This window comes from Veillonella parvula (assembly GCF_001553335.1).
Taxonomy (GTDB): Bacteria; Bacillota; Negativicutes; order Veillonellales; family Veillonellaceae; genus Veillonella; species Veillonella parvula_S.
The window spans coordinates 57,672-109,450 of the sequence record NZ_KQ960775.1 but is presented as its reverse complement, the minus strand read 5'-3'; the positions used below and the strand labels follow the sequence as shown (position 1 = coordinate 109,450).

General features: G+C 38.5%; 51 protein-coding genes and 1 tRNA gene (1 of these 52 only partly in view). 50 read left to right on the top strand and 2 right to left on the bottom strand.

All coding sequences use genetic code 11. The features are described 5' to 3' along the window. Window positions 1–233: 233 nt before the first annotated feature. The 22 genes from HMPREF1865_RS01025 to HMPREF1865_RS00920 all read left to right on the top strand — a co-directional run bounded on the left by HMPREF1865_RS01025 (window position 234) and on the right by HMPREF1865_RS00920 (window position 22,333). On the top strand, window positions 234–1,244 hold the full coding sequence (locus tag HMPREF1865_RS01025; RefSeq protein WP_060918901.1) for a GspE/PulE family protein: 1,011 nt from the start codon (window positions 234–236) through the stop codon (window positions 1,242–1,244). After that, window positions 1,228–2,247, top strand: coding sequence for a type IV pilus twitching motility protein PilT (locus tag HMPREF1865_RS01020; RefSeq protein ID WP_060918900.1), 1,020 nt, complete (start codon window positions 1,228–1,230; stop codon window positions 2,245–2,247). Before HMPREF1865_RS01025 ends, HMPREF1865_RS01020 begins: the two co-directional genes overlap by 17 nt. 8 nt (window positions 2,248–2,255) lie before the next feature. Further along, complete coding sequence (locus tag HMPREF1865_RS01015) at window positions 2,256–3,431, top strand: type II secretion system F family protein (RefSeq protein ID WP_060918899.1); 1,176 nt, start codon at window positions 2,256–2,258, stop codon at window positions 3,429–3,431. A gap of 36 nt (window positions 3,432–3,467) precedes the next feature. Next, entirely contained in the window at window positions 3,468–3,914 is a 447-nt protein-coding gene (locus tag HMPREF1865_RS01010; RefSeq protein ID WP_060918898.1) for a competence type IV pilus major pilin ComGC, read from the top strand. Window positions 3,915–3,967: 53 nt separating this feature from the next. Next, a complete protein-coding gene (locus HMPREF1865_RS01005) occupies window positions 3,968–4,510 on the top strand; it encodes a prepilin peptidase (protein WP_060918897.1) in 543 nt (180 codons plus the stop codon). Then, entirely contained in the window at window positions 4,489–4,950 is a 462-nt protein-coding gene (locus HMPREF1865_RS01000; protein WP_024061885.1) for a hypothetical protein, read from the top strand. The genes HMPREF1865_RS01005 and HMPREF1865_RS01000 overlap by 22 nt, the downstream gene beginning before the upstream one ends. Window positions 4,951–4,957: 7 nt before the next feature. Further along, window positions 4,958–5,314: a hypothetical protein gene (locus tag HMPREF1865_RS00995; protein WP_060918896.1), complete on the top strand. Its 357-nt coding sequence runs from the start codon at window positions 4,958–4,960 to the stop codon at window positions 5,312–5,314. Then, window positions 5,311–5,967: a hypothetical protein gene (locus tag HMPREF1865_RS00990; RefSeq protein ID WP_060918895.1), complete on the top strand. Its 657-nt coding sequence runs from the start codon at window positions 5,311–5,313 to the stop codon at window positions 5,965–5,967. Before HMPREF1865_RS00995 ends, HMPREF1865_RS00990 begins: the two co-directional genes overlap by 4 nt. Beyond that, window positions 5,948–6,355 (top strand): hypothetical protein, encoded by a 408-nt coding sequence (locus HMPREF1865_RS00985; protein WP_021148255.1) that lies wholly within the window; start codon window positions 5,948–5,950, stop codon window positions 6,353–6,355. The genes HMPREF1865_RS00990 and HMPREF1865_RS00985 overlap by 20 nt, the downstream gene beginning before the upstream one ends. Before the next feature lie 9 nt (window positions 6,356–6,364). Continuing rightward, window positions 6,365–7,219 carry a hypothetical protein gene (locus tag HMPREF1865_RS00980; RefSeq protein ID WP_008714110.1) on the top strand — a complete coding sequence of 285 codons (855 nt, stop codon included), beginning with the start codon at window positions 6,365–6,367 and terminating at the stop codon, window positions 7,217–7,219. Between the two features lie 169 nt (window positions 7,220–7,388). Next, entirely contained in the window at window positions 7,389–7,799 is a 411-nt protein-coding gene (locus HMPREF1865_RS00975; protein WP_229039577.1) for a fimbrial assembly protein, read from the top strand. Next, window positions 7,789–8,196: a hypothetical protein gene (locus HMPREF1865_RS00970; protein WP_230949588.1), complete on the top strand. Its 408-nt coding sequence runs from the start codon at window positions 7,789–7,791 to the stop codon at window positions 8,194–8,196. Before HMPREF1865_RS00975 ends, HMPREF1865_RS00970 begins: the two co-directional genes overlap by 11 nt. A gap of 119 nt (window positions 8,197–8,315) precedes the next feature. After that, window positions 8,316–9,158 (top strand): shikimate kinase, encoded by an 843-nt coding sequence (locus HMPREF1865_RS00965; RefSeq protein ID WP_060918894.1) that lies wholly within the window; start codon window positions 8,316–8,318, stop codon window positions 9,156–9,158. Beyond that, the gene (locus HMPREF1865_RS00960) at window positions 9,130–10,044 is read left to right on the top strand and encodes an ATP-dependent 6-phosphofructokinase (protein WP_060918893.1); all 915 of its coding nucleotides are present in this window, start codon (window positions 9,130–9,132) and stop codon (window positions 10,042–10,044) included. The genes HMPREF1865_RS00965 and HMPREF1865_RS00960 overlap by 29 nt, the downstream gene beginning before the upstream one ends. 159 nt (window positions 10,045–10,203) lie before the next feature. Then, window positions 10,204–11,286: an efflux RND transporter periplasmic adaptor subunit gene (locus HMPREF1865_RS00955; RefSeq protein WP_004696124.1), complete on the top strand. Its 1,083-nt coding sequence runs from the start codon at window positions 10,204–10,206 to the stop codon at window positions 11,284–11,286. A 12-nt stretch (window positions 11,287–11,298) separates the two neighbouring features. Further along, window positions 11,299–12,021: an ABC transporter ATP-binding protein gene (locus tag HMPREF1865_RS00950; protein WP_060918892.1), complete on the top strand. Its 723-nt coding sequence runs from the start codon at window positions 11,299–11,301 to the stop codon at window positions 12,019–12,021. Then, complete coding sequence (locus HMPREF1865_RS00945; protein ID WP_060918891.1) at window positions 12,014–13,225, top strand: ABC transporter permease; 1,212 nt, start codon at window positions 12,014–12,016, stop codon at window positions 13,223–13,225. Before HMPREF1865_RS00950 ends, HMPREF1865_RS00945 begins: the two co-directional genes overlap by 8 nt. A gap of 226 nt (window positions 13,226–13,451) precedes the next feature. Then, a complete protein-coding gene (locus tag HMPREF1865_RS00940) occupies window positions 13,452–13,916 on the top strand; it encodes a PaaI family thioesterase (RefSeq protein WP_060918890.1) in 465 nt (154 codons plus the stop codon). 36 nt (window positions 13,917–13,952) lie between these two features. Further along, on the top strand, window positions 13,953–14,975 hold the full coding sequence (pheS, locus tag HMPREF1865_RS00935; protein WP_012864477.1) for a phenylalanine--tRNA ligase subunit alpha: 1,023 nt from the start codon (window positions 13,953–13,955) through the stop codon (window positions 14,973–14,975). A gap of 9 nt (window positions 14,976–14,984) precedes the next feature. Next, window positions 14,985–17,429: a phenylalanine--tRNA ligase subunit beta gene (pheT, locus tag HMPREF1865_RS00930; RefSeq protein WP_060918889.1), complete on the top strand. Its 2,445-nt coding sequence runs from the start codon at window positions 14,985–14,987 to the stop codon at window positions 17,427–17,429. Between the two features lie 88 nt (window positions 17,430–17,517). Beyond that, window positions 17,518–19,941: a U32 family peptidase gene (locus HMPREF1865_RS00925; protein WP_060918888.1), complete on the top strand. Its 2,424-nt coding sequence runs from the start codon at window positions 17,518–17,520 to the stop codon at window positions 19,939–19,941. Between the two features lie 13 nt (window positions 19,942–19,954). Then, on the top strand, window positions 19,955–22,333 hold the full coding sequence (locus tag HMPREF1865_RS00920) for an endonuclease MutS2 (protein ID WP_060918902.1): 2,379 nt from the start codon (window positions 19,955–19,957) through the stop codon (window positions 22,331–22,333). Window positions 22,334–22,486: 153 nt separating this feature from the next. Here the strand turns inward: HMPREF1865_RS00920 and HMPREF1865_RS00915 are convergent, their stop codons facing one another. Then, window positions 22,487–24,577 carry a transglycosylase domain-containing protein gene (locus tag HMPREF1865_RS00915; protein WP_060918887.1) on the bottom strand — a complete coding sequence of 697 codons (2,091 nt, stop codon included), beginning with the start codon at window positions 24,575–24,577 and terminating at the stop codon, window positions 22,487–22,489. A gap of 157 nt (window positions 24,578–24,734) precedes the next feature. Here HMPREF1865_RS00915 and tyrS point away from each other — a divergent pair, with 157 nt between their 5' ends. The 6 genes from tyrS to HMPREF1865_RS00885 all read left to right on the top strand — a co-directional run bounded on the left by tyrS (window position 24,735) and on the right by HMPREF1865_RS00885 (window position 31,824). Then, window positions 24,735–25,943, top strand: a complete 1,209-nt coding sequence (gene tyrS / locus HMPREF1865_RS00910; RefSeq protein WP_060918886.1) for a tyrosine--tRNA ligase — start codon at window positions 24,735–24,737, stop codon at window positions 25,941–25,943. Window positions 25,944–26,177: 234 nt separating this feature from the next. Beyond that, a complete protein-coding gene (locus HMPREF1865_RS00905; RefSeq protein WP_060918885.1) occupies window positions 26,178–26,819 on the top strand; it encodes an NUDIX hydrolase in 642 nt (213 codons plus the stop codon). A gap of 77 nt (window positions 26,820–26,896) precedes the next feature. Further along, complete coding sequence (gene ppsA, locus HMPREF1865_RS00900) at window positions 26,897–29,278, top strand: phosphoenolpyruvate synthase (protein WP_060918884.1); 2,382 nt, start codon at window positions 26,897–26,899, stop codon at window positions 29,276–29,278. A gap of 98 nt (window positions 29,279–29,376) precedes the next feature. Next, window positions 29,377–30,006, top strand: coding sequence for a helix-turn-helix transcriptional regulator (locus HMPREF1865_RS00895; RefSeq protein ID WP_230949587.1), 630 nt, complete (start codon window positions 29,377–29,379; stop codon window positions 30,004–30,006). A gap of 10 nt (window positions 30,007–30,016) precedes the next feature. Further along, on the top strand, window positions 30,017–30,838 hold the full coding sequence (locus tag HMPREF1865_RS00890; protein ID WP_060918882.1) for a pyruvate, water dikinase regulatory protein: 822 nt from the start codon (window positions 30,017–30,019) through the stop codon (window positions 30,836–30,838). Continuing rightward, window positions 30,835–31,824: a deoxyguanosinetriphosphate triphosphohydrolase gene (locus tag HMPREF1865_RS00885; protein ID WP_060918881.1), complete on the top strand. Its 990-nt coding sequence runs from the start codon at window positions 30,835–30,837 to the stop codon at window positions 31,822–31,824. The genes HMPREF1865_RS00890 and HMPREF1865_RS00885 overlap by 4 nt, the downstream gene beginning before the upstream one ends. Window positions 31,825–31,908: 84 nt before the next feature. Here the strand turns inward: HMPREF1865_RS00885 and rpmB are convergent, their stop codons facing one another. Beyond that, entirely contained in the window at window positions 31,909–32,097 is a 189-nt protein-coding gene (rpmB, locus tag HMPREF1865_RS00880; RefSeq protein ID WP_008601135.1) for a 50S ribosomal protein L28, read from the bottom strand. 223 nt (window positions 32,098–32,320) lie between these two features. Between rpmB and recG the strand changes: the two genes are divergently transcribed. The 22 genes from recG to HMPREF1865_RS00770 form a co-directional block, all read left to right on the top strand. Next, window positions 32,321–34,363, top strand: a complete 2,043-nt coding sequence (gene recG, locus HMPREF1865_RS00875; protein WP_060918880.1) for an ATP-dependent DNA helicase RecG — start codon at window positions 32,321–32,323, stop codon at window positions 34,361–34,363. A gap of 132 nt (window positions 34,364–34,495) precedes the next feature. Then, a complete protein-coding gene (locus tag HMPREF1865_RS00870; RefSeq protein WP_004696087.1) occupies window positions 34,496–34,681 on the top strand; it encodes a 4-oxalocrotonate tautomerase in 186 nt (61 codons plus the stop codon). A gap of 76 nt (window positions 34,682–34,757) precedes the next feature. Next, window positions 34,758–36,212 (top strand): IMP dehydrogenase, encoded by a 1,455-nt coding sequence (guaB, locus tag HMPREF1865_RS00865; protein ID WP_060918879.1) that lies wholly within the window; start codon window positions 34,758–34,760, stop codon window positions 36,210–36,212. A 15-nt stretch (window positions 36,213–36,227) separates the two neighbouring features. Next, window positions 36,228–36,950 carry a WecB/TagA/CpsF family glycosyltransferase gene (locus HMPREF1865_RS00860; RefSeq protein WP_004696083.1) on the top strand — a complete coding sequence of 241 codons (723 nt, stop codon included), beginning with the start codon at window positions 36,228–36,230 and terminating at the stop codon, window positions 36,948–36,950. A 14-nt stretch (window positions 36,951–36,964) separates the two neighbouring features. After that, window positions 36,965–37,606: a phosphatidylserine decarboxylase family protein gene (locus tag HMPREF1865_RS00855; RefSeq protein WP_004696080.1), complete on the top strand. Its 642-nt coding sequence runs from the start codon at window positions 36,965–36,967 to the stop codon at window positions 37,604–37,606. Beyond that, window positions 37,599–38,270 (top strand): CDP-diacylglycerol--serine O-phosphatidyltransferase, encoded by a 672-nt coding sequence (gene pssA, locus HMPREF1865_RS00850; RefSeq protein WP_060918878.1) that lies wholly within the window; start codon window positions 37,599–37,601, stop codon window positions 38,268–38,270. Before HMPREF1865_RS00855 ends, pssA begins: the two co-directional genes overlap by 8 nt. A 19-nt stretch (window positions 38,271–38,289) precedes the next feature. Further along, window positions 38,290–39,552: a glycosyltransferase family 2 protein gene (locus HMPREF1865_RS00845; RefSeq protein WP_004697272.1), complete on the top strand. Its 1,263-nt coding sequence runs from the start codon at window positions 38,290–38,292 to the stop codon at window positions 39,550–39,552. Window positions 39,553–39,569: 17 nt separating this feature from the next. Then, window positions 39,570–40,331: a 5'/3'-nucleotidase SurE gene (gene surE, locus HMPREF1865_RS00840; RefSeq protein WP_060918877.1), complete on the top strand. Its 762-nt coding sequence runs from the start codon at window positions 39,570–39,572 to the stop codon at window positions 40,329–40,331. 54 nt (window positions 40,332–40,385) lie between these two features. Further along, window positions 40,386–40,469: transfer RNA gene (locus HMPREF1865_RS00835), tRNA-Leu, on the top strand. A gap of 94 nt (window positions 40,470–40,563) precedes the next feature. Next, window positions 40,564–41,355, top strand: a complete 792-nt coding sequence (locus HMPREF1865_RS00830) for a hypothetical protein (RefSeq protein WP_008601125.1) — start codon at window positions 40,564–40,566, stop codon at window positions 41,353–41,355. A gap of 68 nt (window positions 41,356–41,423) precedes the next feature. After that, complete coding sequence (gene acpS, locus HMPREF1865_RS00825) at window positions 41,424–41,795, top strand: holo-ACP synthase (protein ID WP_060918876.1); 372 nt, start codon at window positions 41,424–41,426, stop codon at window positions 41,793–41,795. A gap of 1 nt (window position 41,796) precedes the next feature. Continuing rightward, entirely contained in the window at window positions 41,797–43,374 is a 1,578-nt protein-coding gene (locus tag HMPREF1865_RS00820; RefSeq protein ID WP_060918875.1) for a bifunctional ADP-dependent NAD(P)H-hydrate dehydratase/NAD(P)H-hydrate epimerase, read from the top strand. Continuing rightward, window positions 43,371–44,315: a ComEC/Rec2 family competence protein gene (locus tag HMPREF1865_RS00815; RefSeq protein WP_004697472.1), complete on the top strand. Its 945-nt coding sequence runs from the start codon at window positions 43,371–43,373 to the stop codon at window positions 44,313–44,315. The genes HMPREF1865_RS00820 and HMPREF1865_RS00815 overlap by 4 nt, the downstream gene beginning before the upstream one ends. Window positions 44,316–44,560: 245 nt before the next feature. Beyond that, window positions 44,561–45,658, top strand: coding sequence for an N-acetylmuramoyl-L-alanine amidase family protein (locus HMPREF1865_RS00810; RefSeq protein ID WP_004697104.1), 1,098 nt, complete (start codon window positions 44,561–44,563; stop codon window positions 45,656–45,658). 3 nt (window positions 45,659–45,661) lie between these two features. Further along, window positions 45,662–46,222 carry a GerMN domain-containing protein gene (locus HMPREF1865_RS00805; RefSeq protein ID WP_004696063.1) on the top strand — a complete coding sequence of 187 codons (561 nt, stop codon included), beginning with the start codon at window positions 45,662–45,664 and terminating at the stop codon, window positions 46,220–46,222. 112 nt (window positions 46,223–46,334) lie between these two features. Then, entirely contained in the window at window positions 46,335–47,315 is a 981-nt protein-coding gene (gene thiL / locus HMPREF1865_RS00800) for a thiamine-phosphate kinase (RefSeq protein WP_060918874.1), read from the top strand. Then, a complete protein-coding gene (gene tsaE / locus HMPREF1865_RS00795; protein WP_060918873.1) occupies window positions 47,305–47,799 on the top strand; it encodes a tRNA (adenosine(37)-N6)-threonylcarbamoyltransferase complex ATPase subunit type 1 TsaE in 495 nt (164 codons plus the stop codon). The genes thiL and tsaE overlap by 11 nt, the downstream gene beginning before the upstream one ends. After that, window positions 47,783–48,541 (top strand): tRNA (adenosine(37)-N6)-threonylcarbamoyltransferase complex dimerization subunit type 1 TsaB, encoded by a 759-nt coding sequence (gene tsaB, locus HMPREF1865_RS00790; protein WP_060918872.1) that lies wholly within the window; start codon window positions 47,783–47,785, stop codon window positions 48,539–48,541. The genes tsaE and tsaB overlap by 17 nt, the downstream gene beginning before the upstream one ends. Further along, window positions 48,541–48,990: a ribosomal protein S18-alanine N-acetyltransferase gene (gene rimI, locus HMPREF1865_RS00785; RefSeq protein ID WP_004696055.1), complete on the top strand. Its 450-nt coding sequence runs from the start codon at window positions 48,541–48,543 to the stop codon at window positions 48,988–48,990. The genes tsaB and rimI overlap by 1 nt, the downstream gene beginning before the upstream one ends. Beyond that, a complete protein-coding gene (tsaD, locus tag HMPREF1865_RS00780) occupies window positions 48,987–50,018 on the top strand; it encodes a tRNA (adenosine(37)-N6)-threonylcarbamoyltransferase complex transferase subunit TsaD (RefSeq protein ID WP_004696053.1) in 1,032 nt (343 codons plus the stop codon). The genes rimI and tsaD overlap by 4 nt, the downstream gene beginning before the upstream one ends. Before the next feature lie 2 nt (window positions 50,019–50,020). Next, window positions 50,021–51,412: a sensor histidine kinase gene (locus HMPREF1865_RS00775; protein WP_060918871.1), complete on the top strand. Its 1,392-nt coding sequence runs from the start codon at window positions 50,021–50,023 to the stop codon at window positions 51,410–51,412. Further along, window positions 51,413–51,779: the 5' portion of an ANTAR domain-containing response regulator gene (locus HMPREF1865_RS00770; RefSeq protein ID WP_060918870.1), read on the top strand. Its footprint extends 212 nt past the window's final position; the window shows 367 of its 579 coding nt (coding positions 1–367); its start codon is at window positions 51,413–51,415; its stop codon lies off the right edge, out of view.

Below are 51,779 nucleotides of genomic sequence, written 5' to 3'. Positions count from 1 at the left end.
TATTTGTCGCAATATATTTTACAATTCATCATAACTTAAAATAAAATACGCTTTATCTAAGAGTTTTAATAAGGGCGCCCTTCGGGGCGCCTTTTTTGTATGTCTAAAAATAGAAAAGTTTTCGCTTCGTGGATTTTTAAAAATAAAAGAGGGATTTAGAGGCTGATGTCGAAACCTATAACGCCATACGCTAGTGTGAGGTAAAAACATACCGCAAGGTATTGGAGGTGACCATGTATGTAGACGTAACATTAGACGATATTATCTTGTATGCCTTAGAACACCATGTGAGCGATATCCACTTTGATCCCGTTGAAAGTGGTGCTCATGTTCGGTTGCGACAAGATGGACTGCTGCAACATTACATGACTGTATCATTTGAAGAAGCTGAACTCATTATCAACCGTATTAAGGTTTGTAGCTCTCTAGATATTAGCGAGAAGCGTTTACCACAAGATGGGCGTTGGTCTTGGAGTCATAAAAATAAGTCTGTAACGATGCGTGTATCTACATTGCCCAGCTTATACGGAGAAACCTTAGTATGTCGCCTTATGGGAAATGAAGGGAGTCATAAAGACTTAAAAGAATTAGGCATGCAGCCGGATATCTTTAAGCACATTGAACAATTATTAAAACGTCCTTATGGATTATTACTTATCTGTGGACCTACAGGCAGTGGTAAGACAGCTACTTTATATGCCATGCTTCGCATGTTAAATTTAGACGAAACAAAGCTTATCTGTCTTGAAGATCCTGTAGAAGCCGAAATTAAAGGGGCTATACAAATTGGTATTAATGAAAAGATTGGATTTACCTTTGCCAAAGGTCTTCGCTCTGTATTACGGCAAGATCCAGATACGATTATGATTGGTGAAATTAGGGATAAGGAGACCGCAGAGTTAGCCGTTAAGTCTGCTTTAACGGGGCATCGCGTATTATCTACTATACATACCAATACAGCTATAGGCGTTGTAACGCGACTCATGGATATGGGCGTAGAGCCGTATTTAATACGGGCTACGTTAATGGGGGCTATTGCACAAAGGCTAGTACGAAAATTCGATGGTACAGCATATCAGGGACGGACTGCTCTATTTGAATACTTAGAAATACCAGCTAATTCGGCTCATTGGGATGAATTAGAAACACATTTATTATTGTCATTAGAAGAGTCTGCTCGTAAGGCCGTATCTCAGCATGTTACATCTATAGAGGAGGTGCATCGTTGTGGACTCATGCTGTAAGAGTGAAAGTTTAGAAACTATTGTAGAAAATGCAATACAACTATCATCAACAGATATTCATCTACAATGTGGTCAGCCTATCTATTTGCGACATGGTGATGGATTAAAGGCTACTTCATTTATGTGTACTACAGAATTAATCGAGGATATATTGCGTCGTTGCGGTATAGCATCCTATGAGTGGCAGTCTCTTGATGAAGCTTGTTCCTGTTGTGGTGTGCGTATCCGTGTTCATCTATATCGAGCTAATCAGACCATATGCGGTACATTGCGATTACTTTGTCATCAGCAACTTAAGTTAGATGATAATAGTGAAGGTCAGTTATTACAAAAGCTATGTGAAGCACATGATGGTCTATTGCTTGTTTGTGGTCCTACAGGCAGTGGTAAAAGTTTTACCTTAGCTTGTTGTATTGATTATATAAATCAGACTATGGAGCGCCACATTATTACCTTAGAAGACCCTATTGAATTTGAGTTTGTACCTAAAAAGTCTTTAATACATCAACGACAATTAGGTGCTGATATTAATACTATGTCAGATGGTATTCGAGATGCTTTACGAGAGGATCCGGATGTCATTATGGTAGGCGAACTTCGAGATCGTGAAACTCTTGAAGCGGCACTTCATGCGGCAGAGACTGGGCACCTTGTAATGGCGACTATGCATACACAGCGTGCAGTGATGGCGGTTCATCGCATGATCTCTCTATTTCCTGGGGAGCAACAAGAAGAGATACGTAATCAGATATCTCAAGTGTTACGGGCCGTTATATGTCAGCGTTTACTTCGATGGAACAAAAAGTTCATTACCATTCGTGATATTTTGCTAAACACCCATGCAGTAGCAAATTTGATACGGACCCGTAAGGAACCACAAATCATATCTATTCAAGAAACGCAACTACCGATGAAAACATTAGAAATGGCTGTGCGAGATGTAAAGGCACAATATGGAGCCCAACAACAATTGCATACCTTGCTTGATCAACAATTATCGTAGGTGAATATATGGAGGCTTATGAATATGTCGTAAAAAATAATCAAAATGAAACAGAAAAAGGTTTGATGTGGGGGGATTCAGAACAAGAAATTGCAATACGGTTAAAACGAGATGGTTATAGAATTTATAGGATATCGTTGCAGGATGAAAGAAAGAAACATAAATGGAATCATACTATGGTGGTAGATGTGACTTATCAATTAGGTCTACTCATTGAATCTGGTGTTCCATTACGGCGAGCCTTACAGTTGCTCTGCCAGGGGAAACGAGGACTACTCTATACAGCTTTATATGAATCTATAGAGCGTGGTCAGACTTTATCACAGGCTTTACGAAGTGAAGGATGTCCTCCTATTGCTTTGGCTTTACTAGAAAGTGGTGAAGCAGCGGGCACCTTGGGTGAGAGTTTACAATATATATCCCGTCACTATGATTGGGAGAGGCAGCTGAAACAAAAGGTTATGAGTGCTATTTCCTACCCTTTATTTCTTCTTTTAATGATGAATATATTTTTTCTAGTTACCATTTTGTTTATTATTCCTTCGTTTGAAAAGGTATTTACCACTATGCATATTACATTACCTTTGATGACGCGAGCTCTTTTTGCATTAGGACAAGGGTTAAAATCGCATCCTCTAATGGTAATAGCTATTCATTGTGTTGTAATAGGTTCCTTAGCATTTGCTTATAAACAGCATAGTATAAAGTGTAAAGTACATCGTTGGCTTTGGCTGTTGGCTCACCGATACCAATGGAGTACTTGTGTGTATTATACAAGTATGTTAAAAGTTTGGGCTCTCTTACTAGATTCTGGTATTTCTATCATTCAAACCATGAATATTACTCGCCCTTTGTGGGGGAATATATATGGTGTTGAATGTAGTAAACAAGTGGAAGCAAGATTATTATCAGGACACTCACTGGAAGAAAGTTTACGTAGTGGTCAGATAGGAAACGCTTTTATATGGCAAATGGTGTCCATTGGAGAAGAGAGTGGTGAATTAGTAAAAATGTTAAACCACTGTGGCTGCTACTATGAATCTATACTTTCAAAATATATTGCTCGTTTAGAACGATTATTGGAACCGATTTTACTAACCATAATGGGAATCGGTGTAGCCGTATTAGTTGTATCTGTTATGTATCCCTTATTTACGTCCATTGCCAACTTAGGAGGGCAATAGACAATGTTATTACTTAACTACTAAAAGGAGAATATTATGAAGTCTATTATGCATATGATTCATGGAGTGAATTATCGATTAGAAATGTGCGGTCAATGGGTCGTAGATCGATTACATATTTCTCGTGTTCGAGAAGGGTTTAAAAAATCGAGAAAAGGTGGATTTACTCTCGTTGAATTAATGGTTGTAGTAGCGGTTATCGCTATATTAGCGGCTATTGCGATGCCACAATTCTTATCTGCTGCAGATAAAGCTAGAAACGCTAAAGAAACAGCAGATATTCAAATTATAAAAAATGCTACTCAATTGTATATGATTGACAAAAATGTCGATACACCTCCAACAGTAGAAAATCTATATAAGGAAGGATATCTTACTGAACATGTTAAGACTGCAAAAGGAAAAGAATACACTATTACTTATGAAGTTGTCAGTGGTGGGACTTCAAAATCTGTTGTTGTTAAAGCACCTAATGAGCCTTAATTAACTTGTATAGATTATGAATTACATACGTTAGTTATATGAAAGGACAAGGTATGAAAGGGACCAATTATGTGATAGGACTTTTTGTATATATAGCATCTATATTGCTACCTGTTATAGTTTCATCAAAAGCAATATCTTATACTCACATTGCTTTGTATGCTGTGTTTTCACTCATCATCATAGCAGGTGCTACCATCGATATGCATTACTATATATTGCCTGATGAAGGGGCATTAGTTCTTGTAATAGGTGGCATTATATATAGCTATATAAATGATCAATCTATGTTAGTAACCTTATTAAGTGTTATCAGCGTAGTTACTATTACATATGGACTTCGTTTGATTAGCCATAAAGGCTTTGGCATAGGCGATATTAAATGGTTTTCTGCTATTGCAATATGGCTCACTCCATGGGAAATTATATGTTTCTTTTACGTAACTTTTTGTGTTGGCTCTCTCTATCTCTTACTCACCGGTTATCGTAATCGATATATCCCATTTGGTCCCTTTCTATGCTTTGGCGGATGGTGTGCCATACATGGTGGTTCCTATGTGGAGGTGCTTTATCAATGGTTAAGGTGCAACTTATAAATCGTCAAAGTGGATCTTTATTGGCGGAATGGATTATTACTATTGGTTTAATCTTATTGCTCATTTCTATTGCCTTACCTATTGTGACAACACCTAGTCGTTATACTTTAAATGGTGCTACGCAAGAGGTGGCGTATATGCTCAAGAAAGTTCAACTGTGGTCTATGTTAGGGCATAAATCTAATGGTAAAGGGAGAATGCTTTTTATTTTAAATAAGGACAGTTATACCTTAGAGGAAGATGTTAATCATCATACGGTAAACATATCATTACCGCAAAATATTGAGAATGAACGGTCTATGACAATTATTTCTTTTTCAGCCTTAGGCTTACCTTATGATGGGACAGAAATTATTTTGAAAGATCGTGAAAGTGGTGAGAAAAATCGTATATGGATATCTGTACAAACGGGGCGAATTAGATGGGAAGAAGTGCACTGAAGGATTTATGTATGGTGACGCTTTAATATCAGCCGCTATAATCATGTTCATTTTACCGATTGTATTATCTATATTTTGGATGGCTACTCTTACGGTATATAAGGCGTATTATTGGGATCATATATTGCAAGATACCATAACGTATTTAGAAGTGGCTAAAGCTTCTTATTATAAGAATGGAACAATAGAAACTGGTGTATATAATTCTCAATTTACAATGAGTCCCAGTGAAAAAATTACCTATAAAACACATATAAAGCCTGTAGTGATAGAAGGTGTATCTTTACAACGATTAACAGTAGATGCCATCGACAATCAATCTGTTGTCTATTCTCTATCAGTTGATTTGGAGGGGATACATTGAAGGGAGAGGATATAGAAACGGTAATTGGGAAGAATAAAGAATACAAGCAGAATTCCATAACAGATAGAAATAAAAATAAGAATAAAAATAGAAATGATATGGGTTTTATTTTGTATTCTACGCTTATTAGTATGATGATTTCTATCATAGTCCTTACCTTATTGTTAGGTATCGTATTCTATGCAGTTATGTGGGATGCTAAATTACTTGATAGTGTAGCTATGATGGAGGATGGTCGATATACACGGCGTATGGTTGTGGCTCATATGATATGGAATCCTGTGAAGGTTACTGTAGAAGATCGTAATACAAGTTTATATATTCACGATACGAAGCGCACAACCTTAACTGTACAACGTCATGCATTATACAGAAAATTAACGGATGGTAGCTTGCAACCTGTCAGTGGTAGTCGAATTGTAGGAACTACAGATAAAAGAAATGTGGGCTATACCCAAGAATACCCTTTTAGTGTAGATACTAGTGGGACCGTGTATTTACGTTGGTATATTAATAATCGTTTTGTTAATGATAGAAAATACACAAGTGGTTATGGAGGATTATCCATATATGAGGTCTCTATTGGACAGAGTGCTATTTATGATTGGTATACAAGTAAAGAGGAGACAGGTTATGAACGTAGGAGCCCATAACGCGGGCTTTATTACATATATAGCGATACTTACAATGTCCTTTTTATTATTATTAGCTTTTATGGGGCTGCGTATAGGACAAATATGTGAAAGTAATGTGGTAGACGAATTGCATTTGGAAGAGGCTCATTATGCGGCACAGAAAGGTGTTCATTGGTTTGTGGGCTATTGTAAATTAGGAAATGTATGGGACTTTCAAAATAAATTAGTTGTGATAGATGATGAAAATGTAGAGATTACTATTGAAGCAGACCAATCAACAGATAATCCGCGACATATTATGAGTTATGGAAAATTGAAAAATAGTGAAATCGTGAGTCGTGTACATATGTATGTGACCGTAGATAAAGAAAAACATATGCATGTTATAAAGGTAAAACCTTATTGAGGTGATTCTATGAAACGAAAAAAGAGAATACATTCTGGAGTATGTATAACTGACGAACATATTGTATGTGTTACCGCTCATATAGAAAATAAAACAATGGTCATTACTGATGCGTTAGAAATGAAGCGTACAGGGCCTATTGATGAAGACGTTACAAAATTTATAGAAACCTATGATTTAGATGAAGGGGCCTATAGTATTGTTGCTAATATTGATACACAAATGCATGTAGCACCTTATGATCCTCATGATTTTGATATGAAGGAGTTTATAAAGTGGAATATAGAGGACTACTTTAGTTTTGAGGGGGATAGTTTCCAAATGGATGCTTGTCGCCGGGAATATCCACGACACAATTATCATATGTTTATGGTGGCTGTAGATCGGCATTCACTAGAGCTTTTGAAGCAAGGTATACGAGATACTTATGCACCTGTTGATGTTATTGATTTTTGGCCTATTCCTATTTGTTATTGCTTGATGCGGCGCAGCGGTACAGTAACAGGTGTTGTGGAAGAAGGCGCCATGCATTTATGGCTTTGGTGGAATGATATATGCATTCAAGAGTGTATTGTACCTATTACTAGTAGTGATGTAGCTGAAGCTATGGATAAGTTAGGAGTGAGATTACAAGACTTTGGTATAGATGAGATACAGGGAATTCGGATGTATGGGTTAGAATCTATAACAAATGAAGAACGGACAGATATGGAAGGTATAATTTCCATGTATGGAGAAACTGAATATATTCCATTATTATTCTTAGGTCGTGGCCGTAATCGTTGCAAGCAAGGGCAATTAGATTGGGACATGGCTATTGGTATGGCGGCAAGGGGGCTTAAATGGATTGGATTGGGCTGGTAAGGACAGATGTATTAATTTAATGCCTCGCTCGTTACGATGGCATAGTTTATGGCATACCTATCGATACCTTCTTTATGGGATAAGTCTTATATACATTATAGTAGGGCTTGTTACTATATATAGTTGTTGGTCAAGCTATCGTAGCTATGAAAATCGAAAGATAGACTTTGTGCGATTGCAAGCAAATGCTCAGTATCAAGAAATACATCAACAATATGGTGAATTAATGGAAATAAGAAATAAAATAATAAAGAATAAAATCCTTAAGAATCAAACAGATATATTACCCAATACAATGGTCGTATATATTCTTGATGCCGCTATGTCAGAACATATTAGTCTACAGCATCTTAGCATTAAGGATGGGCGTATCAGTATAGATGGTATAGGTACGAGTGACGAAATGTGTCGTAAATTTATTGCTATTCTCCAACAAAAATTACTAGGGATGGAGTGTCATGGAACAGTTAAAGCAGATAAAGGTGTTTATACATTCCATATGGACGGATCTAAAAGAGAGCACAACGTATCAGGTCGAGAGAATATTAACGGGCCTAGTGTTGTGGGGGATGCTCATTAGCCTTTCTATGTATGGGTATATCTATTTTGAAGACAAAAATAATAGCTTAAAAAATCAACAAGAAAATTATAATATACAAATAAATGCTGAGTCAGATTATATAGTGTCTAATGAAGCAAAACTATTAGAATCTTTTACACGGAACAAGACATCTAATACAAGTTCTAATACAAATATTTTTGATTCCTTGCAAGGAGAACCATTAATGATTGTCAGTACTGATGAGCATGAAGGTATACTAGAATTAACAGTATTAGGTAGTACAGAGCGTATGATTAACTGGATAAATACTGTTGAAGAAAAGGATCCTTCACGCCGTATAGAAATAGAAGATATAGAACGTAAAGGTAATGTAGTTTATGTGCATTGTGCAATTAAATCGATTATAAGACCTTAATGAAAATCGGGTGTACTGTATAGAGACAGATTATAGATTTTATGTCTATAGTCTGTCTTTGTTTTTGGACCATTTTATAGTACAATGAAGGATATGTAATGATAAGGGGCACATAATAGATGATAATAAAACGGAATATTATGCTCATTGGTTCTATGGGAAGTGGCAAAAGTCACTTTGGACGGAACCTTGCAGAACGCAAGGGTTGGCAATTTGTAGATACCGATCGCGTATTAGAAAGTCGTTTTGGGTTGCCCATTGCTGAGATTTTTAAAAAGATAGGAGAAAAAGCATTCCGCCGCGCCGAAATGGATGTACTAAAAAAGGTTTGCTTATACCATGAAGCAGTGATTTCTGTGGGTGGGAATTTTCCTATTGAACATCGCACCTTAAAGGTATTAAAAAAATATTCCTATATTATTGGTATCCGAGCTGCACAATTCCGTATTGTCAGTCGCGTGAATCGCCGTGTTGGGAAACGGCCTACCATGGACTATAGTAATGTGAATGCCTTTGTACATGCTATGATACAATCGTGGAAGCCCGTGTATAAGCAGTGCGATTTTGTACTAGATACAACAAATGGCCGGACCTATGATTTTATACAGCGTATTGAGGATGAATTAGATGCCTCAGATGTGCAATTTAAAGCAAGACGTCAACCCAATGATATAAACGATGTAGATGCTAAAGAAGCATCTGAAGATATACAATTTAATAATCAACAAAGTAGGAAAAAAGAGATTTCTGAAGCAGTATCAAAAAGAGCAATGTCTAATAAAATTCGTTATGATAAACGGTATAAACAAAAGACTTCTAATCAAACGAATAAAAAAGGTAAGGCACATAGTATATCCAAACAACGTACACCACAAGGGGGTAATGGATATGAGAAGAATCGCAATACTAACAAGCGGCGGAGACGCACCTGGAATGAACGCCGCCATAAGAGCGCTAACTAGAAAAGCTATACATGAAGGTTTTGAAATATTTGGTATTGAACGTGGCTATTTAGGTATCATTGAGGAAAAGATATTTCCCTTATCGAATCGAGACGTTGGTGGCATCATAACACAAGGTGGTACGATGCTGAAAACGGCACGCTTTCCAGAATTTCAGAATGAAGAAATTCAACGCAAAGCTTATGAAATTTTGAAAACTTATGACATTGACCATTTGGTTGTTATCGGTGGTGATGGCTCCATGCGTGGTGCTACAAGTTTATCTAAACTTGGTATGTCTACTATGACCATTCCATGTACGATAGATAATGACATGGGTGGTACACAATATACGATAGGCTATGATACGGCTCTTAATACGGTAGTTGATGCGGTTGGGCGTATTCGTGATACATCAAACTCCCATGAACGTGTAGCTATTGTGGAGGTTATGGGGCGCAAAGCTGGACATATTGCATTAAAGGCAGGCCTAGCTTGTGGGGCAGAAATAGTTTTGGTTCCTGAAAATCCCATGCCTTTACATGCGGTTTGTCGTCATTTAAAGGAAACACAAATTCGGGGTAAAGAATATAGTGTTATCCTCGTTGCAGAAGGTGCCTATAACAGCGGTGAGGTGAAAGCTTTTATCAAGGAGCATACAGAATTTGATCCTAGCCTAACTGTGTTAGGCTACTTACAACGTGGCGGTGGTCCATCGGCATTTGATGCTATTTTAGCGGCTCGCATGAGTGAAGTCTGTATTAATTTATTGATGAGTGGTGTCGCTAACCGATTAGTAGGTTATATAGATGGTCATATCCGTGCACTATCTTATGAAGAGGCAGAACGTCTTGAATTTCCAATCGATGAGAAGGATTATAGATTATTGTCAATATTGAGTAGTTAATGGCCCGTAAGGGCCATTTTTTATATATCATAATTTATTCATTAATGAAATTATATTGCGTAAAAGCAATTGGTGCTGTATAATTTAAAAATACTATATGTGTTGATATAGAATAAATGTCTTTTTAATATATCTTCATCTTAAAAAAAGGAGATCATAATGAAAGAGTTCTTACAAAAGCATCGTAAACGTATAGTAACAGGTGCTGTTGTTCTTTGTGTTCTTGGTGGCGGCACATATTACTACATGGATAGTCTAAATGCAAATCAAGCACAAACGTTATATACTACTGGCAAGGTTGAAAAGGGTGATGTAAAAACTAGTATCAGTGCCACAGGTACTATTAACCCTGTAAATTATGTAGATGTTTCTACAAATGTTGCTGGTAAACTTGAAAAAGTTTTAGTTAAAGAGAATGATCAAGTTACGGCCGGTCAAGTTATCGCTTATATTGATACACGTCAATTACAAGCATCTGTTGATGATGCTCGTGCAGCGTTAGCCAAAGCAGAACTTGATATGAATCGTTATAAATCCTTGGCGGCTCAAGATGCTATTGCACAACAAACATATGATGATTCTGTAACATCTTATGAACGTGCTAAATCTACTTATGAACGTGCTGCCGCAGATTTAAGTGATGCTACTATTACAGCTCCAATGTCTGGGACTGTTGTTGGTACACCGCTAAAAGCCGGTCAAACTATTAGTACTGGTATTTCCACACAAATGATCATTGCTACCATTGCAGATTTAAAAAATTTAGAGATTTATCTTACTGTAGACGAAACCGATATTGGCAATATCAAACAAGGTGCTAAGGTAGAGTTTACTGTAGATTCTAAGCCAGGTGAAACTTTCACCGGTTACGTTTCTGAAATTGCAAAAGGTACAAAAGGTAATATGGGCACAACAAGTAGTAGCGTTGTGTACTATACTGTTAAGGTTCAAATTCCTGAAAATATTGCAGGTAATTTCTTACCAACTATGACGGCTCGTGCCACAATCTTTGGTGAAGATATTAAAAATACATTGGTAGTTCCTCTTACTGCTGTACGTACGGACAAACAAGGTGAGTATGTATATGTTATAAAAGATGGTCAACCAGTACGAACCGCTGTCTCTACAGGTGTAACTGGGGATACTAATGTTCAAATCTTAAAAGGTTTATCTGAAGGTGATGAAATTATTGTAAGCGGTGATGTAAATGCACCCAAAAATAATGTAGCTGGACCATTCTAAGGGTAGGTGCTTATGAACCAAACAGTAATTGACATACAAGGAATTACAAAAACCTATGTGAATGGCAAATTATCAGTACCTGTTCTACATGGCATTGATTTAGTTGTCAATAAGGGTGAATTTGTATCCATTATGGGGCCATCTGGATCTGGTAAATCAACCTTTATGAATATTCTCGGATGTTTGGACCGACCTACAACTGGTTCTTATCGACTCAACGGAGACGAGGTTGCTACCTTATCTGATGATGAACTTGCGTATGTACGTAACAAACAGATAGGTTTTGTATTTCAAAGCTTTAATTTGTTGACAAAATTGACAGCCCTAGAAAATGTAGCGCTTCCTATGATTTATGCAGGTGTAAATAAAAAGATGCGCATTGAACGGGCCACTCAATTATTACAGTCTGTCGGCTTGGGCGAGCGTATGGACCATTTGCCATCCGAGTTGTCTGGTGGGCAACGTCAACGCGTGGCGATTGCTCGTGCATTGGCAAATAATCCTGCTATTATCATGGCTGATGAACCGACAGGGAATCTTGACTCTAAATCAACCATAGATGTTATGAATATATTTAGGGGTCTTCATGATGAAGGCCGTACGATTCTTCTAGTTACACATGAACCGGATATTGCTACGTACGCGAGTCGTAATGTAGTCTTGAAAGATGGGATAATCGTAGAGGATTCGTTCAATTCTAATATGACTCCTATAAAGGAGGTGCCTAATGTATAAAGAAAGTTTTCTAATGGCATGGGCTTCCTTGGTTGCAAATAAATTACGATCCCTCTTGACCATGTTAGGTATCATTATTGGTGTAGCTGCAGTTATTGCATTGGTATCTATCGGTAATGGGGTGAAGCAAGATATTGAGGATTCTATTTCTAGCTTAGGCTCTAACTTGTTGGTAGTCCTGCCAGGGGCGCCGCGGACGCCAGGTGCTAGACCTTCGCAGGGGTCCATGAAATCGTTGAAAATATCTGACTATGAAGCTATTGCCAAGTTAGAAGGTGTAAAAGCCGCCAGTCCTATGACAAATGGCTCTTATGTGGTGATTTATCAAAATAAAAACTGGACTACATCTGTTGCGGGGGTTAATGCTAACTTTCAGGACGTAAATAATTGGACTATGACATCTGGTCGATTTTTCTCCGATAAAAATGTTCAGAACCGAGAACGTGTAGCGGTTGTGGGACAAACGGTAGTAAAAAATTTGTTTGGTGATGAAGATCCTGTAGGCAAGGAAATCCGTGTTAAAAATATTCCATTCCGTGTCATTGGTGTTCTCAAAAGTAAAGGGAACGGAACCATGGGTAATGACCAAGACGATACGGTGTTAATTCCATATACAACATCAATGGAGCGCGTAGAGGGCATTGACTATCTTCGCAGGGTGTATGTTGTGGCTAAGGATGATGAGGGCATCGATCGTTTGCAGGCAGATATAGAGAACTTGTTGCGTGTTCGTCATAATATTAAAGATACAAATTTGGATGATTTCAATATTCAAAATATGAAATCTATTATGGAAACAGTGGCTCAGACGACGGGAACATTTACGTTATTCCTAGGGGCTGTTGCTGCCATTTCTCTAGTTGTAGGTGGCATTGGTATTATGAACATCATGCTTGTATCTGTAACGGAACGGACTCGAGAAATTGGTGTGCGTAAAGCTTTGGGGGCTACGTATAGCGTAATTGTTACGCAATTCTTAATAGAAGCCGTTGTAATCAGTTTGATGGGGGGCTTTATTGGTATTGCTTTCGGTATAGGAGCCTCAAAAGTAATCGGAATGGTATCTGGAATGAGTACAATTGTATCTGTTCCAACAATCATAATGTCCTTTGCCTTTTCCATGGTTATTGGTTTGATTTTTGGTATATACCCAGCCCGTAAAGCGGCTAAGCTCAATCCAATCGATGCATTGCATTATGAATAGTTTTGAATTTATAAATGTGTTTTCTTAAGAACATACCATATAATTAGATAGAGTTATTCGCATATGGTGCGTTGCATGATACAATATGTATGATGTAACGCACCATTTTTATATGTTTGTATTGAATTTTGACATATAACTATAAAGATTTTCATACAGGTAATGTAATAGATTTAGTATTTAGATTAGTTAATCTATGGGGTATGTATATAGAATGGAGAACCTTATGGCTACAACATTGTTAGAATATTTCAACGAATTACGAGATCAGAATCCATTTTCTTGGGTAAAAGATTCTGAGATTACAGCTGTTGAATCAGGTCATGCGGAAATGACATTGCAAACTAATGAAACAGATTACTGTAATTTTAGAGGAGATTTGCATGGTGCTGTATGTATTGGCTTAGCAGATAGTGTGATGGGGACTGCTTGTTTTACATTGGGAAAATCTGTTAGCACCATTGATCTTAATGGTAACTATGTGAAAGCTGTTAAAGGCGGTACTGTATTGCGTGGGGTAGCCAATGTAGAGCACAATGGTAAGACAACCATGGTTGCGACAGCTCGTATTTATAATGAATTAGGTGAACTCGTTCATTTAGCACGGGGTACATTTTTTGTACTAGAAGAGAAGCCATTACCTGAATTACCATGGCGTTTTATTGAAGAAGATAACCCTGATTTGGTATAATATAGTTTAGACTTTTACAAATAGGAGGATGCTTGAATGGAACAAGAATTACAACGTATTAAGGCAGAAGCCCTTGATGCCATCAAAGGCGCTGCTGATCAACAAGCGTTGCAAGATATACGTGTTAAATATTTAGGTAAAAAAGGCGAGGTAACGGCTTTATTAAAAGGTCTTGGTAAATTATCTCCAGAAGAACGTCCGAAGGCTGGCGCCCTTGTTAATGCTGTTCGTGAAGCGTTAGAGGCTGAAATTGATACAGTTAAAGCTCGTATGGAAACTGCAGAGTTAAATGCTCGTTTAGAAAAAGAGCGCATCGATATTACATTGCCTGGCCGTGCACAAAAAGCTGGTCATATCCATCCATTAACAAAGGTTAATGAAATGATTGAAGACTTCTTCATGAAAATGGGGTATACCGTTGAAGAAGGTCCAGAAGTAGAGCAAGATTACTACAACTTTGAATGCTTAAACTTGCCTAAAGATCATCCTGCACGTGATATGCAAGATTCCTTCTATATTACAGAAAACTTCTTATTACGCACGCATACATCTCCAGTACAAGCTCGTACAATGCAACGTCATGAACCTAATAGCCCAATCCGTATGATTGCGCCTGGTAAGGTTTACCGTTGGGACTATGATGCGACTCATTCCCCTGTATTCCATCAAGTGGAAGGTCTCATCATCGATGAGCATATTACATTTGCTGACTTAAAAGGCACATTAGAGTCCTTCTTACGTCACATGTATGGTGATGACACAAAGGTACGTTTCCGTACAAGCTTCTTCCCATTCACAGAGCCATCTGCAGAGGTAGATATTTCTTGTGTAATGTGTGGTGGTGAAGGTTGCCGTGTATGTTCTCATACAGGCTGGCTTGAAATTTTGGGCTGCGGTATGGTTCATCCCGATGTATTGCGTATTAATGGGTACGATCCTGAAAAGGTTAAAGGCTTTGCCTTTGGCATGGGCGTAGAACGTATTGCTATGCTTTTATATGGCATTAACGATTTACGTCTATTCTTTGAAGATGATGTACGATTCTTGGAACAATTTTAGGAGGAACTCATGAAAGCAAGTTTACAGTGGATGAACGAATACGTGCCTGTGGATATGAATCGTCCTGCTCAAGAATTGGCCGATGAATTAACACAAGCTGGTATTCCTGTAGAAGATGTCATTGCTATGGATAATGGCATTAAGAAAATTTATACTGGTAAAATCGTGGAGATTACAAAACATCCAGATGCAGATAAATTACAAGTATGCCAAGTTGAATGCCTTACAGAAGAAGGCGAACCTGTTACAAAACAAATCGTAACGGCTGCTACTAATGTTGCAGTAGGTCAAATTGTGCCTGTAGCGTATCATAAATCTCGTTTAGCAGATGGTACAGAAATTAAAAAAGGTAAATTGCGTGGCGTTGTTTCTGAAGGCATGTTCTGTTCCGTTGCAGAATTTGGTATCTCTAGCGACTTAGTATTGCCAGAAGAAGCTCAAGGAATTTACATTTTCCCTGAAGGAACACCAATTGGTCTTGATGTAAAAGACGTTTTGGGTTTAAATGATACAGTATATGAATTTGAACTCACCGCTAACAGAGCTGATTGCTTCTCAATGGTTGGTTTGTCCCGTGAATTTGGGGTCATGACAAATCAAAAAGCTTTATTCCCTGTTATTATGGTTAACGAGAATGGCGAATCCATTGAAGGCAAAGCATCTGTATCTATCGAAGCTGATGACCTTTGTACGCGTTTTACAACTCGTGTAGTAACTGATGTTAAGGTTGAGCCATCCCCATTGTGGATGCAAAACCGTTTACGTAATAGCGGCATTCGTCCTATTAATAATGTAGTAGACGTAACAAATTATGTTATGTTAGAACTTGGTCAACCTATGCATGCCTATGATTATGATCATGTAAAAGGTCATAAATTAGTGGCGAGACGTGCTAAAAATGGTGAAGTGCTTGTTACACTTGATGGTTCTGAACGCGAATTGAATGACTCCATGCTTATCATTGCCGATGCAGAACGTCCAGTAGGAGTAGCAGGTATCATGGGTGGCTTTGATAGTGAAGTGACAAATGAAACGACTACCGTTTTGTTTGAGGCTGCCGTATTCAATGGTCCATCCATTCGCCGTACAGCTAAAGCTCTCGGCATGCGCTCTGAAGCATCTGGCCGTTTCGAACGTGGTGTAAATCATAAATACACTGCCTATGCTATCGACAGAGCAGCTCAATTATTACAACAAATCTGTCCTACTTGTAAAGTTGATGTAGGCGTTATCGATGTATATAAAAAACCTGTAGAACAACATACAGTTACTTTTACAGCAGCACAAATCAACGATTACTTGGGTACAAATATTGAAAAAGACGAAATGGTTCGTATTTTGACTGCCCTTGAGTTCGTTGTAACCGAAGAAGGAGACAAATTGGCTGCCCTCGTTCCAACATGGCGTGGCGATGTAACGGTGATGCCTGATATCGCTGAAGAAGTAGCTCGTATTTACAACTACGATAATATTGCGCCTACAATTCCGGTAGCCGTATTATCCTCTGGTGGTATGACACCTAAGAAAGCTCTTACTAAAGAGGTAACTCATGCATTGGCTAAATTGGGTATGACTCAAATCATTACATTTAGCTTCATGCATAAAGATGGTCTTTCCAATATGATGCTTCCTGAAGGGGATAGCCGTTATACAGCCATTCCAATCTTGAACCCTATTTCCGAAGAATTCCCTTATATGCGTACTACATTGGTGCCGGCTGTTATCGAAGCAGCAAAACGCAATATTGCACAACAAAATAAGGATCTTTGGTTATTTGAAACGGCTAATGTGTATGAACCAAAAGATTTACCTTTAACAGAAGTACCTCATGAACGCCCTATGGCTTGTGGTATACTGATGGGCAAGGCAAACCAAGCTGGTTGGAATCAAGCAGAACGCATTACAGATTTCTATGATGTAAAAGGTATTGTAGATGCGTTGTTAGCTGAAGTAGGCGTTACAAGCTATGAAATTAATCGTGGCACTGAGCCATACTTTCACCCAGGTGTGAGTGCTCAATACGTAGTTGATGGTAAAATGATTGCTCAATATGGTGAATTACATCCACAAGTGAGCAAAAACTTTGACTTACCTGGCAAAGTATATATGTTTGAAATCGATTTGGAAGCCGTATTATCCTTAACGATTCCACCGTTCCGTTATACATCCTTCAGTAAATTCCCAGGCACTAGCCGTGACCTTGCTATCGTTGCACCTGTGTCCGTATCTAGTGGTGAAATTTTATCTATCATTAAAGAACATGGTGGAGAATATTTAGAAAGTGCATCTATCTTTGATGTTTATGAAGGTGAACATATCGAAGCTGGTTACCGCAGTCTCGCATACAACTTACAATTCCGCTCTATGGAAGGTACGTTGAATGATGAGGATATTGACGGTAATATTCAAGCTATTATTGATGTATTAGCAGAAATTAACTGCAGATTACGTTAATTTTAAGCAGTATATTGAAAGGGTTTACCGTATGGTAAACCCTTTTAGTACTATAGTTATGCCTTTAGTTAGGTAGAAAGGACTGTCCATGGAATTATTGGCTCCTGCCGGTACGATGGAAAACTTTATAGCCGCTTTAGAATCCGGGGCTGATGCTATTTATCTTGGTGGCAAAGGTTTTAATGCCCGAGCTCATGCAGCAAACTTTGGAATTGAGGAATTAACCGAGGCTATTCGCTTGGCCCATATTCTAGATGTGTCTGTGTATGTAACGGTAAATATCCTCATAGGTGACTCCGAATTATCTGCTCTTGAGGCATATTTAAAGGACTTAGAGCGCATCGGCGTGGATGCTATTATCGTTCAAGATTTAGCAGTGGCTAAATTGGCGCAGCGAGTGGCTCCTAAATTACACTTACATGGCAGTACACAAATGACTGCGGCTACGCTCGATGCGGTTCGTTTTTATGAAAGTCTTGGTTTTACACGTGTCGTTTTAGCTCGTGAATTGAGCCTCGCTGAAATTGAACATATTTGCAAGAACTGTACAGCTGAAATCGAAGTCTTTGTACACGGTGCGTTGTGCGTATGTTATTCTGGTCAATGCTTAATGAGTTCTTTCATCGGTGGTCGCAGTGGTAACCGTGGTGCTTGTGCACAGCCTTGTCGGTTGCCTTATGAGCTATTGGATTCTTCAGGTACTAGCTTGTTGCCAAAACACGAAGCCTATCTATTAAGTCCAAAGGATCTTAACTATAGTGAATATATGAATGAACTTGTGGCGGCCGGTGTTACGTCCTTTAAGGTAGAAGGGCGTATGAAAAAGGTTTCCTACGTGCGTCAAGTTATTGGAACCTATCGTCATATTTTAGATACGGCTCATATAGATTCTACTGATGCCGATGCATTAGCTTCTGGATTTAATCGTGGATTTTCTACGGATTATTTAACAGACCATGTAGGAAAATCAATGATGACCGTGGTGGCCCCAAATAATCAAGGGAAATTGATTGGCAAAGCAGAGGTCAAAAAGGGTCAAGTTCATTTATTCCTAACAGAACCAATTGAAAAAGGATCACTCTTAAAGGTCATGCAACGTTCTGGTAGTATTACGTACTATCAAATCGATCAGAACTGGTCTCTAGTGGATGAAAAGCATATTGTAGGTAAACCGGATGAAGGCTTTGCTGCGGGGCAAGTATTCCTTGCATCAGGCCCTAAAGCTCAAAAGCAACGGGGACTACAAGACTTTACCGCTAAATTAGAGGTACATGGTTATCTATCTATTAATACTGAACGAGAAATACCTTATACAGAACTAACCTTTGTATTGAATGATGGTCGTACTGTGACTATATCTAACGAGTTTGAACCTGTTTATGCTAACAATAAACCGACTACATTAGAGAAGGTTAGAGATCAAGTAGGTAGATTAGGGAATACATTATTTACACTAGGCTCTATGTCTATTCCTGATAGACCGTACATGTGGCCCGCTAGTGTTTTAAATACATTGCGTCGCGATGCTGTAGAGGCACTAGAAAACTTGTTGATTACAGACCATGAAGCAGCTTGGGCAGAACATGCTGTAGAACCCAAAAATATGTCATCGTTAGTAGCTAAAAGTAAGGTTCAATACACAGAGCTTATGGTGAGTGCTCGCGTTGATGAACTCGATGGTGTAAAAGCAGCAATCGAAGGGGGCGCTAAGAAGATTATCTTCGGTGGTGACCGTTTGCAACGTAAGCCTTATGAAATTAGCATCTACGAGCAGGTAGCCAAACTTTGTAAAGATCATAATGTACTCTGTGTATTTGCTACGCCTCGCGTCGTTAAAGATGATGAGGTAGACGCGTACATGAATACGCTTAAGGCCATAGTTGAGTCTAAACCAGATAGCATTTCTATTCATGTACCACAAGCATTACTGTGGCTTCGCGATTTAGGGTATACAGGTGCTATTGAAGCTGATACAGGTCTCAACATATTTAATAGTTCTGCATTACAAGTATGGGATGACTTCAATTTGAGTAGCATAGCACCATCCTTAGAGTTGACCTTGGCGCAACTAGTAAATTTACAAAAATCTACTCATTTGCCATTAGAGGTAATGGTACACGGTTATACAGAAATGATGATTTCTGAGTATTGTGCCATCGCTAGCTTTGTTGGTACTGGTAAAAAGGAAAATTGTCCTATGCCGTGCGTAATAGAAGATTACGCATTAAAGGACCGCAAAGGGGAAGTGTTCCCACTTCGTACTGATCCATATTGCCGTATGCACATTATGAACAGCCATGAAATGGATATGCGTGCTTACGTGCCCGAGTTACATCGTAAAGGTCTACATATCTTGCGCATCGATGGGCGTCATATGGATCCACATCGATTGCGTAACATTGTAGCAGATTATGTATCCATTCAAAATGGAACAAAAGAGGCTCCGCCTAAGAGTATAGGTAAAGATGATACACCTATTACAAGGGGCCACTATTTTAGAGGTATTTTATAAAAGAGGTAGTACATTGTTTAACGAAGATGTATTAGACTTTCACTATATAAAAGAACAATTACAACAACATTGTAGTTCTATCATTGCTAAAGAATTAGCGATGCACATTGAACCGATGACAGATGCCAAGGCCATTCAAGAAAACCTTGATGAGACGGCAGAGGCAATGCGGTCGTTACAAACAGAGGTAGAACAGCCGTTAGGCGGTACACGCGATATTCGTGAATCTTGCAAGAAGAGTCGCAAAGACTTTGTTCTTACACGTGAAGCCTTGTGGGACATTTATTTGACCATTGGTGCTTATAAGCGCATGACAAAGTTCTTTAGAACAAAATATATGGATTATCCATTGCTATCCCTATGGGTACAGGATATGCCAAATACAGATCGCATTGAAAACCGTTTTAAACGCGTCTTTGATGAAAAGGGGGAATTGCTTGATACAGCGTCTCCTAAATTGGCGAGCCTTAGAAATACGATTATCAAAACTCGTGAGAAGATTAAAAATGATATTCAAGCTATTTTGCACGACAAGGATAATCAAAAGTATTTCCAAGAAGCGATTATTACACAGCGTAACAATCGTTATGTAATCCCTGTAAAACAGGAGTATCGCCAATACTTTGATGGTCTCATTCACGACCGTTCTGCAACGGGTCAAACCTTATATATTGAACCGATGCGCTTGGTGAATCTAAATAATGAATTACAAGAGGCATTAATTGGTGAAGAGCAAGAGGTATTGCGTATTTACCGCGAATTATCGGCCCTTGTCAAACAACATAGCAATGATTTGATGGATGCTTGTGAAAAGGTATCCCATATCGAATTTGTATATGGTAAGGCAAGTCTTGCTATTTCTTACAAGGGGGTACCGGCAATCTTAAGTACTGACAGAACAGTTAATCTCATGAGAGCTCGTCACCCATTAATTCCACCAAATATGGTAGTGCCTACAAATATTCAATTAGGTACATCGTACCGTATTTTACTAATTACTGGTTCTAACACAGGTGGTAAAACAGTTTCCCTTAAAACATTGGGCCTGTTGAGCTTGATGAATCAATGTGGCCTATTTATCCCTGCTGATCACGGTTCTATGTTACCAGTATTCCATAATATCTTTGCCGATATTGGAGACGAGCAAAGTATTGAGGCCAGCCTTAGTACGTTCTCTGCTCATATGACACAAGTTATTTCCATCATCAAACATTGTGGTCCTAACGACTTGGTTTTACTGGATGAACTTGGGTCTGGTACTGATCCAGAAGAAGGTAGCGCATTAGCTGTATCTATTCTTGAGTTCTTCCGTAAAAAAGGTGCCCTTATGATGGTAAGTACCCATTATAATGAGCTTAAAAATTATGCTTACCATACGAAAGGTATTGAAAATGGTCACGTAGAGTTTGATGAGCGCACCTTAAAACCTACATATCGGCTCCATATCGGCGTAGCCGGCAGTAGCCATGCGTTAAGCATTGCTGCACGTTTAGGCTTACCAAAGGACATTGTAGAACGCGCAACAGAGTATAAATCTCAATTTGGTAGTCATGAAATGGAAGAAGTTCTTTCCGACTTAAACGAACAACTCCGTAAAGCCTCTGAACGTGAAAGAGCGTTAAAGAAAGAACTTGATGAAACACGTCGTATGCGTGGCCAATTAGAGAAGGAAAAGAAACAGTTTAATGAAAAACGTAAACAAATCTTAGCCAAAGCTCAGGCCGATGCAGAATCCATGAAACGTAGTTTACGCGTTGAAGGGGAAGCGATTATCAAACAATTGAAAGCGCAATTCTCTGAAACAAATAAGGATAGGCGTCAATCGGCTATTAATGCAGCACGTAAGGGGATTTCTAGTGTTCATGTACCAGAAGCTCCAGTGGATGATGATCGTAAGTCGTTAACCGCAGATGCTATTAAGGTTGGCCAGGCTGTTTATGTTACGTCCTTGCGTTCGTTGGGTACTGTGTTATCTATCAATGGTAACCGTGTAAATGTCGATATTAATGGACTAACAGCTACCGTTAAGGTTAGCGAATTACAATCAACTACACGTGAAGAAGGCAATAAACTAGCTCGTGAACAAAAAGTAGCCATGCCTAAAACAAGAAAACGTATGGGTGGCTCCGCCGTACAACGTCAAAAAGAGGTTCGTACTGAAATCAATATTCTTGGCCAAACAGTAGATGAAGCGACCGTTACTGTAGGTAGATTTATTGACCAAGCTTTGCTTGGTGGTGTTAATCAAGTGCGTATTATTCATGGTAAAGGTACAGGTGCATTACGTGAAGGCGTTCACCAATATTTACGTACCTTGCCTCATGTAGCGCACTTTGAAACAGCCGGTTATGATGAAGGTGGTGCAGGGGCTACGAATGTAGTTCTTAAATAAAAATATAATTTTCAAAATATTGTATATGGAAATAAAAAGGTAGTAAGCTCCTAGGGCTTGCTACCTTTTTGTATAGATAATATTTGGATAGTAAATATGTATAAAAGAAAGGGCGGAACACTGAGTTCCGCCCTTTTAGAAACTACTGTTGAATTAGCGTTCCTTTTTAGACTTTTTATTTTTCGATGAATTTGATTTTTGTTCTGTAACCTCTTCTTTTTGAGGCTTGTCATTACTTTTTATTTTTTCATCTGTTGTTTTGCCTGTATCGTCTTTCTTATCTGCTTTTTCGTCCTTTTTATCTTCTTTTTTAGGTTGTGCCTTTGCAGGATTGACGTAACCTTCAGAGATTGCTGATTGTGCGCTAGCTGGGACAGGGAAGTCAGATGCTGGAGTATTGGCAAGAGCATTGGCCATGAATTGACCCCACATAACAGCAGGTGTACTACCACCTGTAATACCGTGTAATGTTTCGGTGCCGTAGTCATCACCAATCCAAACAGCAGCTACTAAATCTGGAGTGTAACCTATGAACCAAGCATCTTTGGAATCATCAGTAGTACCTGTTTTACCTGCTGCAGGACGACCGATGGCTGCATTACCGCCAGTACCGCCATTTATAACAGATTCTAGCATATTAGTCATGATGGCCGCATCTTTTTCATCAATAACGCGTTTTTCTTGGATAGAGTTTTCTTCTACAACTTGGCCATTGCGATCTACAATTTTAAGGATGGCTGTAGGTTGAACCTTGATACCGCCATTAGCAAGTACACCGTAAGCCTGTACCATATCAAGAGGTGTAACACCATGAGTTAAACCGCCAAGTGCTGTCGATAAGTTGTAATCTTGATCAGTTAGAGTAGAGATACCCATTTCTTTAGCAAGATTAATAACTTTAGTCATACCTACTTCATCGGCAACTTTTACAGCTGCTACGTTGCGAGAATGTTGTAATGCGTAGCGGTATGTAATATTACCTTCGTAGTCGTTTTCATAGTTTTTAGGACTCCAATTACCGAAAGTAACAGGACTGTCCTCAACTATAGAACCAGGAGTTTTACCTGATTGAATAGCTGCTAAGTAAACGAAAGGTTTCATAGTGGAACCAGGTTGACGTTCTGCTTGTGTAGCGCGGTTGAAAGCGTCGTCACCGCGACCACCGACCATGGCTACAATGTAACCATTGTGAGGGTTCATAGCTACTATAGCACCTTGTGGTTGAGATAATCCATTTTTATCAGTGTAGTAATTAGGCAAGTTTTGCATTGCTGCAACTGCAGCATTTTGTGCATCCATATCGAGAGTAGTATAGATTTTTAATCCATCTTTATAGATGGCATCATCGCCGTACTTTTCAGAAATTTGAGAAATAACATAGTTAATGAAGTAAGATGCATTAGATTTCTCATGAGCTTGTTCTTGTTTAGCTATCAAACCTAAATCTGCTTGGCGAGCTTCGTCAGCTTGCTCTTGTGTAATATAACCATATTTTACCATTTGGCCCAATACGACGGCTTGACGTTTTTTACTAGCCTCCAAATCATTAAATGGGGAGTAATAGTTAGGGCTTTGTGGTAAACCAGCAATGAGAGCCGCTTGTGCAAGTGTTAACTCACTAGCATCCTTACCAAAATATACATGAGATGCAGATTGTACACCGTAAGCACCTTGACCAAAGTAGATTTGGTTCATATACATTTCAAGGATTTCATCCTTGGTGTAATGTTGTTCAATTTTAAGGGCTAATAAAGCTTCGGAAATTTTACGTTTTAATGTTCTATCTTGAGATAAGAATGCATTACGAGCTAACTGTTGAGTAATTGTGGAACCACCTTCAGATACGCCGCTATGTACAATGTTTACCCATACGGCACGTAAAATACCAATTGGGTCAATACCATGATGCGTATAGAACCGAGAATCTTCTGTAGCTACAAAGGCATTCTGTAAATCTTTTGGTACATCCTTTAGAGGTACTGGTAATCTATTTTCTGTGGAGTGAACCGTAGTAATGAGATTGCCATGCACGTCATAAATCTGAGACGATGCAGAAGGGCGTACATTGGATACATCCGGTAGATTTGATAATGTGGCACTTATGAAACCACAGCCACCACCGGCTACGATGAGTATAAAGAGAAGTGTACAAATCCAAAATAGACGCTTAGGATTTGTTTTCTTCGGTGTAGAACCATTACCATTTGAGCGGCGATTGGCTCTCGTATTTGAGTTACTACTCATAGAGTCACCTCTTTTTTCTTTTAGTAAATATAACGTAAATTCTATTACGCAGTTATAAATATTATATCATAAATGGTTTAAATCCAATACTATATATAATTGTGAAAGTTTTTAGATAATGGTATACTTAAACAATAGTATTTCTAGGAGGATTATCATGATTAGTGCTCAAGAACAAGTGCGCCAAATTAAACATGGTGTAGCGGATTTAATTAACGAACAAGATCTTGTAAAAAAAATAGAGAAATCCATTAAGGAAAATAAACCACTAGTTGTAAAACTAGGTTTGGATCCAACGGCTCCAGATATTCATTTGGGACATACTGTTCCTCTTCGTAAGCTGCGTTTATTCCAAGAATTTGGTCATCAAGTAGTGATCGTCATCGGTGGCTTCACTGCTCGTATTGGTGATCCTACTGGTAAAAGTGTTACTCGTCCACCATTAACAAAAGAAGAAGTATTGAAAAATGCTGAAACTTATAAGACACAAATCTTCAAGGTATTAGACCCAGAAAAAACAATCGTTCGTGACAATAGTGAATGGTTAGAATCTATGAACTTTGCTGACGTACTTCGTTTGGCTAGCTCCTATACAGTTGCACGTATGATGGAACGCGATGATTTCAGCAAACGCTTTAAAGAAGGTCGTCCTATTGGCGTGCATGAGTTCATGTACCCATTGATGCAAGGTCACGATTCTGTTGCATTACATGCAGACGTTGAATTTGGTGGCACAGACCAAACTTTCAACCTGTTGATGGGGCGTCATTTACAAGAGTTAGAAGGTCAAGAGCCACAAGTTGTTATTACAATGCCATTGCTTGAAGGACTTGACGGCATTCAAAAAATGAGTAAATCTTTGGGCAATTATATCGGTATTGATGAAGAACCTAAAGAAATGTATGGTAAAGCGATGTCCATTCCTGATGAATTGATGATGCGTTATTTCATGCTCGTTACAGATATGTCTATCGAAGAGCAAGAGGACATGGCAAAACGTCTAGAATCCGGAGAGTTACATCCACGTGATGCTAAAATGCAATTGGCTCGTACCATCGTTCGCTTGTACCATGGTGAAGAAGCTGCTCTCGAAGCGGAAGAAGAGTTTAAACGGGTGTTCCAACAACGCGCCATGCCTACAGATATTCCTGAGTACGTTATGGTTGCACCAACAGAACCAATCTTTGTCCCACAATTCTGTACAGATGCTGGTTTAACTGCGTCCAATGGTGAAGCACGTCGATCCATTAAAGCAGGTGCTTTCAAAGTAAATGGTGAAAAATATACGGAAGAAAACCTTAAGCTAGAAGATTGCATGATCGTTCAAGTTGGGAAACGTAAATTTGTAAAAATTAAATTTAACTAATAAAAAACTGTGATGAGGTTTAGATTTCTCATCACAGTTTTTTCTGTCTATTTTGTTTATAAGATTATCTATCTACTGAATCTGTTGTTTGTGAAGCAAGAAATTGACTTACAAGTTAATGTATAATGAATATACAAAGACAATATAAATATAAAAATAAAATACAAATTTGATACATAAAAGATTTTTACAAATATTGTATAAAATAGATTATAACTTGTGTGAGGACCATTTATGGACAAGAAATTAAGTAACCTTTTATCACAACGAGAACATACTGTTCTTACAGATATTGATGTTATTACGGCGGCAGTAGCCGTGCCTCTATTAGAAATCGATGGAGAAGATCATGTGGTGTTTACCGTGCGTAGTAATACATTGCGACGTCAACCCGGTGAAATCAGTTTCCCTGGTGGGCACTGTGAACCTAATGATAAAAGTGGTGCTCATGCAGCCATGCGTGAATGCTCTGAGGAACTTGGTATAGACTTAGATCAAATTGAACTGCTAGGAAATTTAGACTGTTTAGTATCTGCTATTGGTGTAAAACTATATGCGGTCGTCGTGCGCCTACATACAAGTGATTTAAAACCAAATTCCGATGAAGTAGGTGAGGTATTTACAGTTCCCTTACAATATCTATTAGATATGGAACCGACCGTAGGTCACCTAGACATTGGAACTAAGCCGTTAAAAGATTTTCCATTTCATCTATTAGAAGGATATAATATCGACTGGAAAATTAGACAAAACTATTCCGTCTATTTCTATCCCTATAAACAATACACTATATGGGGACTAACAGGACGAGTGTTGAAGAATTTTTTAGATATATATAAGGAAGTTCATTTACATAATAATGCATATAAAAATTGACAGATTACAAATTAAGGTATACTATTTATGTGTAAAAGGTTTAATGTGTTGCACTAATTAATCTAGGAGGTTCTCACATGAATCGCGAAACAGCATACGTACTTTGGTTTGATGAATTACAACGTGAAGATGTTAATTTAGTAGGTGGCAAATCTTCTTCTTTAGGGGAATTGACATCCTCCACTAATGTACCTGTACCTTATGGCTTTGCAACAACTGCCCATGGTTATCGTGAGTTTATGAAAGCTACAGGTTTGGAAGATAAAATCCGGGCTGAGCTTGATACTTTAGATGATGTAGAAAATTCTGCATTATTGCGCGAAGTGTGTGCTAAGATTCGTCGCATGATTTGTCAGGAAGAAATGCCAAAAGACTTGGCAGATGCTATCCATCATGCTTATGAAGAACTTGGTAAAAAAGTGAACGAAGAAAATCCGTTTGTAGCTGTTCGTTCTAGTGCAACGGCAGAAGACTTGCCAGATGCAAGCTTCGCAGGCCAACAAGATACATATTTAAATGTACGCGGTGCTGACGTAATTATCGAAAAAGTAAAAGAATGCTACGCATCTACATTCACAGATCGTGCAACATATTATCGTGTAAAACAAGGCTTCGATCATATGACAGTAGCATTGAGTGCTGCAGTTCAAATGATGGTATTCTCTAAAGCAGCTGGCGTAATGTTTACTGTTGATCTTGTAACAGGTGATGATAACAATATTCTTATTGAAGGCTCTTGGGGTCTTGGTGAATATGTTGTACAAGGTACGGTTACACCAGATAATTTCCGTGTGGATAAAGAAAAGATGGAAATTACGGACCGTATGATTAACGATAAACATGTCCGCCTTGTTCGTAAAGCCGATGGTGACTGTGTTGAAGAAGTGGTTCCAGCTGACGAAGCAAAACAACAAGTTATTACAGATGCTCAAGTTTTGGAGCTTGCAGAATATGCAAAAGCAATTGAAAAGCATTATGGTTGCTACATGGATATGGAATGGGGCGTAGATGAACGCAATGACAAGATTTGGATCTTGCAAGCTCGTCCAGAAACAGTTTGGTCCCGCAAAGAAAAATCAGAAACGTCCGAAAAAGCTAGCACATTAGATGCAGGTAATCGCGATATTATTGTAAAAGGTTTGCCAGCATCCCCTGGTAATGCAGCAGGTAAAGCTCACGTTATCATCAATCCCGAGGATATTGATGAGTTCAAAGAAGGCGAAATCCTTGTTACAGCTATGACAGCTCCTGATTGGGTGCCAGCCATGAAAAAGGCAAAAGCAATTGTTACTGACGCTGGTGGTATGACTTGTCATGCGTCTATCGTTAGCCGTGAGCTTGGCATTCCTTGTATCGTAGGTACTAAGAGCCGTAGTCATGAAGCGACTACATCTATTAAAGATGGTCAAATGATTACCGTTGATGCTACAAATGGTATCGTATATGATGGCGTATTAGAAGATATCGTTAAAAAGCCTGAAGCTCAAGTTTCTACAGGGGCAGCAGCTGAATATGTACCTGTAACAGGCACTAAGATTTATATGAACTTAGGTGATCCTGATTTGGCCCAAAAATATGGTGTACTACCATGTGATGGCATCGGTCTCATGCGTGAAGAGTTCATTTGGACAACCTTTATTCATGAACATCCATTGCACCTTATCGAAACAGGGCGCAGTGACTTCGCTGTAAATACATTGGCGGAAGGTATGCGTAAAGTATGCCAAGCATTAGCCCCTCGCCAAGTAGTAGTTCGTTTGAGCGACTTCAAATCTAGTGAATACCGTGACCTTAAAGGTGGCGATAAATATGAACCACATGAATCTAGTGCATTACTTGGCTGGCGTGGCGCATCTCGCTACTATGATCCTAAGTACACACCTGCTTTCAAATTAGAATTAGAAGCAATCAAAAAAGTACGTAACGAATTTGGTTTCAAAAATCTACAAGTTATGATTCCATTCTGCCGTACTGTGGAAGAAGCTGAATTAGTAACTAACTTAATGGCTCAAGAAGGTCTTGCACGCAGCAAAGACTTTAAAGTATGGCTCATGGCTGAGATTCCATCCAATATCATCTTAGCTGATCAATTTAATAAATACGTAGATGGTTATTCTATCGGTTCTAACGATTTGACTATGCTTGTACTCGGTTGTGACCGCGATAACGAAACAGTTCAACATATCTATGATGAACGTAATTTAGCGGTTCGCAGAGCAATTCGTCACCTCATTGAGGTGGCCCATAAAGATGGTAAGACTGTATCTATCTGTGGCCAAGCGCCAAGCGTATACCCTGAACTTTGCGAATTCCTTGTGAAGAGCGGTATCGACTCCATTTCTGTTAACCCAGATGCAGTAGTTAATACTAAGAAAATGGTGGCTCAAATCGAACAACGAATTATGCTTGATGCTATGACTGGTCGTGGTCGTCAAGAATCTGACGAACTAATTTGGTAATAATATAGTTATAGTGAAAGAGGAGGCCTGTGGGTCTCCTCTTTTTCTGAATGGTAACTTAGGATATAATACAAACAGAGATGAAAGGGGGTTACCGTGTGAAACTGTCGAAACGACAAGAACAAATTGCTCAAATCGTTCGCGAAGAAGGTCCTGTAACAGGTAGTGCCATTGCTGAACATTTAGAGGTCACAAGATCTGCGTTGCGCTCAGATTTATCTGTATTGACCATGTTAGGTGTGTTAGATGCACGTCCAAATGTAGGCTATTACTATGTAGGACTTTCAAAGGAAACACAAACGGCTGAGCGATTAAAGTCATTTCTGGTAAGTGATGTATTATCTCAAGCAGTTGTGGTCAATGGGGATACGAGTTTGTATGATACAATTGTCACATTATTTACAGAGGATGTAGGTACCATATTAGTGTGTGATGGTTCATACCTAGTAGGTGTGGTATCTCGAAAAGATTTACTACGCGCCTCTATGGGACAAACAGATTCGCATACCATGCCTATATCTATGATTATGACCCCTGTAAGCAAGGTTATAGCGGTGGAGCCTACCGATACTTTGGTAGAGGCTGCACAGAAAATGATAGATTATGAAGTAGATTGTTTACCTGTCGTCGCTCGTGAGGATATAGGTAACAAGAAACGTTTAAAGGTTGTGGGCCGTGTATCAAAAACGACGGTAGCAAAAGTATTTTTAGAATGTAGCATACACTGAGGTTGATAGAATGGCAGAAAAAATTATTTATGCAATATCGGATTCTCTGGGGGAAACTGCTGAGGCTGTAGCGAGAGCTACGGCGAGTCAATATGATAAGGAGCAAATTGAAATTGTCCGTGTTCCCTATATTGATAGTGAAAGCCAAATTGATGAGGTTATAGACGACGCAAAACGTGGGAATCATGTTATTTGTCATACCATTGTGTCTGCGTCTTTACGTAAGTATTTGCATGAGAAGGTGGCTGAATATAATATTCCGGCTGTGGATATCATGGGCCCTGTTCTCGATGCAGTTGGTACTATCGCGACTACTAAACCTCGCATGACAGCAGGTATGGTTCATAAGCTCGACCAAGAGTATTTTAAAAAAGTTGAAGCTATTGAGTTTGCCGTGAAATATGACGATGGTAAAAATCCATCTGGTTTTGAAAAGGCCGATATAGTTATTATTGGTATATCTAGAACTAGTAAGACACCATTGTCCATGTTCTTGGCGTACAAAAAGATTAAAGCCGCAAATTTGCCACTAGTTCCAGAGGTACCGTTGCCAGAGGAATTGTTCAAGATTCCGGCAAAAAAAATCGTGGGTCTTATTATAGATCCATACAAATTAAATAATATTCGTAGTGAACGTTTACGCGCTATCGGTCTTGAAGACGAAGCAAATTATGCATCTATTGAGCGTATTCAATCTGAATTGGATTATGCAAAGGCTATTATGCGTCGTTTGCACTGCCAAGTGTTAGATGTTTCTAATAAATCCATTGAAGAAACAGCTTCCCTTGTCATGCAATTGATTGATAAAAATCGCGCGTCGGAGGGTAAATGAATATACGTGAACAAATAGAGGAGAGGGAGGCTTTGCTTCTGTCTCCCTATGCAGCTAAAAGCCGCGATGCAACCCGTGATATAGAAGAAAAGCCTGATCCACTTAGAACCGCGTTTCAACGCGATCGGGATCGCATCATTCATAGTAAATGTTTTAGACGGTTAAAGCATAAGACACAGGTATATATTGCGCCAGGTGACCATTATCGGACACGCATGACTCATACCCTTGAGGTAGGTCAAATCGGTCGTACTGTGGCTCGTGCATTACGTTTAAATGAAGACCTTGTGGAAGCTATTGCCATGGGTCATGATGTGGGGCATACACCATTTGGTCATGTAGGTGAATATGCATTGCGAGATATGGTAGGGCACTTTAATCATAATGAGCAAAGTTTGCGCATGGTTGAGGTATTAGAAAGACATGGTGATCATCAAGGTCTCAATTTAACCACCGTTGTTCGAGATGGCATCGTAGGTCATACAGGGGCTACAATTCCTGTGACTTTAGAGGGTCAAATTATTCGTATTGTAGACCGTATTGCGTATTTGTGCCATGATTTTGATGATGCACAGCGAGCAGGTATGTTGACGGCAGAGGCGTTGCCTTTTGAAGTGCGCGAACATTTTGGTATGACTCCATCCAGTATGATTACTGCAATGGTAGAGGATATGGTACGTGAATCCTTGGATAAGCCAGCTATATCTATGTCTGCTGATGTGGAAATGACGATGAATGTATTCCGTCAATTTATGTTTAAACATGTATATTTGGCACCAGCTTTAATTCCGGATCGCAAAAAGGCATCCCATGTGGTGAAAAATCTATTTACTCACTTCATGGAACACCCTGATGATATGGAAGGCTGTGAAACAGGTAAAGCGTTTTACTCTACACGTGATGTAGTTGATTATGTAGCAGGCTTAACAGATCAATATGCTATTAAGTTATTTAAGCAATATTATATTCCAAATATTACATTATAAATAACAAAAAAAGCAGTTAGTTCAAAATGAACTAACTGCTTTTTTGGGGCTCTAGAACCCCAAAGAGTACATGTACTTTTTATTTTACGCGCGTGTAACTTTATTAGAACGAAGGCAGCGAGTGCATACGTTTACTTTTTTTGTAGCACCGTCTACAACCGCCCGTACTCTTTGAATGTTCGGTTTCCAAGTTTTTCTTGTGCGAATGTGAGAATGACTCACGTTCATACCGCTAGATGTGGATTTACCACATACTTCGCAAAGGTTTGCCATAGTTTCCACCTCCAAGCTTAATCTATAACATAACAAAAGTATATTATCATAAAGAATAGCTTAAAGCAAGTGTTTTTATCGTACATATTGCTCTTTTTATGAAATATACTACAATATAAGGTATACTATATATCATATTCTAAGATATAAATGGACTTTTACACAAGGATATACAGAAATTGGATATATCTCATGTGTTTATCGTATATTTAAAGGAGTTTTTATGGATGAACGATTGACGACTATAAAAGGAATTGGTCCTGGTCGCGAGAAACAATTGCATAAATTGGGAATTACTAATGTTACATCCTTATTGACTTACTTCCCTAGAACCTATGAAGACCGCCGTACGATTTATAGTATTGGTGATTTAAAATCAGGTATGACAGGTGGTGTGGTAGGTACTGTTATTGCAGTACAAGAAAAACGCCCTCGCCCTCGATTGTCTATTTTAGAGGTCGTTATTGCAGATGGTACAGGACCTCTGAAGATTGTTTTGTTTAATCAAGGATATAAAAAGAACTTTTACAAAAAGGGACAACGTATATATGCATATGGTAAGGCTGAGTTTCAATATGGTTCCATGCAAATGAATACACCGCAAATGGAAAACTTAGGAGACGGTGGTGAACCAGATCGAGGTATCGTTCCTATTTACGCGCTTGCTGATGGGGTATCTCAGTTTGTGGTTCGTTCAACTGTACGTAATTGGTTCGCAGCTAACCATGAATTACCAGAGATTTTACCTGTGGAGGTTCGTGATGATCATCATTATATGAGTCGCTATGATGCTTTTAAGATGATGCATTTTCCAGACTCCTCAGAGCTCTATGAAAAGGCTCGTTATCAATTGGCCTATGAAGAGTTGTTCGTCATGCAAGCTGGTTTAGCTTTGTTGCGAAATAAAGAACAATGCCATAGAGGGCCTAAAATGGGACCAAATGGGGAACTAATGACTCAGTGTATAGAGAATTTACCGTTTTCCTTAACAGGTGATCAACAACGAGCGTTAGAGGATATTCGTACTGATATGGAAGATGAACGACCTATGCAACGTTTGTTGCAAGGAGATGTAGGCTCTGGTAAAACTATTGTGGCTACCTTGAGTTTATTAAAAGCTATTGAAAATGGATATCAGGGGGCATTGATGGCCCCTACGGAGATTCTAGCGGCTCAACATTATGAAGGAATACGAACTGTATGTGCTAATTTAGGTATTACTATAGAACTATTAACTGGCTCCTCTACGAAAAAAGAGAAAGAATGCATCTATGAGGGCTTAGCAGATGGCAGAATCCAAATGATCATTGGAACGCATGCTCTTATCCAAGAGGGGGTTAATTTCCATAATTTAGGCCTTGTTATCATTGATGAGCAACATCGCTTTGGTGTAGATCAACGGGCGAGATTGCAACAGAAGGGAACATATCCTCATGTACTTATCATGACGGCTACACCAATCCCTCGTACCATGACATTATCCGTATATGGAGATTTAGCAGTATCTTTAATTAAAGAAATGCCACCAGGGCGAAAACCTGTTAAAACATATGCTGTAGATAGTTCTTATAAAGAGAGATTACGCACTTTCTTTGGTAAGGAAATGGCGGAAGGGCGTCAGGTCTACGTGGTGTGCCCTCTTGTAGAAGAATCCGAAAAATTAGACTTGCAAGCTGCTGAGGAATTGTATCTAGAATTAAAAGAGTACTTTTATAAGGCCTATGAAGTGGGCCTCGTTCACGGTCGTATGAAGCCAAGTGAAAAAGATGAAGTGATGAATGCCTTCCATAGGGGTGAAATTTCATTACTTGTTTCCACAACAGTTATAGAAGTGGGTGTTAATGTGCCAAATGCGACCATTATGTGCGTTGAAGGGGCAGAACGATTTGGTCTGTCTCAGCTACATCAGCTAAGGGGGCGTGTAGGTCGTGGCGCTCATCAGTCCTATTGCATTCTTGTTAGTGATTCTAAAAATGATGTAAGTCAAGAGCGTTTAAAGTTGATGGAACAAATCCAGGATGGATTTGAGCTTGCAGAGCAAGATTTATTGCTTCGCGGTTCAGGTCAATTATTTGGATTAGCTCAATCAGGACTACCTGATTTGCGTGTTGCTAATATCATCAAAGATATTGAGATTTTAGTAGAGGCTCGTAAAGATGTGCTGGATTTTGTAAGTCGATTCGGAATAGAAAAATTAGAAATTGCCATGAAAGAGGAATTAGAAAAAAGATTTGGTGAAAAATTTCTAAGAATATTGTATAATTAAGAGGTAGGATTAATAAGTATATAAGCATCGATAATATTAGATTTTATCTGGCTTTTTTCCTTGTTTATATGTCCTTCATACCGTATAATAGAACAAACAATTTATTTCATTTTTTCATCTATGGAGGTTAATATGCCAATTATTCATGTAGAGCTCGTCGAAGGGCGTACAAAAGAACAAAAGAAACAATTAGGTGAAGCAATTACAAAGGCTGCGGTTGATATCGTAAATGTTCCTGCTGATGCAGTAAAAGTTATCTTCGTAGATATGAAAAAAGACGATTATATGGAAGGCGGCATTTTGCGGTCTGAACGCTAAGGCTACGACTGACCGCCTAGTCCATAGGGACTAGGCGGGTCGTAGTTTTGTTTTATTATACGGAAAGGAAAGAAATATGAGAGACGATAAATTCGGTATGCGTGGACTAACTTTTGATGATGTATTATTAATACCAGCAGCTTCGGATATACTGCCTAATCAAGTTGAGTTAAAAACTCAATTAACTCGTGATATTACATTAAATATTCCTATGATTAGTTCTGGGATGGATACGGTTACTGAATCACGGATGGCGATTGCTATGGCTCGTGAAGGAGGTCTTGGCGTTATCCACAAAAATATGTCTATTGAAGAGCAAGCTCATGAAGTTGACAAGGTAAAACGCTCTGAACACGGTGTTATCGTTGATCCTATTTTCTTAAGCCCTCAAAATTTACTATCCGATGCAGCAGAACTCATGGAAAAATATAAAATTTCTGGTGTACCTATCACAGAACATGGTAAACTAGTAGGGATCATTACAAATCGCGATATGCGTTTTGAAACTGATTTAAGCCGACAAATTGGGGAATGTATGACAAAAGATTCCCTAGTTACTGCACCGGAAGGTACATCTCTTGAAGCGGCGAAAGCTATCTTAAGCGAACATCGTATTGAAAAATTACCTCTTGTAGATGGCGACGGTAACTTAAAAGGCTTAATTACGATTAAAGATATTGAAAAAGCGACTAAATATCCAAATGCAGCAAAGGATGGTAGTGGCCGATTATTAGTTGGTGCTGCAGTAGGTGTTTCTCAAGATTTGTATGATAGACTTGATGCGCTTGTATCTGCTAAAGCTGACGTAATTATTGTTGATACTGCCCATGGGCATTCTGCAGGTGTTCTTCGTACGTTGAAGGACATTAAACAAGCGTATTCTCACATTCCTGTAATTGCAGGTAATGTGGCAACTGCAGCAGGCACTGAGGCTCTTATCGAAGCCGGAGCTGATGCAGTTAAGGTTGGTATAGGACCTGGTTCTATTTGTACAACTCGTGTCATTGCTGGCATTGGGGTACCTCAAATCACAGCAGTCTATGAGTCTGCTCAAGTGGGGCGTCGTTATGGAGTTCCTATCATTGCTGATGGGGGTATTAAATATTCTGGAGATATTGCTAAAGCTATTGCGGCTGGTGCTAATGTAGTTATGATGGGTAATATTTTAGCGGGTACTGATGAAAGCCCTGGAGAAACAGTGATTTATCAAGGCCGTTCTTATAAAGTTTATCGAGGCATGGGTAGTCTAGGGGCTATGAAACTCGGTAGTAAAGATCGATATTTCCAAACAGAAGCTAAGAAATTAGTTCCTGAAGGTATAGAAGGTCGTGTACCATATAAAGGTATGCTGGCCGATACAATTTTCCAAATGGTTGGTGGTTTGCGTGCAAGTATGGGGTATTGTGGATGTCATAACATCCAAGAAATGATTGAAAACACTCAATTCATTCAAATTACAGCGGCTGGTTTGAAAGAAAGTCATCCGCATGATGTAAGCATTACCGTTGAAGCACCAAATTATAGTGGTTGATAATGGAGTATTACATTGAATAAACGTATTTCTGTTTTATCTGTGCCTATCGATTGTGTCACAATGGATGAGGCAGTCCAACGTATTTTACAATTAACTGAACAGCCGGGGCTACATTTAGTAGCAACGGCTAATGCAGAAATGGTTATGTTGGCTAATGAAAATCCTACATTGCACTCCATATTGAATAATGCTAGTCTCGTCGTTCCCGATGGGGCTGGCATTTTGTGGGCTGCAGAGCGTCAAGGAGAACATGTGCCTGAACGCGTAACAGGTGTAGACGTAACTATGGAATTGTTTAAAGTTGCGGCGACTCATCAAATTCCTGTATACTGCTTGGGGGCGGCACCTGGTGTTGCTCAACGAGCGATTGATAATGTATCTGCTCAGGTAGGTGCATTAAATATAGCAGGAATTCATGACGGATTCTTTGATAGTGCAGAGGAACAAGAAATCATTAAATCTATAGCTGAATCTAAGGCAAAATTGGTATTTGTTGCCTTAGGTGTGCCAAAGCAAGAACAATGGATTGCAGAAAAGTTGAGTCACCTCGATGGCGTAGTTGCCATCGGAATTGGTGGTTCCTTTGATGTCTTGGCAGGTAATATTCCTCGGGCCCCAGAATGGATGCAACAAAATCGACTTGAATGGTTGTATCGATTATATTTAGAACCTCAACGGATTGGCCGCATGTTGGCTATTCCAAAGTTTATGTGGACCGTTATTAGAAATAAATAGAGGAGTGTTGAATCGTGCCTACAGGACCAATAATTAAGGAAGGGTTTCCTCTGATAGGAGCTATGCTCATTATCACTGTGGTGTTAGGATATTTAGGACATTATGTAATTGCGATTATTTCATTTATTCTGGCATTATTTTTCGTCAATTTCTTTAGAAATCCTAAACGTGTAATCCCTCAAGATCCAGATTTGATTTTATCCCCAGCGGACGGTAAAATCATGGATATTTCTGATGTATACGAAGATATTTACTTACATAAAGAGTGTAAAAAAGTAACTATTTTCTTATCTGTTTTTGACGTGCATGCTAATCGTGCGCCTATTGATGGTAAAATTACGTACCGTCACTATACGATGGGTAGTTTCCTACCAGCTTTCAAAGATGATGTAGGTTTTGAAAATGAACGTCATACTATTTGTATTGAAAATGATCGTACTTCCGTATTAGTAACGCAAATTGCGGGCCTTTTAGCAAGACGTATCGTATCTTGGACCGACCTAGATAGTGTACTTGAACGCGGTCAGTTGTACGGGATGATTAAGTTCGGTTCCTGTACTGAGCTCTATATGGATAAGGATGTAGAGTTGTTCGTGGAAAAAGGTCAACATATTACAGGCGGTGATACTGTTATCGGGAGGTTACGACATGAATAAATCTATTATTCCAAATTTATTTACTAGTGCAAATTTAGCATTTGGTGTTCTTGGTATTACGTTGTCTGCTACAAATAATACCTTCTGCGCAGCTATATGTATATTATTGTCTCTAGTAGCAGATGGATTAGATGGTCGTGTAGCAAGAGCTTTAAACGTTGCAGGACCAATGGGCCGGGAACTTGATTCTCTGTCTGATGTAGTGGGATTTGGTGTAGCGCCTGCCTATATGCTTTATATGAAAGAATTATATGGTTTAGGATGGATTGCATATGTGCCACTATTAGCTTTTGCAGTGCTTGGTGCATTTCGTTTAGCGCGATTTAATATTAAAACTGACGAAGTTCATGGCTATTTTGAAGGTTTACCAATTCCAGCCGCTGGATGTTTAGCGGCGACTTACGTATTGTGTGGCGTATCGGTACCTCAATTTGTGTTGGTAGTTTGTATGATTGGTATAGGTCTCCTTATGGTTAGTGAAGTTAAATATCCCGATTTTAAAGGTAAAAGTGAGATTTATATCAATAAACTTTCTATTGTACTCACAGCCATATTTGTTATAGCTTGTCTCGTGTATGATTGGCATACATGGGCCGTTATGATTTTTGCTGGCTATGTAATGTTTGGGCTTATTAACGGGGCTTTAAATATAGTGCGTAAATAGATGTGTGGAGGAGAATAGTATGAATTACCTACTGGATCTATTACTGATTCCTATGCAGGTAATAATCGTAATTTATACGGTTTATTATTTTATACTCGCTGTCGTAGGTATGTGGCGATCGCGAGTACATAAAAATTATACCCCTAAAAATTCCTTTGCCATCGTTGTATGCGCTCATAATGAGGAAGCTGTTGTTGGTGAGTTAGTTAAAAACTTACGTGGCCTAGATTATCCTGATGATCTATACGATATTTTTGTAGTTGCCGATAACTGTACAGATAAGACTGCGGAAGTAGCAAGTGCTGCTGGCGCTAATGTACATGTACGTGAAAATAAACAAGAAATAGGTAAAGGTTATGCCATGGGGTGGATGTTTGATCGGGTAGAACAAATGGATCGGAAATATGATGCATTCCTGATTTTTGATGCCGATAATTTAGTACATCCTCAGTTTATGTTAGAAATGAATGATCATCTTGAAAAAGGTGAGTCTGTAATTCAAGGTTACTTGAACTCTAAAAATCCAACTGACTCTTGGGTAGCCGGTACGTTCTCCATAGCCTTTTGGATGGTTAACCATATGTGGCATTTAGCAAAATATCGTCTTGGATTATCTACGGCTTTAGGTGGTACAGGCATGTGTATTCGTACATCTATTATTCGCGAATACGGTTGGGATTGCAATAGCTTAACCGAAGATATGGAATTTTCCATGAAACTATTGACTCATGGTATCCGTACTTGTTGGGGGCATGATGCTATCGTATACGATGAAAAGGTTACGACTATGATGGCTTCTTGCAGACAACGTTTACGATGGGCTCAGGGGCAATTTGACTGTGCGGGTCGATATATTCCTAAATTATTTGCTATTGGTATCAAAACAGGGAATATTATGATTTTGGATGGTATATTCCAAGTGAGTCAACCGTATTTCTTATTGTTGACAACCGTATACTTGGTGTTATCCTACATCAATGCGTATACTCCAATTTATACAAATATTTTGTATCAAATTATGCCTATGTCTGTATGGACAATTATAGGTGTTGGTCAATATCTATTCCCATTAATTGTATTGTTAAAAATCAAGGTACCACCAAAGATTTGGTTCTACTATTTACTATATCCATTATTTGTTTATTCTTGGATTCCAGTAAATATTTTAGGGTGGTTCCGCCGTCATAATAAGGTATGGTCTCATACAGTTCATACGAGAGCTGTGGGTTTAGATGATGTTAAATTAACACGTATGGGCAATATGAATAAGAATGAAAAATAGAATCTGTAGGAGTGACTATGCATATTTTAATGTGTAATGACGATGGTATTTTAGCAGATGGTTTACGTCATCTTGCATCGTATTTAAGTCAATATTATAGAATTACCGTTGTAGCACCTGCTAATGAGCAAAGTGCTAAATCCCATGCATTGACGACCGAGGTTCCATTGAAATTAGATGCTTGCAATGGCGAGGATGAAAATCCTCGCCTTTATGCTCTAACGGGAACGCCGTCCGATTGCATGAAGTTCGGTCTCAGTTATTTATTGACTGATGATATGCCAGATCTTGTAATTTCTGGAATTAATCACGGATTTAATTTAGGCTCTGATGTATTGTATTCCGGCACTGTTTCGGCAGCTATGGAAAGTGGTTTTTACGGTATTCCCGGTTTAGCATTATCTGTTGAGAGATATTCTGTTGAACGGGGAGACGAGATGCATCCATTTATACATGAATTGATTGAGAAAATTTATGTGGAGGGCCAGTTTAGCGGTTTACTAAATGTGAACTTCCCATTACGTGGCACATGTGATTGGGATCATTTTAAAATGGTGAGCCAAGGCTTACAAACCTACAGTAATATTATCGAAGCTCGTATTAATTCAAGAGGACAGGATTATTATTGGTTAGCTGGTGAGCTAGACTATGGTGCTGAAAGTGTTCCTACAGATGTAGAATTTGCCCGTAAAGGCTATATTACAGGTGTCGCACTTACATGGAAACAACAATGTGATACGGATATGAAAATGGTTCAAAATATTTTAGATGAAATATAAAAAATATGTTGACATTGCTTAGGGATGTCTGTATAATAACAAATGTTCCGATACGCCGGAGTGGCGGAATGGCAGACGCACTTGACTCAAAATCAAGCGGGTAACACCGTGTGGGTTCAAGTCCCACCTCCGGCACCAACATTAGGCGGTAAGACTTTTGTCTTACCGCCTATTTTTATATTTATGAATTTATATACTATAATATACATTATTAATTTCATGAGGTGACAGTATGGATCAAGGTGTAATTGATTATATTACAAATATCTTTGATATTCCTAAACTTACTCAACAGGTTAGCGCTGTACAGATGCCATTGCCATTATCTCGCTTGGCAGAAATACCATTAGATGGATCTGTAAATCAGTGCCAAGGATTTTGTTATAATTCTAAAAAAGACGTTTTTGCTTTAGCTTGTATTAATTCAGATAATACGAAGCAAATTATTTATGAAATTAATCCCAAAACTTTTACTGTTGTTGCAAAATATGAGTATAGTTATAAAAGTCTATTAGGTCATATGAATACCTTAACTTATAATTCTGTCAATAATCGTTACTATACAACAAATGCTGTTGTAAATGGATATAACCTTACTCCTATTGAAGCGGATAGCATGATTGTTGAAGCACCGATTAAACTAAAAGAGAAAGTTTTTAATTTTGCATATGATAAAGTACGCAATGAATATGTATCAATTGTGCCTTTAACAAACTCTGAACGGACAATTAATTATTACGACTCCAATTTTAATCGTATTCGTTCTTATAAAATTGATGCTAATCATACAAACTTAAATAATAACGGTGCTTACGCAACTAATGGAAATACTTTATTTACGACGTTGACAACCTTTGTATACGTCGATGAAGAGGGAGTTGTTAAAAATATTAGCCCTTATGCTTCTGGAATGGAAGTAGAAGACATGGATTGTCGAAATGGTCAAATGTATATGGCGGTCAATCGCAAAGGTAAAGTTGAAATTTATAGTTTGTCTAGCCTACCATTTTCGGTAAATGTCTAGATACTACCTATGTTTTAATCCCCTTTATGAGTGTATAATAATAGTATTAGAGTATTTTAGGAGCTATTATGAAATTAGGGAATGATATTATAGAGATTGACCGTATACGTCAAGCTATAGAGAAATCAAGTTCATTTAAAGTGCGCGTTTATACGATTCATGAGATTGAATATTGTAAAAGTCGGAATAAAGGATGCTACGAATCCTTTGCAGGTATATATGCTGCAAAAGAGGCTTTTATTAAAGCTTTAGGTACAGGGATGAGGTATGGATCATGGCAAGATATAGAGATTTATCATGATGAATGGGGCGCACCCTTAATTCGTTTACAAGATACTTTCAAAGATATTTACGAAACATCAGGTTATACTGATATTCATGTATCGATTAGTCATTGCAAGGATTATGCAATGAGTACAGTTATACTTGAAGGAGCATAAGATGAATATTTTAACTACAGAAGATGCTCGATTTATAGATCGAGAGGTTCCTAAGCAATTAGGAATTTCTTTAGAAATCCTCATGGAAAATGCTGGACGTGGTATCGTAGATGCCTTATGGGGAGAGTACGATTTATTTTCCCTGAATAATGGCCGTTCCATAAATAGTTTTGTTTTATTTATATGTGGTACGGGTAATAATGGGGCAGATGGCCTTGTAGCGGCTCGCCATTTGATGGAGCAAGGCGTACCAGCACAAATTGTACTAGTAGGAGATATAAACAAGTGTAGTGATCTTTTTGCAGTGCAAATTGAGCGCTGCAAAGCTATGGGCTGTAGCATCGATATGTATGATGAATTCAATGATTGGTCCAACGTAGCCATCGCTGTGGAAGGCATCATGGGAACGGGCTTTACTGGAAGGTTAAGAGAGGTGATCATCGATATATTGAATGATATTGATACTATGCGTAGTCAGTATAATTTTGATTTGTGGGCTATTGATGTACCTGCAGGTTTGGATGCTACTACTGGTCATGTAGCAGAAGGCACACTGACCTATGATTATACTGTTACTTTTGGAGCTATCAAACAAGGTTTGTTATTATATCCCGGAAAGGCTATAGGAGGAACCGCTGTGGTTGCTCCATTGGGTGCTCCTTGGCAGCAGGTACTGGGTGAACGTGTTAGAACTATAACCATTGATTCTGATTTAGCAGAAAAAATTATCAACTATCGTACCCCAATGGCGCATAAAGGTGTCAATGGAAACACTTTAATTATTGGTGGTTCAAATGATATGATAGGAGCCCCTATTTTGGCTGCTGAAGCGGCAGTTCATAGTGGTGCTGGTAAAGTAACATTAGCTGTACCCAAAATAATTAAACAGATTGTACAAAGCCGTGTCATACCTGAGGTGATGGTTACTTCCACAGAGACTAATAAAGAACTTTTTGATTGTCGCCAAGTTGTTGCTATGGGACCTGGTTTAGGTCGCACCCGTGAAATCTGTGATTTAGTGGATCATATCTTAGATGCTTACGAAGGAGCATTAGTACTAGATGCTGATGCTTTGTATGCATTGGGACATGTTGGTTGTGTTAATAAAGATGCTTTGCGAAATGGTGATATTGAGTCTGCATATACAGTGGAAAGAGAACTTCCATATTGTGTCATGACACCGCATTTAGGTGAATTTAGTAGACTTATTGATTTACCTATTAAATGGATTGAGCGTCATTATATCACGTTGGCTAGAGAATTTGCTAAGGCTCATCAAGTTATTCTTGTACTAAAAGGAATTCCTTCAATTGTGGCATTACCTGATGGAACAGTGTATGTAAATACTATCGGTAATGCGGGCATGGGTACTGGCGGTATGGGAGATGTGCTGACTGGTGTAATTGCTGGTTTTATAAGTCAGGGTTATTCACTACAAGATAGTGCTATTCTCGGTGTATATGTACATAGTCGTAGTGCAGATATTCTGAATGAAACAAAGAGTTGGGGTTATACTCCGAGTGATGTCAGTGCTTCTTTAGGCTTCGTGGTTAGTGAATTATTGGGAGATTATGAATGACAAATAGAATACAACGCTTTATAGCTTTCTTGTTGGTATTATGTATTCCTATCTTCGCCATTGCAGGATGCACAAATAATGATGTAGCAAACGCAGCAAATCAAGTAACTACTAACGCTAATGGGACTTACTCAATCGATACTAAAACGACTACCCCTGAAGGTAAGCTAGATGTATATATGCTAGATATTGGTCAAGGGGACGCTATATTACTTAAGGTAGGCGATGAGTATAGCATGATCGATACTGGTGACATAGAACATCGTGAAAATATTGTAGCTCAACTTAAAACTATGGGTGTAACAAAGCTAAAAAATATTATTATCACGCATCCTCATGCTGATCATATGGGTGGTTTCTATGCTATTGCAAAGGCTATGCCTATTGAACATGTATATGATGATGGTATTGCCGTTGATAATAATATGTACAAAACTTATGAAAAGTGGATTGAGAAAAATAAAATTCAACGAACTACTTTGAGAAGTGGAGATGTAGTTGATTTTGGACATGGTGCTGTCTTTGTAGTATATGCTCCTTGGGTTGAACCTTTAACTGATAAAAAAGGGGAGACAGATCTTAATAATAATTCTATTGTAGGTAAATTAATCTTCGGTAAATTCTCTATGCTCTTCACGGGTGATGCTGAATGGCAAGAAGAGAAAAAACTTATAAAAGAGCAGAATTCCAGATTGTTTGCTCGTATTCTTAAGGTAGGTCATCACGGTTCTCGTACAAGTAGCTCTGAAGATTTTTTGAAGTCTATTAAGCCTGAAAGTGCATTAATTTCAAATGGCATGTATAATAAGTATGGTCATCCTCACGATGTGACATTACGTCGCTTGCAGGAAAATAATATTGCTATTTACCGTACAGATACGATGGGACGTATTCATATTAGTACGGATGGGAATGAATGGCAAATTACAACTGAACGTTAGTTTTGATTACTTATACAAAAAATTATTTTTATGAAACTGTTTTTTGTATATTCTATATAAGGTCTTTATATAGTAATATGTGTAATCGGCATACTAATCTTCATGTTTGTATGAAATAATCTATTTATAATCTAACATTAGTTTATGGATAGATTGGAACGATGAGATTTTGATAGATAAAAATATCATCGACTCATCTCTATGGTTTGGACACTATGTATGTCAGTTAGATTGGAGTGAATGTATTGCGTAAACTATTTTTAATGTGCCTTGCAGTCTTGATGGCGATACCTTTATTATTGACTCAAGCAAAGGCAGCTAATTTGGAAGATGCTCGATGGGTGACTAGAACAGATGCACCTGTACCATATGTTCGTATTGTTATGGACTTATCGGCACCTATAAAGGCATCTGCATCAATTAGCAAAGATGGGAAAACTACGACTGTTACTTTAAAGAATACAAAGCTAAAGACGGCTAAAGAGAACATTTCTATGGACTCAGCTATTGCTAGCTCTGCTAAACTTTCACAAGATGGCAGAGACGTTAAAGTAACAATCAAGACACCTTCATCTATTGATACTAGTGATGTAAAGGTTTTTTCCTTGAAAAAAGATACGGTTAATAAGAAACCGTATCGTATCGTTGTTGATGTTCAGAAAAAAGGTGCTGTAGCTAAGCCTGCTTACTATGGTAAAAAGCCATCTCAATCTGCGCATCCAGCAAAAAATGTACCTACAGGATCTGGTAAATACTCTACTAGCGGTGGTTTATCTGGCAAAACAATTACTATTGACCCAGGACATGGTGGTAGTGATTCTGGTGCTATTGGACCTCACGGTGTACAAGAGAAAAACATTACACTACCGATTTCCATGTATTTGAAAAAATCTTTAGAAAATCGTGGTGCTAAAGTGCTTATGACTCGTACTACCGATGTAGATGTATATGGCCCTAATGCAAGCGGTGTTGATGAATTGGGGGCTCGTGTTAACGTGGCTAACCGTAGTAATTCTGATGCTCTTGTAAGCGTTCATATCAACGCATTTAATAATCCTAGCGTTGGTGGTATTGCAACATATTACTATAGCAAAACCGGTAACGATGCTCGATTAGCACAAAAGGTACAATCTCAAATTGCTAACACACCTGGTTTCAATGGTGATCGTGGCATTCAAGAAGGTAACTTATACGTGTTGAGACATTCTAATATGCCTGCAATTCTTGTAGAGCTTGGTTTTATTTCTAACCCTAATGAGGAACGTGTGCTACAATCTCCTCAAACTCAAGAAGACTTTGCTAACCGCATTGCAAATGGTATTGCTAATTACTTTGGAGGTTAATCGATGAAATTACGTAAACAAGTTCTATCGATTCTCTGTGTAGGTATGCTGGCATTTGTAGTGGGTTGTACACATGAACAAGCTCCTACAACAGGTAAAAGTGAACCTACGCAAGAGACGAAAGTCAATAAGGATGCAGAAACAAGTAAAGTATCTCAAGAAAAGGTTAAGATGGCCTTCTTTGTTCCTACAGAGGATGGTTCTGGGGTAAAACAAACTACCGTTGAGATAGAGGCGAATAAAGTTACGCCTAAAGCAGCTCTTTTAGCAATGTTAAATGCCGATAGAGCACAAAAATACCCAGTCTTCTCTAAGGATATTGAAATTACATCTGTTACTGTAAAAGATGGTATTGCTTCTGTTGAAGTAAATGATGCATTCGTAAAGGGTAATGGCGGAGACTTAACTGTTAAATTACAAATGGCTGCTATTGTAAATACATTGACATCCTTTGATAATATTAATGGTGTTCTATTTGTCAATAATGGTAAAAAGGTGCCAACTGTGGGTTCCTTTGATACTAAAGAACCTGTTAAGAGAATGACGAATCTAATTAAAAAATAATTCTTTTAAGAACATTTATAGCAGATAGTTGTTATATCAACTATCTGCTATTTTTGTTGTCTTTTATATATGTTACAATACAATAAGTAATAAACGGAAACTAGGTGATCAGATGCAATTAAAAGATGTAGGGGAATTTAATTTCATTCGCCAAATTCAAGATAACACAATATATAATCCTAATACTGTAGTGTATGGTATTGGTGATGATTGTGCTATTTATAAAGCAGAACAAAATGCAGAGCAATTGATAAGCACTGACACAATGGTGGAAGGTGTTCATTTTAGCTTTCACTATATGATGCCCTATGATGTAGGGTATCGCCTTATGACGGCTAATTTAAGTGATGTTGCGGCTATGGGTGGCATTCCTAGACAAATTGTATTATCTGTAGCCGCACCAGACCATGTTGATACAGTCATTCTTGATGAAATTTATAGGGGAATTAAAGATCAATGTATGCGATATCAACTCAATATATTGGGTGGAGATACGGTACGTACAGAAGGGCCCATGGTTTGGACTGTAACAATTATCGGAGAGGTTCCTAAAGGCACTGCGGTTATGCGAAGTGGTGCGAAAGTAGGAGATGTTGTAGGTGTTACAAACTATGTAGGTTATGCAGCTACAGGCTTAGGAGCGTTATCATATAATTTAGTAGGCTATGATATGACCAAAGTGGGGCATCAACGTCCCGAACCACAGATTGAATTGGGGCAAAAATTGCGACGACTTGGTATCCATAGTATGAATGATATTAGCGATGGACTAGGAAGTGAATTGAATGAAATCGCTGTAGCTAGTAATGTTTCCATTGTATTTGAAGAACAAGCAATCCCTCTACACGAGGAGACTTACGAATTAGCTAAGCATTTACAAACTAATCCAATAGATTATGCTTTGTATGGTGGAGAAGACTTTCAGTTAGTCTTTACGGCGCCAAAATCACTACTTTCGGAATTGGAAAAGCTATCAGGCATTACGTTGATTGGAGAAGTTTTATCTGGCCCACCACGGGTTCAAATGGTAACACCTGATAAAACGATTAAGACTGTAGAAGCGAAAGGATATAATCATTTTCATGAAGGATAAGGTACAGGTTCATTTAAAGACTTATACAGTAGAAGATACACAACAATTTGGTAAATTATTAGGTGCATGGGTTAAACAGAATGGGGACCCTCTTTGTATAGCACTAGTTGGTGACTTGGGGACAGGAAAAACACATTTGTCGCAAGGAATTGCAAAGGGCTTTGGAGTTACTGAAGAAATTACGAGTCCTACCTTTGCCATTATGAATACCTATGATGTGAATCGAACTCATTTATATCATTTTGACGTATATCGCTTGGAAGATATTAGTGAACTGGAAAATATTGGCTTTTATGAGTATACAGAAGATTGCGTATCCATTGTAGAATGGGCTGATAAATTTCCTCATGAATTTCCTGATGAAACACTATGGATTTATTTAACGCGCATTGATGATACAAGCCGATCCATTACATTAGTTAGTGATTACCTTACAGCGGATGATTTAGTAGAAATAGGAGGCCCATATGTGGTTGGGAATTGAGACGAGCTCACTTGTGTCGAGTGTGGCTTTAATGGATGAAAGTTGCCTAATTGGGGAATTGACCATTCAAGCTGGATTGACTCATTCTGAGCAGTTGGTACCTCATATTGATATGTTATTACGAGCCTCTCAAGTTAAAAAAAGTGAATTAAAAGGTATTATGGTTAGCATTGGGCCTGGTTCTTTTACAGGGCTACGGATTGGTATGGGGACAGCCAAAGCTATGGCTTATGCCTTACAAATTCCTTTATATGGTGTAATGACCATGGATAGTTTAGCTCGTAATGTAGCTTATACAGACCGCACGATTTGTACTATTATCGATGCTCAGAAAAAACATGTTTATGCAGGTATCTACAAATATGATGGTAATGAACTAGTCTGCAAAGAGGAACCTTTTGTCATTGCTGCTAATGATTTATTAGATCGACTCCGAGCATCTGAAGAGCATGTTGTATTCCTTGGGGATGGCGTTAAGCGAATAGAGAAGCTACTAGATGAAAGTGATACAAATTTAACGATTTTAGATATATCGCAACGTATTCCAAAAGCTAGTTCTCTATTACTGGCTGGTCGTAGATTGGTAGTCTCTGAAGAGAGTTCTGACCCTATGGATATGGTTCCTTATTATATTCGACGGTCAGAAGCAGAAGTGTTATGGGAAGAACGCCATAAGGATAATCCTGAAATGTTGAACCAAAATCCTGCAGTTATAGTTACTGAGGCAGCGGGAGTCGAATAATGGAGATTCGTTTGGCTACAATAGATGATGCTCAAGCTATCTATGCTATTGAACAACAGTCTTTTTCTGTTCCTTGGAGTTTAGAATCTGTTCTCGTTGAGTTAGAAGGGGCATCAAATAAATTATATATGGTAATTTGTGAGGAGAACAAAATTGTTGGATATGCAGGTGCTTGGCTTGTATACGATGAAGGTCAAATCACGAATATCGCTATTATTCCCTCCGCACGAGGTAAGGGATACGGATCAAAACTTACCAAGCAATTAATAGATGAATGTCTTACGAGAGGCATGAAAGAAATTTTCTTAGAGGTGCGCATATCTAATTTAGCAGCATTGGCTATGTATAGAAATTTAGGATTTTCTGTAAAAGGAATTCGTAAAGATTATTATTCAGAGCCTACGGAAGATGCTTATATTATGTCTCTCGTTTCAGAGGAAATAGAATGAGTATATACACATTAGCCTTGGAAAGTAGCTGTGATGAAACCTCTGCTTCTGTCCTTAAGGACGGGCGCACCGTTTTGTCTAATGTTATTTCAAGCCAAGTACCAATACATAGAAAATTTGGTGGCGTTGTACCTGAAATTGCATCACGTCATCATATAGAACAAGTTATACCTGTTATAGACCAAGCATTACGTGATGCGAATGTGACTCTACAAGATATCAATCATATTGGTGTTACGTATGGGCCAGGTCTTGTAGGGGCTTTATTAGTTGGTGTAGCTGCTGCAAAAGGGTTATCCTTTGCTACAGGGATTCCCTTGGTGCCAGTGCACCATATGGAAGGTCATATTTTTGCTAACTTTTTAGCTAATCCAGAACTGGAGCCTCCGTTTTTAAGTCTCGTTGTATCTGGTGGTCATACCATGTTAGTACATGTAAAAGGATATGAAGAATTTGATGTTCTTGGTCAAACACGAGATGACGCAGCTGGCGAGGCTTTTGATAAGATTGCACGGGTTATGGGATTCCCTTATCCAGGGGGCCCTCATATCGATGCCCTTGCCGTTGAAGGGAATCCAGAGGCTATTGAATTTCCAAAGGCTTTAAGTGAACCAGGTAATTTTGAATTTAGCTTTAGTGGTTTGAAATCCGCAGTTTTAAACTATTTAAATAGTAAGCAACAAAAGAATGAGCCTATCAATCAAGCTGATGTGGCTGCATCGTTTCAAAAGGCCATCGTAGATGTGTTAGTAGAAAAGACGAAAGATGCCGCACATACTTTAGGTGAAAGTCGTATTACTATTGCTGGCGGTGTATCAGCTAATAAAGGATTACAAAAGGCTTTAGAAGCTATGTGTGTAGAAGAAGGTTTTACTTATTACAAACCACATAAAATATTGTCTACTGACAATGCTGCCATGATTGGATGTCGAGCTTATTATATGGCGCAGGCTGGAAAATTTGGCGATTTAACATTGAATGCAAAGCCTAGTGTTGAAATTGGATACGTATCTTGGAAAGAGGATTAATCGTGGATATTGGTCAAGATATTTTAAATAGAACACCATTAGGACCATTACAAACCTCATTACTTGAGCATATTAGTAAACTCATATCCTTTGGCGAGTCTTTAACTCGTCAAAGGATACAGATTTTTACACCCCTACTAGAGACAGGACAAGGTGAGAGATTACAACAATGTGCAGATATGCTATGCATAGAACGCAGTGATCAAGGGATTACTACACGTCAATTAAAAGGCAGTCATACGTGGCATGCTATGATGAAAGATGGTCAACCACTTATCGGGTTAGATGACAAGCAGCGTCAATATGTCTTTCCTATCGTAGACAACGGAGGTCGTATTATTGGGGGGATATCTTTTACATTATCACCATCTATTAAGGCAGAACAATATGAGCAAGAATACCTTTTGTCTGATACGATGCAACGTCTTATGCTGACGGCTACTGATGAACAAATATTGTCTTACGAACCCATGTCCTATTTTGATGGTTTAATTATTTTCGACGACACTTATAAAATACTGTATGCTAACGATGCAGCTATGAAGTTAGTAGATGTATTAGGCTTTGATCGTCGCTTGGTAGGTTCATCAATTTTTAGCAGTACCTTAAAGATGTCCGCTATACAGCAGGTATTATTAGATAGAAGTATACGTACAAATGAAGAAATCTATCAAGATATGGTAATTCGTCAGCACATGATTCCTATTGCTATGGGGCGCAATGAAACGAGGTGCTTTTTAGTTCTTCATGATTGTACTCGTGAAAGTAAACAGCAACAAGAATTATTGGTTAAAAATTCCATTATCAAAGAGGTTCATCATCGTGTAAAAAATAACTTACAAACTGTAGCAGGGTTATTGCGTATGGAGGCGAGACGCTCTAGCTTGCCAGATGTAAAGCAAGCACTCCAAGAGGGGATTAATCGCATCGAGAGCATGGCTCTAGTTCATGATATAGTGTCTCATTACGATGAGGATTATATTGGTATACGATCAATTTACGATGAATTATGTCGTTTGTTGCGTATGAGTATGGTGCGACAAGACCAAGAGGTTACTTTTACTTACAGTGGCGAAGATATGCTAATTTCTTCTCATATGGCAAGTTATGTATCTCTTATTATTAATGAATTGATTACGAATAGCTTAGAACATGGGTTAGACGGGAATCGTGGAAATGTTCATCTAGCAGTTACTGATGCAGGTAGTACAATTAAACTGGCTTTTACAGATAACGGAAAAGGATTGCCTAGTGATTTTTCTGTTTCGTCTAATAAACGGTTAGGTTTAACAATTATTAATAATTTAGTTACTCATGAATTAAAAGGAAGTTTATCCATAGAAAATACTGGAACAGGTGTATTGGTGACGATATATATGAAAAAGGAGGCATAAATGCGCGTTTTAATCGTGGATGATGAATCCCTAATACGTATGGATTTACGAGATATTATTGAGTCTTGTGGTCATGAAGTCGTTGCAGAAGGTACAAATGGTGTTGAAGCTTTAGCACTTTGTAAAAAACATAAGCCAGATATTATATTGATGGATGTTAAGATGCCAGAATTAGATGGTATTGAGGCGGCACGTCAAATTGGCTTTCACCATGAAGCACCTGTAGTATTATTAACAAGTTATAGCCAGCAAGATTTAATCGATAAGGCTCGAGATTCTGGTGTATATGGCTATTTAATTAAACCAGTACGGGAGGAACAGTTAGTTCCTACCTTAGAGATGGCTTTAGGTCGCTATAAAAGTGATG

What these genes read in the sequence shown, in the direction of transcription:
- HMPREF1865_RS01025 (WP_060918901.1), top strand. Translation starts at nt 234, where the DNA reads ATGTATGTAGACGTAACATTAGACGATATTATCTTGTATGCCTTAGAA.
- HMPREF1865_RS01015 (WP_060918899.1), top strand. Translation starts at nt 2,256, where the DNA reads ATGGAGGCTTATGAATATGTCGTAAAAAATAATCAAAATGAAACAGAA.
- HMPREF1865_RS01010 (WP_060918898.1), top strand. Translation starts at nt 3,468, where the DNA reads ATGAAGTCTATTATGCATATGATTCATGGAGTGAATTATCGATTAGAA.
- HMPREF1865_RS01005 (WP_060918897.1), top strand. Translation starts at nt 3,968, where the DNA reads ATGAAAGGGACCAATTATGTGATAGGACTTTTTGTATATATAGCATCT.
- HMPREF1865_RS01000 (WP_024061885.1), top strand. Translation starts at nt 4,489, where the DNA reads ATGGTTAAGGTGCAACTTATAAATCGTCAAAGTGGATCTTTATTGGCG.
- HMPREF1865_RS00995 (WP_060918896.1), top strand. Translation starts at nt 4,958, where the DNA reads ATGTATGGTGACGCTTTAATATCAGCCGCTATAATCATGTTCATTTTA.
- HMPREF1865_RS00985 (WP_021148255.1), top strand. Translation starts at nt 5,948, where the DNA reads ATGAACGTAGGAGCCCATAACGCGGGCTTTATTACATATATAGCGATA.
- HMPREF1865_RS00980 (WP_008714110.1), top strand. Translation starts at nt 6,365, where the DNA reads ATGAAACGAAAAAAGAGAATACATTCTGGAGTATGTATAACTGACGAA.
- HMPREF1865_RS00970 (WP_230949588.1), top strand. Translation starts at nt 7,789, where the DNA reads ATGCTCATTAGCCTTTCTATGTATGGGTATATCTATTTTGAAGACAAA.
- HMPREF1865_RS00965 (WP_060918894.1), top strand. Translation starts at nt 8,316, where the DNA reads ATGATAATAAAACGGAATATTATGCTCATTGGTTCTATGGGAAGTGGC.
- HMPREF1865_RS00960 (WP_060918893.1), top strand. Translation starts at nt 9,130, where the DNA reads ATGAACGCCGCCATAAGAGCGCTAACTAGAAAAGCTATACATGAAGGT.
- HMPREF1865_RS00955 (WP_004696124.1), top strand. Translation starts at nt 10,204, where the DNA reads ATGAAAGAGTTCTTACAAAAGCATCGTAAACGTATAGTAACAGGTGCT.
- HMPREF1865_RS00950 (WP_060918892.1), top strand. Translation starts at nt 11,299, where the DNA reads ATGAACCAAACAGTAATTGACATACAAGGAATTACAAAAACCTATGTG.
- HMPREF1865_RS00945 (WP_060918891.1), top strand. Translation starts at nt 12,014, where the DNA reads ATGTATAAAGAAAGTTTTCTAATGGCATGGGCTTCCTTGGTTGCAAAT.
- HMPREF1865_RS00940 (WP_060918890.1), top strand. Translation starts at nt 13,452, where the DNA reads ATGGCTACAACATTGTTAGAATATTTCAACGAATTACGAGATCAGAAT.
- pheS (WP_012864477.1), top strand. Translation starts at nt 13,953, where the DNA reads ATGGAACAAGAATTACAACGTATTAAGGCAGAAGCCCTTGATGCCATC.
- pheT (WP_060918889.1), top strand. Translation starts at nt 14,985, where the DNA reads ATGAAAGCAAGTTTACAGTGGATGAACGAATACGTGCCTGTGGATATG.
- HMPREF1865_RS00925 (WP_060918888.1), top strand. Translation starts at nt 17,518, where the DNA reads ATGGAATTATTGGCTCCTGCCGGTACGATGGAAAACTTTATAGCCGCT.
- HMPREF1865_RS00915 (WP_060918887.1), bottom strand. Translation starts at nt 24,577, where the DNA reads ATGAGTAGTAACTCAAATACGAGAGCCAATCGCCGCTCAAATGGTAAT.
- tyrS (WP_060918886.1), top strand. Translation starts at nt 24,735, where the DNA reads ATGATTAGTGCTCAAGAACAAGTGCGCCAAATTAAACATGGTGTAGCG.
- HMPREF1865_RS00905 (WP_060918885.1), top strand. Translation starts at nt 26,178, where the DNA reads ATGGACAAGAAATTAAGTAACCTTTTATCACAACGAGAACATACTGTT.
- ppsA (WP_060918884.1), top strand. Translation starts at nt 26,897, where the DNA reads ATGAATCGCGAAACAGCATACGTACTTTGGTTTGATGAATTACAACGT.
- HMPREF1865_RS00890 (WP_060918882.1), top strand. Translation starts at nt 30,017, where the DNA reads ATGGCAGAAAAAATTATTTATGCAATATCGGATTCTCTGGGGGAAACT.
- HMPREF1865_RS00885 (WP_060918881.1), top strand. Translation starts at nt 30,835, where the DNA reads ATGAATATACGTGAACAAATAGAGGAGAGGGAGGCTTTGCTTCTGTCT.
- rpmB (WP_008601135.1), bottom strand. Translation starts at nt 32,097, where the DNA reads ATGGCAAACCTTTGCGAAGTATGTGGTAAATCCACATCTAGCGGTATG.
- recG (WP_060918880.1), top strand. Translation starts at nt 32,321, where the DNA reads ATGGATGAACGATTGACGACTATAAAAGGAATTGGTCCTGGTCGCGAG.
- HMPREF1865_RS00870 (WP_004696087.1), top strand. Translation starts at nt 34,496, where the DNA reads ATGCCAATTATTCATGTAGAGCTCGTCGAAGGGCGTACAAAAGAACAA.
- guaB (WP_060918879.1), top strand. Translation starts at nt 34,758, where the DNA reads ATGAGAGACGATAAATTCGGTATGCGTGGACTAACTTTTGATGATGTA.
- pssA (WP_060918878.1), top strand. Translation starts at nt 37,599, where the DNA reads ATGAATAAATCTATTATTCCAAATTTATTTACTAGTGCAAATTTAGCA.
- HMPREF1865_RS00845 (WP_004697272.1), top strand. Translation starts at nt 38,290, where the DNA reads ATGAATTACCTACTGGATCTATTACTGATTCCTATGCAGGTAATAATC.
- surE (WP_060918877.1), top strand. Translation starts at nt 39,570, where the DNA reads ATGCATATTTTAATGTGTAATGACGATGGTATTTTAGCAGATGGTTTA.
- HMPREF1865_RS00830 (WP_008601125.1), top strand. Translation starts at nt 40,564, where the DNA reads ATGGATCAAGGTGTAATTGATTATATTACAAATATCTTTGATATTCCT.
- acpS (WP_060918876.1), top strand. Translation starts at nt 41,424, where the DNA reads ATGAAATTAGGGAATGATATTATAGAGATTGACCGTATACGTCAAGCT.
- HMPREF1865_RS00820 (WP_060918875.1), top strand. Translation starts at nt 41,797, where the DNA reads ATGAATATTTTAACTACAGAAGATGCTCGATTTATAGATCGAGAGGTT.
- HMPREF1865_RS00815 (WP_004697472.1), top strand. Translation starts at nt 43,371, where the DNA reads ATGACAAATAGAATACAACGCTTTATAGCTTTCTTGTTGGTATTATGT.
- HMPREF1865_RS00805 (WP_004696063.1), top strand. Translation starts at nt 45,662, where the DNA reads ATGAAATTACGTAAACAAGTTCTATCGATTCTCTGTGTAGGTATGCTG.
- thiL (WP_060918874.1), top strand. Translation starts at nt 46,335, where the DNA reads ATGCAATTAAAAGATGTAGGGGAATTTAATTTCATTCGCCAAATTCAA.
- tsaE (WP_060918873.1), top strand. Translation starts at nt 47,305, where the DNA reads ATGAAGGATAAGGTACAGGTTCATTTAAAGACTTATACAGTAGAAGAT.
- tsaB (WP_060918872.1), top strand. Translation starts at nt 47,783, where the DNA reads ATGTGGTTGGGAATTGAGACGAGCTCACTTGTGTCGAGTGTGGCTTTA.
- rimI (WP_004696055.1), top strand. Translation starts at nt 48,541, where the DNA reads ATGGAGATTCGTTTGGCTACAATAGATGATGCTCAAGCTATCTATGCT.
- tsaD (WP_004696053.1), top strand. Translation starts at nt 48,987, where the DNA reads ATGAGTATATACACATTAGCCTTGGAAAGTAGCTGTGATGAAACCTCT.